General features: G+C 59.7%; 47 protein-coding genes (1 of these 47 running past the window's edge). 11 read left to right on the top strand and 36 right to left on the bottom strand.

Annotated features, from left to right (window positions below):
- The 6 genes from dtpD to ACP39K_RS17030 all read right to left on the bottom strand — a co-directional run.
- Positions 1 to 103, bottom strand: the beginning of a protein-coding gene (dtpD, locus tag ACP39K_RS17055; RefSeq protein WP_048797211.1) for a dipeptide permease DtpD. The gene continues 1,343 nt to the left of window position 1, outside the view; the window shows 103 of its 1,446 coding nt (coding positions 1-103); its start codon is at positions 101 to 103; the stop codon falls past the left edge of the window.
- A gap of 68 nt (positions 104 to 171) precedes the next feature.
- On the bottom strand, positions 172 to 2,310 hold the full coding sequence (gene cadA / locus ACP39K_RS17050) for a lysine decarboxylase CadA (RefSeq protein WP_016929874.1): 2,139 nt from the start codon (positions 2,308 to 2,310) through the stop codon (positions 172 to 174).
- A 95-nt stretch (positions 2,311 to 2,405) separates the two neighbouring features.
- A complete protein-coding gene (gene cadB / locus ACP39K_RS17045) occupies positions 2,406 to 3,749 on the bottom strand; it encodes a cadaverine/lysine antiporter (protein ID WP_033639529.1) in 1,344 nt (447 codons plus the stop codon).
- Positions 3,750 to 4,119: 370 nt separating this feature from the next.
- On the bottom strand, positions 4,120 to 5,679 hold the full coding sequence (gene cadC, locus ACP39K_RS17040; RefSeq protein WP_497008706.1) for a lysine decarboxylation/transport transcriptional activator CadC: 1,560 nt from the start codon (positions 5,677 to 5,679) through the stop codon (positions 4,120 to 4,122).
- A gap of 89 nt (positions 5,680 to 5,768) precedes the next feature.
- Positions 5,769 to 6,158, bottom strand: coding sequence for a VOC family protein (locus ACP39K_RS17035; protein WP_033639527.1), 390 nt, complete (start codon positions 6,156 to 6,158; stop codon positions 5,769 to 5,771).
- Positions 6,159 to 6,268: 110 nt separating this feature from the next.
- Positions 6,269 to 6,502, bottom strand: a complete 234-nt coding sequence (locus ACP39K_RS17030; RefSeq protein WP_033639526.1) for a glutaredoxin domain-containing protein — start codon at positions 6,500 to 6,502, stop codon at positions 6,269 to 6,271.
- Between the two features lie 147 nt (positions 6,503 to 6,649).
- On the opposite strand from ACP39K_RS17030, the gene ACP39K_RS17025 reads away from it, so the two are divergent.
- Positions 6,650 to 7,195 (top strand): MarR family winged helix-turn-helix transcriptional regulator, encoded by a 546-nt coding sequence (locus ACP39K_RS17025; protein WP_048794759.1) that lies wholly within the window; start codon positions 6,650 to 6,652, stop codon positions 7,193 to 7,195.
- A 4-nt stretch (positions 7,196 to 7,199) separates the two neighbouring features.
- Here the strand turns inward: ACP39K_RS17025 and ACP39K_RS17020 are convergent, their stop codons facing one another.
- The 18 genes from ACP39K_RS17020 to rpsB all read right to left on the bottom strand — a co-directional run bounded on the left by ACP39K_RS17020 (position 7,200) and on the right by rpsB (position 29,166).
- The gene (locus ACP39K_RS17020; RefSeq protein ID WP_033639524.1) at positions 7,200 to 9,341 is read right to left on the bottom strand and encodes a lysine decarboxylase LdcC; all 2,142 of its coding nucleotides are present in this window, start codon (positions 9,339 to 9,341) and stop codon (positions 7,200 to 7,202) included.
- Between the two features lie 111 nt (positions 9,342 to 9,452).
- Positions 9,453 to 10,412, bottom strand: coding sequence for an acetyl-CoA carboxylase carboxyl transferase subunit alpha (gene accA / locus ACP39K_RS17015; RefSeq protein ID WP_004931972.1), 960 nt, complete (start codon positions 10,410 to 10,412; stop codon positions 9,453 to 9,455).
- Between the two features lie 12 nt (positions 10,413 to 10,424).
- The gene (dnaE, locus tag ACP39K_RS17010) at positions 10,425 to 13,913 is read right to left on the bottom strand and encodes a DNA polymerase III subunit alpha (RefSeq protein WP_273839671.1); all 3,489 of its coding nucleotides are present in this window, start codon (positions 13,911 to 13,913) and stop codon (positions 10,425 to 10,427) included.
- Positions 13,914 to 13,991: 78 nt separating this feature from the next.
- Positions 13,992 to 14,585, bottom strand: a complete 594-nt coding sequence (gene rnhB / locus ACP39K_RS17005) for a ribonuclease HII (protein ID WP_497008705.1) — start codon at positions 14,583 to 14,585, stop codon at positions 13,992 to 13,994.
- Positions 14,582 to 15,730 carry a lipid-A-disaccharide synthase gene (gene lpxB / locus ACP39K_RS17000; RefSeq protein ID WP_028128317.1) on the bottom strand — a complete coding sequence of 383 codons (1,149 nt, stop codon included), beginning with the start codon at positions 15,728 to 15,730 and terminating at the stop codon, positions 14,582 to 14,584. The genes rnhB and lpxB overlap by 4 nt, the downstream gene beginning before the upstream one ends.
- 3 nt (positions 15,731 to 15,733) lie before the next feature.
- The gene (gene lpxA / locus ACP39K_RS16995) at positions 15,734 to 16,522 is read right to left on the bottom strand and encodes an acyl-ACP--UDP-N-acetylglucosamine O-acyltransferase (RefSeq protein WP_016929882.1); all 789 of its coding nucleotides are present in this window, start codon (positions 16,520 to 16,522) and stop codon (positions 15,734 to 15,736) included.
- A 3-nt stretch (positions 16,523 to 16,525) separates the two neighbouring features.
- The gene (gene fabZ, locus ACP39K_RS16990) at positions 16,526 to 16,981 is read right to left on the bottom strand and encodes a 3-hydroxyacyl-ACP dehydratase FabZ (RefSeq protein WP_004931962.1); all 456 of its coding nucleotides are present in this window, start codon (positions 16,979 to 16,981) and stop codon (positions 16,526 to 16,528) included.
- 160 nt (positions 16,982 to 17,141) lie between these two features.
- Positions 17,142 to 18,164 (bottom strand): UDP-3-O-(3-hydroxymyristoyl)glucosamine N-acyltransferase, encoded by a 1,023-nt coding sequence (gene lpxD / locus ACP39K_RS16985; protein ID WP_004931959.1) that lies wholly within the window; start codon positions 18,162 to 18,164, stop codon positions 17,142 to 17,144.
- Positions 18,165 to 18,167: 3 nt separating this feature from the next.
- Positions 18,168 to 18,665, bottom strand: coding sequence for a molecular chaperone Skp (gene skp, locus ACP39K_RS16980; protein ID WP_004931958.1), 498 nt, complete (start codon positions 18,663 to 18,665; stop codon positions 18,168 to 18,170).
- Between the two features lie 156 nt (positions 18,666 to 18,821).
- A complete protein-coding gene (bamA, locus tag ACP39K_RS16975) occupies positions 18,822 to 21,248 on the bottom strand; it encodes an outer membrane protein assembly factor BamA (RefSeq protein WP_497008704.1) in 2,427 nt (808 codons plus the stop codon).
- A gap of 35 nt (positions 21,249 to 21,283) precedes the next feature.
- Positions 21,284 to 22,639 (bottom strand): sigma E protease regulator RseP, encoded by a 1,356-nt coding sequence (gene rseP / locus ACP39K_RS16970; protein WP_004931952.1) that lies wholly within the window; start codon positions 22,637 to 22,639, stop codon positions 21,284 to 21,286.
- Between the two features lie 27 nt (positions 22,640 to 22,666).
- Positions 22,667 to 23,509: a phosphatidate cytidylyltransferase gene (gene cdsA, locus ACP39K_RS16965; RefSeq protein WP_004931949.1), complete on the bottom strand. Its 843-nt coding sequence runs from the start codon at positions 23,507 to 23,509 to the stop codon at positions 22,667 to 22,669.
- A 9-nt stretch (positions 23,510 to 23,518) separates the two neighbouring features.
- Positions 23,519 to 24,277 carry a (2E,6E)-farnesyl-diphosphate-specific ditrans,polycis-undecaprenyl-diphosphate synthase gene (gene ispU, locus ACP39K_RS16960; protein WP_004931947.1) on the bottom strand — a complete coding sequence of 253 codons (759 nt, stop codon included), beginning with the start codon at positions 24,275 to 24,277 and terminating at the stop codon, positions 23,519 to 23,521.
- 277 nt (positions 24,278 to 24,554) lie between these two features.
- Positions 24,555 to 25,751: a 1-deoxy-D-xylulose-5-phosphate reductoisomerase gene (gene ispC / locus ACP39K_RS16955; RefSeq protein WP_016929889.1), complete on the bottom strand. Its 1,197-nt coding sequence runs from the start codon at positions 25,749 to 25,751 to the stop codon at positions 24,555 to 24,557.
- A 157-nt stretch (positions 25,752 to 25,908) separates the two neighbouring features.
- Entirely contained in the window at positions 25,909 to 26,466 is a 558-nt protein-coding gene (gene frr / locus ACP39K_RS16950) for a ribosome recycling factor (RefSeq protein ID WP_004931943.1), read from the bottom strand.
- Positions 26,467 to 26,585: 119 nt separating this feature from the next.
- On the bottom strand, positions 26,586 to 27,311 hold the full coding sequence (gene pyrH / locus ACP39K_RS16945; RefSeq protein ID WP_004931940.1) for a UMP kinase: 726 nt from the start codon (positions 27,309 to 27,311) through the stop codon (positions 26,586 to 26,588).
- A 148-nt stretch (positions 27,312 to 27,459) separates the two neighbouring features.
- Positions 27,460 to 28,311: a translation elongation factor Ts gene (gene tsf, locus ACP39K_RS16940; RefSeq protein ID WP_016929890.1), complete on the bottom strand. Its 852-nt coding sequence runs from the start codon at positions 28,309 to 28,311 to the stop codon at positions 27,460 to 27,462.
- Between the two features lie 129 nt (positions 28,312 to 28,440).
- Positions 28,441 to 29,166 (bottom strand): 30S ribosomal protein S2, encoded by a 726-nt coding sequence (gene rpsB, locus ACP39K_RS16935; RefSeq protein ID WP_016929891.1) that lies wholly within the window; start codon positions 29,164 to 29,166, stop codon positions 28,441 to 28,443.
- Between the two features lie 345 nt (positions 29,167 to 29,511).
- On the opposite strand from rpsB, the gene map reads away from it, so the two are divergent.
- From map to ACP39K_RS16915, 4 genes are all read left to right on the top strand, one after another.
- Positions 29,512 to 30,306, top strand: coding sequence for a type I methionyl aminopeptidase (gene map / locus ACP39K_RS16930; protein ID WP_004931936.1), 795 nt, complete (start codon positions 29,512 to 29,514; stop codon positions 30,304 to 30,306).
- Positions 30,307 to 30,379: 73 nt separating this feature from the next.
- The gene (glnD, locus tag ACP39K_RS16925; protein ID WP_497008703.1) at positions 30,380 to 33,034 is read left to right on the top strand and encodes a bifunctional uridylyltransferase/uridylyl-removing protein GlnD; all 2,655 of its coding nucleotides are present in this window, start codon (positions 30,380 to 30,382) and stop codon (positions 33,032 to 33,034) included.
- Positions 33,035 to 33,076: 42 nt separating this feature from the next.
- Positions 33,077 to 33,901, top strand: a complete 825-nt coding sequence (dapD, locus tag ACP39K_RS16920; RefSeq protein WP_004931932.1) for a 2,3,4,5-tetrahydropyridine-2,6-dicarboxylate N-succinyltransferase — start codon at positions 33,077 to 33,079, stop codon at positions 33,899 to 33,901.
- A 129-nt stretch (positions 33,902 to 34,030) separates the two neighbouring features.
- On the top strand, positions 34,031 to 34,420 hold the full coding sequence (locus tag ACP39K_RS16915; RefSeq protein WP_004931929.1) for a DUF3461 family protein: 390 nt from the start codon (positions 34,031 to 34,033) through the stop codon (positions 34,418 to 34,420).
- A 57-nt stretch (positions 34,421 to 34,477) separates the two neighbouring features.
- Here the strand turns inward: ACP39K_RS16915 and ACP39K_RS16910 are convergent, their stop codons facing one another.
- From ACP39K_RS16910 to ACP39K_RS16890, 5 genes are all read right to left on the bottom strand, one after another.
- Entirely contained in the window at positions 34,478 to 34,930 is a 453-nt protein-coding gene (locus ACP39K_RS16910) for a flavodoxin (protein WP_016929894.1), read from the bottom strand.
- Positions 34,931 to 34,963: 33 nt separating this feature from the next.
- Positions 34,964 to 35,734, bottom strand: coding sequence for a tRNA pseudouridine(65) synthase TruC (truC, locus tag ACP39K_RS16905; RefSeq protein ID WP_497008702.1), 771 nt, complete (start codon positions 35,732 to 35,734; stop codon positions 34,964 to 34,966).
- A gap of 60 nt (positions 35,735 to 35,794) precedes the next feature.
- Positions 35,795 to 38,143, bottom strand: coding sequence for a penicillin-binding protein 1C (gene pbpC / locus ACP39K_RS16900; RefSeq protein WP_060445379.1), 2,349 nt, complete (start codon positions 38,141 to 38,143; stop codon positions 35,795 to 35,797).
- Positions 38,144 to 38,192: 49 nt separating this feature from the next.
- Entirely contained in the window at positions 38,193 to 44,168 is a 5,976-nt protein-coding gene (locus ACP39K_RS16895; RefSeq protein ID WP_497008701.1) for an alpha-2-macroglobulin, read from the bottom strand.
- A 146-nt stretch (positions 44,169 to 44,314) separates the two neighbouring features.
- A complete protein-coding gene (locus ACP39K_RS16890) occupies positions 44,315 to 44,641 on the bottom strand; it encodes a YqcC family protein (RefSeq protein ID WP_028127529.1) in 327 nt (108 codons plus the stop codon).
- Positions 44,642 to 44,819: 178 nt separating this feature from the next.
- Here ACP39K_RS16890 and ACP39K_RS16885 point away from each other — a divergent pair, with 178 nt between their 5' ends.
- Positions 44,820 to 46,058 (top strand): MFS transporter, encoded by a 1,239-nt coding sequence (locus ACP39K_RS16885; RefSeq protein ID WP_197788704.1) that lies wholly within the window; start codon positions 44,820 to 44,822, stop codon positions 46,056 to 46,058.
- Positions 46,059 to 46,667: 609 nt separating this feature from the next.
- Here ACP39K_RS16885 and syd read toward each other — a convergent pair.
- Positions 46,668 to 47,216: a SecY-interacting protein gene (gene syd, locus ACP39K_RS16880; RefSeq protein WP_016929899.1), complete on the bottom strand. Its 549-nt coding sequence runs from the start codon at positions 47,214 to 47,216 to the stop codon at positions 46,668 to 46,670.
- Between the two features lie 63 nt (positions 47,217 to 47,279).
- Here syd and queF point away from each other — a divergent pair, with 63 nt between their 5' ends.
- From queF to xni, 3 genes are all read left to right on the top strand, one after another.
- Positions 47,280 to 48,125 carry an NADPH-dependent 7-cyano-7-deazaguanine reductase QueF gene (queF, locus tag ACP39K_RS16875; protein WP_033639518.1) on the top strand — a complete coding sequence of 282 codons (846 nt, stop codon included), beginning with the start codon at positions 47,280 to 47,282 and terminating at the stop codon, positions 48,123 to 48,125.
- A 192-nt stretch (positions 48,126 to 48,317) separates the two neighbouring features.
- The gene (gene ppnN / locus ACP39K_RS16870) at positions 48,318 to 49,682 is read left to right on the top strand and encodes a nucleotide 5'-monophosphate nucleosidase PpnN (protein ID WP_019455737.1); all 1,365 of its coding nucleotides are present in this window, start codon (positions 48,318 to 48,320) and stop codon (positions 49,680 to 49,682) included.
- A 54-nt stretch (positions 49,683 to 49,736) separates the two neighbouring features.
- Positions 49,737 to 50,495: a flap endonuclease Xni gene (xni, locus tag ACP39K_RS16865; protein ID WP_033639517.1), complete on the top strand. Its 759-nt coding sequence runs from the start codon at positions 49,737 to 49,739 to the stop codon at positions 50,493 to 50,495.
- Between the two features lie 40 nt (positions 50,496 to 50,535).
- Here the strand turns inward: xni and rlmM are convergent, their stop codons facing one another.
- From rlmM to ACP39K_RS16845, 4 genes are all read right to left on the bottom strand, one after another.
- Positions 50,536 to 51,639: a 23S rRNA (cytidine(2498)-2'-O)-methyltransferase RlmM gene (gene rlmM, locus ACP39K_RS16860; RefSeq protein WP_004931897.1), complete on the bottom strand. Its 1,104-nt coding sequence runs from the start codon at positions 51,637 to 51,639 to the stop codon at positions 50,536 to 50,538.
- A complete protein-coding gene (locus ACP39K_RS16855) occupies positions 51,632 to 52,027 on the bottom strand; it encodes a DUF423 domain-containing protein (RefSeq protein ID WP_004931896.1) in 396 nt (131 codons plus the stop codon). Before ACP39K_RS16855 ends, rlmM begins: the two co-directional genes overlap by 8 nt.
- Positions 52,028 to 52,078: 51 nt before the next feature.
- A complete protein-coding gene (locus ACP39K_RS16850) occupies positions 52,079 to 52,996 on the bottom strand; it encodes a transcriptional regulator GcvA (protein WP_004931894.1) in 918 nt (305 codons plus the stop codon).
- A gap of 385 nt (positions 52,997 to 53,381) precedes the next feature.
- Complete coding sequence (locus tag ACP39K_RS16845) at positions 53,382 to 53,606, bottom strand: YgdI/YgdR family lipoprotein (RefSeq protein WP_028127531.1); 225 nt, start codon at positions 53,604 to 53,606, stop codon at positions 53,382 to 53,384.
- A gap of 196 nt (positions 53,607 to 53,802) precedes the next feature.
- Between ACP39K_RS16845 and csdA the strand changes: the two genes are divergently transcribed.
- Complete coding sequence (csdA, locus tag ACP39K_RS16840) at positions 53,803 to 55,008, top strand: cysteine desulfurase CsdA (RefSeq protein WP_049299593.1); 1,206 nt, start codon at positions 53,803 to 53,805, stop codon at positions 55,006 to 55,008.
- Positions 55,009 to 55,027: 19 nt separating this feature from the next.
- Positions 55,028 to 55,462 (top strand): cysteine desulfurase sulfur acceptor subunit CsdE, encoded by a 435-nt coding sequence (gene csdE / locus ACP39K_RS16835; RefSeq protein WP_016929906.1) that lies wholly within the window; start codon positions 55,028 to 55,030, stop codon positions 55,460 to 55,462.
- Here csdE and tcdA read toward each other — a convergent pair.
- Together tcdA and mltA are read right to left on the bottom strand one after the other, a co-directional pair.
- Entirely contained in the window at positions 55,453 to 56,259 is an 807-nt protein-coding gene (tcdA, locus tag ACP39K_RS16830) for a tRNA cyclic N6-threonylcarbamoyladenosine(37) synthase TcdA (RefSeq protein WP_033639514.1), read from the bottom strand. The two genes, csdE and tcdA, sit on opposite strands and share 10 nt — an antisense overlap.
- Before the next feature lie 84 nt (positions 56,260 to 56,343).
- On the bottom strand, positions 56,344 to 57,480 hold the full coding sequence (gene mltA / locus ACP39K_RS16825; protein WP_016929908.1) for a murein transglycosylase A: 1,137 nt from the start codon (positions 57,478 to 57,480) through the stop codon (positions 56,344 to 56,346).
- Between the last annotated feature and the right edge of the window lie 191 nt (positions 57,481 to 57,671).

Here is a 57,671-nt window from a genome sequence, read left to right as displayed (position 1 = left end):
GATAGAGGATCAGTAACGCACGCATGCCGTAAAAGCTGAAATATTCCCAAATTTGTATCGCTACGACATAGTAGATTGCGCGCGGCTGTGAGGGTGTTTTCATGGAGGTCTCCCATCAGTCGGTGAACGACAAAGGGGAAGCGCGAGCGCCTCCCCTGTGATTGGCTGTGGTTATTTCGCCTTCAGCACTTTCACCCGATAACGTCCGTCCGCCTGACGATAGGCGCCGTGAATGTCGGTTTCAAAGCCCGGATAATGCGCGCCGATTTCGCACAGCATCTGCAGGAACTCCAGCACCGGCCGGCTCTCCTCGGTCAGCATTTCGCCCGGCATCACCAGCGGCACGCCCGGCGGGTATGGGAGGATCATATTGGCGTTGACCTTACCGACCATCTCTTCCAGATAGACCTCTTCCACTTCGCCGTGCAGCTCTTTCTGGAACGCCTGGTACGGATTCATCACCATGGTTGGCAGCACTTCGAACGCGCGGTACATCAGGTCCGGCAGGTTGTGTTGCTCCACCAGGCGGTGAATGTTCTGCGCCAGATCCTGAATGCGCATGTTTTCATAGAAATCAGGCGCTTCCTGATACAGCGAAGGCAGCATGTTTTTCACCCGCAGGTTCAGGTCGAACGAGCGTTTGAAGTCGGTCATCGCACGCAGCAGGCTGAGTGCCTTGGTTTTGTCGATGCCGATGCTGAACAGGAACAGCAGGTTGTACGGCCCGGTTTTCTCGACGATGATGCCGCGCTCGTCGAGGTATTTCGCCACGATGCTGGCCGGGATGCCGAATGGCTGCATCTCGCCTTCCTTGCTCATCCCCGGCGTCAAAATGGTGACCTTGATCGGGTCCAGATACATGTGTTCGTTATCGATATTCTTGAAACCGTGCCAGGCGCTGTCGGAGCGCAGCGGCCAGCACTCCGGCTCATCGATGTGCTCCGGCTGCCAGACGTCGAAGAACCAGCCGTCGGATTCGACTTTCAGGCGTTTGATCTCTTTACGGAACTTGATCGCGCGTTCGATAGAGCCGTGGATCAGGCGCTTGCCAGCGTTGCCTTTCATCATCGCCGCGGCGGTTTCGGTCGAGGCCACAATGCCGTAGTGCGGCGACGTGGTGGTGTGCATCATGTAGGCTTCATTGAAGGTCTCTTCGTTGATGTCGCCCTTCACATGAATCATCGAAGCCTGCGAGAAGGCCGCCAGCAGTTTGTGGGTGGACTGGGTTTCGTAGATCACCTTGCCCTCCACGCGGCCGCCGCTCATGCCGCACTTGCCTTTATAGATCGGGTGGAAGTTGGTGTAAGGCACCCAGGCGGAATCGAAGTGGATCGACTTCACGTCCAGGGTGTTCTTGATAAAGTCGGTGTTGTACAGCAGCCCGTCATAGGTGGAGTTGGTGATCACCGCGTGCACCGGCCAGGTGGCGTTCGGGGTCTCCTTCACGCGCTTGGCGATGGTGGCGCGCTGGAACTCGCTCTGCGGAATGCCGCCGAGGATGCCGTAGGCGTTGCGGGTCGGGCGGAAGTAGATCGGCGTGATGTCGCTCATCATCATCAGGTGAGTCAGCGACTTGTGGCAGTTACGGTCAATCAGCACCGTGCTGCCCGCCGGCGCCGAATACATGCCGACGATCTTGTTGGCGGTGGAGGTGCCGTTGGTGACCATGTAGCTGCGTTCGGCGTTGAACACGCGGGAAATGTACTCCTCCGCCTCTTTGTGCGGGCCGGAGTGATCCAGCAGCGACCCCAGTTCGGACACCGAAATCGAGATATCCGACTTCATGGTGTTCGGGCCAAAGAAATCGTAGAACAGGCTGCCCACCGGGCTCTTCTGGAACGCAGTGCCGCCCATGTGGCCCGGCGTACAGAAGGTGTATTTGCCTTCGCGCACGTATTTGAACAGCGCCTTGGTCAGCGGCGGCAGGATGGTGTCGATATACTCGTCGGTGTTCTGTTTGATCTTGGCGGCAATGTCGGTTGCCGCGCCGAGCGCATACTCGAAGAAGCGCACCTGCATGCGCAGATCGTTCAGGCTGACGTCCAGCGTCGAATAGGTGTTGGCGAATGCGTACAGCGGCATGTATTCGTTCAGTTGGCTGATCTCTTCGCACAGCTCCAGGTTGTATTTGTCCCAGTCGAAGATCACCCCGCACAGACGGGCGTTGTTCTCGATCAGTTTCAGCAGGTCTTCGCGATCGTTAGGGTAAACGATGCGGAAATCCAGACTTTCCAGCGCCTGATGCAGTTCACGGATGGGCTCTTCTTTGAAGTAGACACCCATGTGATTCATGATGGCGATAACGTTCATATGCATTTCTCCTGGCAAAGCAAGCCCCTTCCCGTCGCGGCTGACAGGTCGGAAAGAAAGGGGCTGGGTAAATTCAGTCGGTCAGCGGACGCGAATCAGTGCGCTTTGGCCGTGGTGTTTTCATCGACCGCCGCGGCGTTGGCAGCCTGGCGGGTATTCATTTTCCGGGCGTAGAACATCAGGATAATCAAGCTGATGATAAAGGTGCCGGACAGTTCGAAAGAGTTGGCGCCCATCAGCGCGATGAAGCAGAAGCCGCAGCCGCACACTGAAGCGATCAGGCTCAGCAGATTGCGCACGTTGACCCCTTCAAAGCGGATCAGGTCTACGCAGGAGTAGAAGTAAGGCAGCATGGTCAGCAGCACCGCGATGCCGGTCAGCTCGCCGAACAGGTCGGAGGCTTTGCCGCCGGCGGAGCTCATCAGGGTGATCAGCACCATCAGCGCGGTCATTTTGCAGCCGGCCAGCAGCAGGCCTTTCTTCGGAATGCCGTTTTTATCCAGCTCGCCGTACACTTTCGGGAAGTTGCCGTCGTTGGCGGCGCGCACCCCAGCCTGGCCGACCAACATCATCCACGAACCGAGCGAGGTCAGGCAGGCGAAGGCGGTGAAGGCGGAAACCATCGGTGCGGCCCAGTTGCCCATAATCGCCGAGGCGCTGATGGCGAACGGCGCGCCGCTGGCGGCCATTTCAGACGCCGGGAACATGCCGCTGATCACCTGGGTGGCGGCGATGTAGATGATGCCCGCCAGGCCGGTGCCGAGCATGGTCGCCAGCGGCACGGTGCGTTTCGGGTTTTTCACCATGCCGGTGCTGACCGCTGCGGATTCCACGCCGATGAACGCCCACAGGCACAGCAGAATACTTTTGATGACCGCATGGCTGTCGGTGGTGCCGGAGGTATTCCAGTTAGCCTGATAGGTGGCGGCGTCAAACCAGTGCCAGCCGAGGGTGGCGGTCACGATCACCGGGATCAGCACCAGCACCAGGCCCAGCGTGGTCAAACGGCTGACCCAGGTTCCGCCCAGCATGTTGACGAAGGTGAAGACCCACACGATGGCGATACAGGCGATGCCGGCGGGCACCGGGTTGTTCAGCGCCGGGAAGAAGGTGGAGAGATAAGAAACGGCGGTAATGCCGATGGCCAGGTTGCCGATCCAGTTGGCATGGTAATAAAGCACGCCGGTCTGGAAACCGAAGGCCGGGGAAATTTCACCCGCGTAGGCGATAGGGCCGCCCTGCTGCGGGTTTTTGGTGGCGAGGCGGGCATACACATAAGCCAGCGACATCGCCCCGATAATCGAGATCACCCATCCCCAAATAGCGATGGATCCGAGACTCGCCAGGTTGGCGGGCAATAAGGCAATCCCGCTCCCCATCATATTACCGGCGACCACGCCGGTGCAGGCAATAAGCCCTATTTTCTTGGGTGAAGCCATGGTCAGTTTCTCCTGATTTACGTTTCTTATAAGCCACACCCATAAATAAAAGATTTTAATGAGCCGGCTTGATTGTCAGGATGCTAACCATCGGGGGGAATAAAGTCCTAAAGATAAAGTGAGATTACGCTCATGATCATACAAATGATAACCTGAGGTTTTTCATTAACACATCAAGATAAAAAGACAGGCTAAAGAAAAGATAAACATCACTTAAAAACAATAAGATGACAAGGTTAATGACGCATAACAAATGGCAAAAAAGAAATAATATCGCGCAGCAAAATAATACATTCATGCAACATTGCTTCACCAATAAATAACGCCGCCATGATCCCCGAAGAATAAGGGCGGCGTGATATTAGATTAATTATTGGCGCTGATAGTTATTTAAATAAGGCACTACGTTGGTCAATGACGTCTGGAATACGCCATTGGTGATCCAATGCAAGGTATCCTCACCGGGGCGAAGATTGAAGGCGGTAATATAAGAGTCGGCCGCCAAATGATTCTGCCCCTGCATTTCATACACCTTGCCCAGCAGCACATAATTCAGCCACGACATTTGCAATTCAATCCCCAGATCGATCGCCCGGTGCGCCTCGTCAATCCGCCCCTGCGTCAAGGCATCTACCGCCAGAACTTGCTGCACGATCGGCGTGTTTTTCAATTCGGGGATCGTCGCCAGATGGCTGATATCGGCGCGCAATTGCGCCAAGGCCGGGCTGTCGAACGGTTGATAAGAATTGCGCAACAGATCCACCAACGCTTTTTCAGCCAGCAGGTAGTGGAAGTTCGGCGCGCTGTTAATCAGCTCGCTCAGCTGGCCGCTGGCGCGGGTCAACGAATCGGCGTCACCGCGGATCAGCAACTGATGCGCCTGGTAGAAACGCTGCAGCAACGGTCCGTTGTCGGGCAGCAACTGCGCCAGACGCTGCTCCAGCTGTGGCGGCCAAGGCTGCTTCAGCGCCGCGGACAGGCTGGCGAGGAAGTCGGCCTGGATCTTCAGCTGGTTATCGGCGGTAATGAAGTAACGCTTGTCCAGCATGACAGAGCTGTCAGCGTTATCCACCAGCCGCACGGAAAGGAAACACTGCTGGGCGCGGTAGTGGCGCTGATTGACGAACTCGATATACAGCGACTTGCCCGAATTGCTGGGGCCGGAATAGTTGTAATTGGTTTGGTCATGCACCAGGAAGGTCGAGTAGGTGTTCAACGAATCGGTGATCAGCTCGCTGACGCCCACCACGTAAGAGAGCTGGGGCATCCAGTTGCTGCAGCTCTCGCCGCCCTGGATGCGGATATCGATATCGCGCGGGTTGAGCAGCACCGGCATGGTCGATACCGGCACGCGCTGCGACAGCGTGGCGATGCCGACAAACGCCACGCAAACGCTGAGCGCCGCCAGAAACGCCAGCCACACCCAGAAGGTCGGGCGACGATAAAAACGCGGCTGCTTTTCGCCAGGCGCGGCAGACGGCTCGCCGCTTGCCCGGCGCGGCGGCACATACGGCGTCTCGTCGTCTTCCTCGCTGCCGTCTTCCGGTTCATGCATGATCACCGCAATCTGCGGCGCCTGTGCGGGAGCGGGTTGCGTCTCCCCTTCTTCACACCAGATCACTGACGTCGCCAGCTTATACCCGCGCTTGGGCACGGTGATAATGTATTCCGGGCTGTCGCTGTCGCCGTCTTTCAGGTACTTGCGCAGCTCTGAAATACATTGGGTCACCACGTGGTTGGTGACGATATTGCGCTTCCAGACGTTGTCGATCAGCTCGTCGCGGCTCAGCACCACGTCGGGGTGCCGGGCGAAATAGCACAGCATGTCGATCAGGCGCGGTTCCAGCGTTTTTTGGCGGCCGTCGCGGCTGATGGTGTTGTCGGCAGGGGTAACCAGCCACTCCCCGACGCGAAAAGCAGGCTCTTGCATGGCGGAAATAACTCTGTAGGCATGTAGGGCAAGGGCGCGATCATAGCATAACCGCCCCCGGCTGTGGCCGCCGGGAGGCGATTAAGCCGTTAACTCTCGTATAATTCTAACGGTAAACCATCGGGATCGCTGAAAAAGGTAAATCGGGATTGGGTGTAGGGATCGACGCGCACCGGTTCGCAGGCAACGCCGGCCGCCTGCAGATGGGCGATGGCCCGATCGATGTCGTCAACGCTGAACGCCAGATGGCGCAGGCCGCAGGCCTCTGGGCGGCTGACGCGGGCCGGCGGCGAAGGGAAAGAAAACAGTTCGATAGTGTATTGTCCGTTGAGCGCGAGATCCGCTTTCCAGGAGTCGCGCTCCTCGCGGTAAACTTCACTCAGCAGGGTAAAACCGAGAATATCGCAATAGAAATGCTTACTGGCGGCGTAGTCCGCGCCAATGATCGCGATGTGGTGCACCTGACGTAATCCCAGCATAGAAACCCTCTCCTGTTCATTCTGATGGGGCACGGTATCCGGCGGCGGCGATGACGTCAACGGCAAAAACCCCGCGGATTGCCGCGGGGCATGATTAAGCACACGGCGTCTCAGCCCTTCAGATCCGCCAGCGCCGCGCCGAAGTTGATGTGCAGCACCTGCCCATCGACCACCAGCGCCGGTACACTCTGCACGCCGAGGCGCTCAGCTTCCGCCACGCGCGTTGGGCGTTCCCCCAGGTGCACCACTTCCACCTGCACGTTATCGCTCAACAGTCCCAACAGCTGCTGTTCGGCACTCACGCATACCGGGCAGCCGGCATGATAAAATACGGCCTTAGTCATCCTCATTCTCCTTGGTATTGACGGTTTCGGGCACGTTGACTTACCCATATTGTTTCGAATCGAAACGATATGAACAGTATGCCAGCACCAATGACTTGTCAATATAGTTTTTAATCGATACTATTTACGCAACCTGATGAGGATACGATGCTAAAACTGTTTGATCTGCTTGAACGCTTGAATAGCCTGCAACGCAGCTGGCTGCGCAGCCACGAAGAATTGGAAAGTCTGCCGCCGGTGCAGTTGAGCGCGCTCTACTATCTGGCACGCTGTAATCATTACTCCAACACCCCGATGGCCGTGGCGGAATACCTTGGCCTGACCAAGGGAACGGTGTCCCAATCGCTGAAAAAGCTGGAGCTGAACGGCATGATCGCCCGCACGGCGGACGCAAAGGATCGCCGCAGCGTGCGGCTGCGGCTGACAGAAAAATCGCGAAGTTTAATGGAGGCTCTGTTTCCTCCTGCCTACCTGCAACAGGCGCAAGACGCCATGCAGCAGGACGGCGAACAGTTGCAGGCGCTGTTAACCCAGCTGCTGCGCCAACTGCAGCGGCAGGAAAATGCGGCGCTGTTCGGCGAATGCCACCGCTGCCGCTATCACCAGCAGCGCAATGGCCAACCGTTTTGCGGCCTGACACAGGAACCGCTGCCGCTCGACAGCGTGAACCTGATCTGCCGAGAATTCGCCTAAACGATTATGCTGGCGCTTTCAACACCTTCACCAGATAGCGCCCGTCCTCCGTCAGTTTGGCGCCGTGGATGTCGGTTTCAAAACCGGGATAGCGCTCACCGATAGAGCACAGCATCAGCAGGAAATCGAGCACCGCCCGGCTCTCTTCGGTGATCATTTCTCCCGGCATCACCAGCGGCACGCCCGGCGGATAAGGCAGGATCATATTGGCCGCCACCTTGCCCACCAGCTGATCCAGCTCGCAGGTTTCCACATTGCCGCGCACCTGTTCCTGGAACATCTGGTGCGGCGTCAGCTTCATTTCCGGCAGCACGTCGAACGCCCGCTGCATCAGGCGCGGCAGATCGTGTTGGCGGATCAGCCGATGAATGCCGGCGGCCAGATCCTGGATACGCATATGGCGATAAAAATCCGGATCCTCGGCGTACAGATCCGGCAGCATGTTCTTCACCCGCAGGTTGAGATCGTAGGCGCGCTTGAAATCAGTCAGGCCGCGCAACAGGCTCATCGCCTTGGTTTTGTCGATGCCGATGCTGAACAGGAACAGCAGGTTGTACGGCCCGGTCTTCTCCACCACGATGCCGCGCTCGTCGAGGTACTTCGCCACCAGCGCCGCCGGGATCCCCTCTTCTTCCAGCGCCCCCAGCTCATTCATGCCCGGCGTCAGGATCGTCACCTTGATCGGATCGAGATACATATGATCGCGATCGGTCTGGCCGAAACCATGCCAGTTATCGTCCGGATCCAGCGGCCAGCACTGCGCCTCATCGATCTCTTCCGGCTGCCAGATATCGAAGAACCAGCTGTCGCTCTCCTCGCGCAGCCGCTGCACTTCACGGCGAAAATGCAGCGCGCGCTCCACCGAACGGTTGATCAAGCGGCGCCCCGGGTTGCCGCGCAGCATGGCGGCGGCGGTCTCCATCGACGCCACGATGCCGTAGTGCGGCGAAGTGGTGGTGTGCATCATGTAGGCTTCGTTGAAGGTGCTCTCATCGTAGTCGCCCTTGATATGAATCATCGAGGCCTGCGAGAAGGCGGCCAGCAGCTTGTGGGTAGACTGGGTTTCGTAGAAAACCTTGCCGGGCACCCGCTCGCCGCTCATGCCGCTCTTGCCGTCGTAAATCGGGTGGAAGTTGGTGTAAGGCACCCAGGCGGAATCAAAGTGAATCGACGGCACCTCCAGCGTCTGCTTGATGTAGTCGGTGTTGTACAGCAGGCCGTCATAGGTGGAGTTGGTGATCACCGCATGCACCGGCCAGGTGGCGTTCGGCGTCGCCTGCACTCGGGCGGCGATGCTCTCGCGCGTGAATTCGCGCTGCGGGATCCCGCCGAGGATGCCGTAGGCGTTGCGCAGCGGGCGCAGATAGATCGGCGTGATATCGCTCATCATCAGCAGGTGGCACAGCGATTTGTGGCAGTTGCGGTCGATCAGCACCGTGCTGCCCGCCGGCGCCGAATACATGCCGACGATCTTATTGGCGGTGGAGGTGCCGTTGGTGACCAGATAGCTCTGCTCGGCGTTGAAGGTGCGCGCGATGTACTCTTCGGCCTCCAGATGCGGGCCGGTGTGATCCAACAGCGACCCGAGCTCGGTGACCGAAATCGAGATGTCGGCCTTCAGGGTATTGGCGCCGAAGAAGTCATAGAACAGGCAGCCTACCGGGCTTTTCTGGAACGCGGTGCCGGCCATGTGGCCCGGTGTGCAGAAGGTGTACTTCCCTTCGCGCACGTAGTTGAACAGCGCCTTGGTCAGCGGCGGCGTAATGGTGTCGATGTATTCCGCGGTGTACTGCTGGATGCGCTGCGCGATGTCGTCTGCCGCATTCAGGCCATACTCGAAGAAATAGAGCACCATGCGCATTTCATGCAGGCTGACGTCGAAAGTGGAGTGGGTATTGATAAAGGCATACAGCGGCAGGTATTCGTTCAGCTCGTTGATCTCGCTGCACAGCTCCAGGCTGTAGTCGTCCCAGTCGAAGATCACCCCGCAGATGCGGGCGTTGGCTTCGATCAACTTCAGCAGGTCACCGCTGTTTTTGGGGTACACCAGTTGGAATCCCATGGCGGCCAGCGCAGCGTGGAGCTCGCGAATCGGCTCATCTTTGTAGTAGACGCCCGTCGGGCCCATGATGGCGATGATATTCATCGGCAGCTCCTGTCAGTTAACGGCCAAGTCTCTATAACACCACGAAAATCCGGCGGTGTGTAGCCAAAAAAAAACCGCCCGGAGGCGGTTTCTTGCAGCGAAGAACAGAACTCAGCAGTAGCCGTAGTTCATCAGACGCTGGTAACGGCGGTTGAGCAACTCTTCGTCGTTCAGGCCATCCAAATCTTTCAGATCGGCGAGCAGCTGCGCTTTCAGCGCGGCGGCCATCGCCGGCACGTCGCGGTGCGCGGAACCGAGCGGCTCCGGGATCACCGAGTCGATCAGCTTCAGCTCTTTCAGACGCGGCGCGGTGATGCCCATCGCTTCTGCGGCCAGCGGCGCCTTATCGGCGCTCTTCCACAGGATGGAAGCACAGCCTTCCGGCGAAATCACCGAGTAAGTGCTGTACTGCAGCATGTTCACCTTGTCGCCCACGCCGATCGCCAGCGCGCCGCCGGAGCCGCCTTCGCCGATGACGGTGCAGATGACCGGCACGTTCAGACGCGACATCTCACGCAGGTTGCGCGCGATAGCTTCCGACTGGCCGCGTTCTTCCGCGCCCACGCCCGGATAAGCGCCAGGGGTATCGATAAAGGTGATGATCGGCATCTTGAAGCGCGCGGCCATTTCCATCAGGCGCAGCGCCTTGCGGTAGCCTTCCGGCGCCGGCATGCCGAAGTTGCGGCGGATCTTCTCTTTGGTTTCACGGCCTTTCTGGTGCCCGATGATCATCACCGGACGGCCATCCAGGCGCGCAATGCCGCCGACGATCGCTTTGTCGTCAGCGTAAGCGCGATCGCCCGCCAACTCTTCGAAGTCGGTAAAGATGTGTTTGATATAATCCAGGGTATAAGGACGGCGCGGGTGGCGTGCCAATTGGGCAATTTGCCAAGCCCCAAGATCGGCAAAAATCTTGCGCGTCAGCTCAACGCTCTTTTCACGCAGGCGCTGAACCTCTTCGTCCAGATTAATATCTAATTTTTCGTCTTGACGGCTGACTGCAGTCAGCGAGTCAATTTTCGCTTCCAGCTCTGCAATCGGCTGTTCAAAATCAAGAAAATTCAGACTCATAGCATTCCTATTTTAGTCAAATTCCAAGTCCACCTGCTCATTGCCTACCAACGTCCGCAAGTCGATCAACAAGCGGTCGGTGGGCGTCACGCGCCAGGTTGCGCCAAAACGCAGCTTGGCTCGCGCATCTTCCCGTTGATAGTAGAGATGCACTGGAATCGTCCCCGATCGATGGGGTTCCAACGACTGACGGAGACGGTTCAAAAGCTGGTCATCAATTTGCCTGTCAGTCAGCGAGATAGCAAGCCCGCGAGCGTATTTTTCCCGGGCTTCACTGATGTCCATTACCTCGCGGGCCATCATTTTAAGCCCGCCGCTAAAGTCATCAAAGCTGACCTGTCCACTGGCGATAAGGATACGGTCTTTTTCCAACAAATGCTGGTATTTTTCTAACGCTTCGGTGAATAACATCACTTCCAGACGGCCTGAACGGTCATCCAGCGTGCAGATGCCGATGCGGTTGCCGCGCTTGGTCACCATCACCCGCGCGGCGACCACCAACCCGACGGCGGTAGTCATTTTGCCCCGATCCGTCGGGTGCATGTCTTTCAAACGCTGGCCACCGGCGTAACGTTCGATCTCCTTCAGGTACTGGGTGATCGGGTGGCCGGTCAGGTACAGCCCCAGCGTCTCCCGTTCACCGTCCAGCACCACCTGCTCCGGCCAGGGCGCGATATTGGCGTAGGATTGCTCCACCTGCTCCGGCGCTTCCGCCAGCACGCCAAACATATCCACCTGGCCAATAGCTTCGGCTTTCGCATGCTGATCCGCCGCTTTTAACGCGTCGCCGAGCGAATTCATCAGCGCGGCGCGGTGCGGCCCAAGGCGATCGAACGCCCCGGACATGATCAGTTTTTCCAGAATGCGGCGGTTCAGTTTCTTGATGTCGGAGCGCGCGCAGAGATCGAACAGGTCTTTGAAGTAACCTTGCTCGCCGCTGTTGCGCGCCTCGATAATGGCCTCGATTGGCCCTTCCCCTACGCCCTTGATGGCGCCGATGCCGTAAACGATCTCGCCGTCGTCGTTGACGTGGAAGTGATACAGGCCGCTGTTGATGTCCGGCGGCAGGATCTTCAGCCCCATGCGCCAGCATTCGTCCACCAGCCCCACCACTTTGTCGGTGTTGTCCATATCGGCGGTCATCACCGCCGCCATAAACTCGGCCGGGTAGTGGGCCTTCAGCCACAGCGTCTGATACGACACCAGCGCATAGGCGGCGGAGTGCGATTTGTTGAAGCCATAACCGGCGAATTTTTCCACCAGGTCGAAGATTTTCACCGACAGTTCGCCGTCGATGCCGCGCGCTTTGGCGCCGTCTTCAAAGCCGCCGCGCTGCTTGGCCATTTCGACCGGGTTCTTTTTACCCATTGCACGACGCAGCATGTCCGCGCCGCCCAGCGTATAGCCGGCCAGCACCTGGGCAATCTGCATCACCTGTTCCTGATACAGGATGATGCCGTAGGTCGGCTCCAGCACCGGCTTGAGCGACTCGTGCTGCCACTGAATGTCCGGGTAGGAGATCTCTTCACGGCCGTGTTTGCGGTCGATGAAGTTATCCACCATGCCCGACTGCAGCGGCCCCGGACGGAACAGCGCCACCAGTGCGATCATGTCTTCGAAGCAGTCGGGCTTCAGACGTTTGATCAAATCTTTCATGCCGCGCGATTCAAGCTGGAACACCGCCGTGGTTTCCGAGCGCTGCAGCATGTCGAAGCTTTTCTTGTCGTCGAGCGGGATGGCGGCGATGTCGATCGGTTCCAGCCCGGTCTTGGCGCGCCGGGCGTTGATCATCTCCAGCGCCCAGTCGATGATGGTCAGGGTGCGCAGACCGAGGAAGTCGAACTTCACCAGCCCGGCGTATTCCACGTCGTTCTTGTCGAACTGGGTCACCGGGTGGTTCCCTTCGGCATCGCAGTACAGCGGCGCGAAGTCGGTGATCTTGGTCGGCGCGATCACCACGCCCCCGGCGTGTTTACCGGCGTTGCGCGTCACCCCTTCCAGCTTGCGCGCCATGTCGATCAGCGCCTTGACCTCTTCGTCGGCCTCGTAAATCTCCGGCAGCTGCGGTTCGGCGGCGAAGGCTTTCTCCAGCGTCATGCCCGGATCCGGCGGCACCAGCTTGGAAATGCGATCGACGAAGCCGTACGGGTGCCCCAGCACGCGGCCCACGTCGCGGATAACCGCTTTCGCCGCCATGGTGCCGAAGGTGATGATCTGTGATACCGCTTCGCGGCCGTACATCTCCGCCACGTGCTCAATTACCTGGTCACGCTTCTCCATGCAGAAGTCGACGTCGAAGTCGGGCATTGAGACACGTTCCGGGTTCAGGAAGCGTTCGAACAGCAGATCGAACTCCAGCGGATCGAGGTCGGTGATTTTCAACGCATAGGCCACCAGCGAACCGGCGCCGGAGCCGCGCCCCGGGCCAACCGGCACGTTGTTGTCCTTCGACCACTGGATAAACTCCATCACGATCAGGAAGTAGCCGGGGAAGCCCATCTGGTTGATCACCTTCAGCTCGACGTCCAGACGCTCATCGTATTCCGGGCGGCGCTGCGCGCGCACGTCAGGATCGGGGAACAGGAACTCCAGACGCTCTTCCAGCCCCTCTTTCGATTTGAGCACCAGGAAGTCCTCGGTGCTCATATCGCCGGTCGGGAACTGCGGCAGGAAGTATTCGCCGAGGCGAATGGTGACGTTACAGCGCTTGGCGATTTCGACGCTGTTCAGCAGCGCTTCCGGGATGTCGGCGAACAGCTCGCACATCTCGTCTTCGCTGCGCATGTACTGTTGCGGGCTGTAGTTGCGCGGCCGCTTGGGGTCGTCCAGCGTAAAGCCGTCGTGGATGGCGACGCGGATCTCATGAGCGTCGAAGTCATCTTCCACCAGGAAGCGCACGTCGTTGGTGGCCACCACCGGCAAGCCACGCTCGGTGGCCAGCGCCACCGCCGCATGCAGGTAGTTCTCTTCGTCCTGGCGGCCGGTGCGGATCAGTTCCAGATAGTAACAGTCCGGGAAATACCGCTGATAGAAGTCCAGACACTGATCCACCTGCGTCTGGTTGCCGCGCAGCAGGAACTTGCCGACGTCGCCCTGACGCGCGCCGGAAAGCAGGATCAGCCCTTCGCGATGTTCAATCAGCCAGTCGCGATCGATAGTCGGGCCGGCGGCGCCGTAGCCGCGCTGATAGGCGCGGGAAATCAGCAGCGTCAGGTTCTGGTAACCTTCGTTGTTACTGGCCAGCACCGTCAACTGAGCCAGTTCATCGCCCAGCTCTTCACTTTGCACATGGAAATCCGCGCCGATGATCGGTTTGATCCCGGCACCGTGCGCGCTGCCATAGAATTTCACCAGCCCGCACAGGTTGGTGAAATCGGTGATTGCCAGTGCAGGCATGGCTAACGCGGCGGCTCTTTTCACCAGCGGCGCCGTCTTGGCCAATCCATCAATCATGGAGTAGTCACTGTGGACGCGCAGGTGAATAAAACGAGGTTCGGCCATCTCCAGATACCTGATTGAAGGGGCTCAGCAGGCTGAGCCCGGGTTAATGCTATCGTCGAGCCCGGTCAGGCCCGCAGACTACAGCGCCAGCGCTCTTTTCACCGGCGCGAAGCTGCTGCGATGATGCTCGGTGGCGCCCAGCGCGGCCAGCCGCTCCAGGTGGAAGGCGGTCGGGTAGCCTTTATGCTGCGCGAAACCGTAGTCCGGGTACTCGCTGTCCAGCTCGGCCATTTCGCGATCGCGCGTGACCTTCGCCAGAATGGACGCCGCGCTGATCTCCGCCACGCGGCTGTCGCCCTTCACCACCGCCTGCGAACGCATCGGCAGGTTCGGGCAACGGTTACCGTCGATTAAAACCATGTCCGGCGCGATATGCAACCCGGCCACCGCACGCTGCATCGCCAACATGGTGGCGTGCAAAATGTTCAATTGGTCGATTTCTGCCGGTTCGGCGCGCCCCAGGCTCCAGGAGAGCGCCTTGGCGACGATTTCGTCATACAGCGCCAGGCGGCGTTTTTCACTGAGTTTCTTGGAGTCCGCCAGACCGACGATCGGCTGCGCCGGATCGAGGATCACGGCGGCGGTGACCACCGCGCCGACCAACGGGCCGCGGCCCACTTCGTCCACACCGGCAATCAGCGTGGCAGCGGGATAGATAAAGGGTTCAATCATGCTTTCGCCAGCTCCAACACAGCCTGAGCGGCCTGTTCGTCCGCACCGCAACGGATGCTTTGGTGCAAGGTAAGGAAAGTGTGTTTCAACGCGTCGGTTTCCGGGCTCTCTTCCAGCAGCGGCATCACGGCGGCGGCCAGTTTGTCCGGCACGCAATCATGCTGCAGCAGCTCGGTGACGATCTCGCGCCCCGCCAGCAGATTCGGCAGCGAAACGTAAGGCGTTTTCACCAGCTTCTGCGCCAGCCAGAAAGTGAACGGCTTCATGCGATAGCCCACCACCATCGGGCACTTGGCCAACATGCACTCCAGCGCCGCCGTGCCGGATGCCAGCAGCGCCGCGTCGCTGGCGATCATCGCTTCGCGCCCCTGCCCATTCAGCAGGTGTACGGTCAAATCCGGCGCAACCTCGGCCTTGATGCGCTCAAACTGCTCGCGCCGTTTGGCGTTGACCAGCGGCACCACCACTTCCAGCTCGGGATAACGGGTGCGCAGCAGCTGCGCGGTTTTGAGGAAATCGGCGCTCAGCATCTCGACTTCGGCGCCGCGGCTGCCCGGCAGCAAGGCCAAACAGCGCGCCTGCGGAGCGATGCCAAGCTGAGCGCGCGCCGCCAGCCGGTCGGGCTGCAACGGCATGGCGTCCGCCATGGTGTGGCCGATAAACCGGCAAGGCACGTTGAAACGATCGTAAAACGCTTTTTCGAAAGGGAGAAAGGCCAGCACCAGATCGGTGGCTTTGCCTATTTTGAAAACGCGCTTTTGCCGCCAGGCCCATACGGAAGGGCTGACGTAGTGGATGGTGCGAATGCCGCGCTGTTTGAGGCGGCCTTCCAGCGTGATGTTGAAGTCCGGCGCGTCGATGCCGACAAACACGTCCGGCCGCAGCTCACCGAAGCGGCGGGTGAGATCCTTGCGGATCTTCAACAGGCGTGGCAAGCGCTCAAGCACTTCCACCACGCCCATGACCGCCAGCTCTTCCATTTCGTACCAGGCTTCGCAGCCTTCGGCCTGCATCAGCGGGCCGGCGACGCCAACAAAACGCGCGTCGGGGATCTGCGCCTTGAGCGCACGGATCAAGCCGGCGCCGAGAATGTCACCGGAGGTTTCTCCGGCGACCAGTCCGATAGTCAATGGACGATTCGACATAACTCAGCGAATGATGCCACGGGTGGAACGGGTGAAGAAATCGAGGTATTGCTGCACCACCGGCTGTTCTTTGGCCAGGGCTTCGATTTCCGCTTTCGCTTCATCCAGCGTTTTCTCGCTGCGATACAGGATTTTGTAGGCGTTGCGGATTGCCTGCATTTCATCCTTGTCAAAACCGCGGCGCTTCAGGCCGACCGCGTTGACGCCGAACGGCGTAGCGTGGTTGCCCTGAGCGATGACGAAAGGAGGCACGTCCTGAGCGACACCGGAACAACCGCCTACCATCACATGCGCGCCGATAATGCAGAACTGGTGGATCGCCGTCATGCCGCCGATGATGGCGTGATCGTCGATTTCCACATGCCCCGCCAGCGTGGCGTTGTTGGCCAGCACGCAAGCATTGCCGACCACGCAATCGTGGGCGATGTGCACGTTGACCATCAGCAGGTTGTCGTTGCCCACTTTGGTCAGGCCGGTGCCCTGCGCGGTGCCGCGATGAATGGTCACGCTTTCGCGGATGCGGTTGCGATCGCCCACTTCAACGCGCGTCGGTTCGCCCGCGTATTTCAGATCCTGATTCACTTCGCCGATAGAGGCGAATTGATAAATCTGATTATCGCAGCCAATCTTGGTAATGCCGTTCACCACCACGTGGGATTTCAGCACCGTGCCGGCGCCGATTTCCACCTGGGAGCCGACGTAGCAGAAAGGGCCGATATGCACGTTGGCGCCGATCACGGCGCCTTCTTCGACTATCGCGCTAGGATGGATAAAGGCGGTTTGGTCAATCACGGATTAAGCCTCCCGGCTGCGGGCACACATCATGGTTGCTTCGCAGACAATTTTACCGTCAACGGTCGCCACGCCTTTGAAGCGAGTCAGACCGCGGCGAGTTTTCTCGAAGGTGACTTCCATGACCATCTGATCGCCTGGCACCACAGGGCGCTTGAAGCGTGCTTCGTCGATACCGGCGAAGTAATACAGCTCGCCCGGCTCCAGTTTGCCGACGCTTTTAAACGCCAGGATACCGGTGGCCTGCGCCATGGCTTCCAGGATCAATACGCCTGGGAAAATCGGTTTGCCAGGGAAATGGCCCTGGAAAAACGGTTCATTCACCGATACGTTCTTCACCGCACGCAGATATTTGTGCTCTTCAAACTCGAGGACGCGGTCGACCAGCAAGAACGGGTAACGGTGAGGAAGCAGATCCAAAATTTCTGCAATATCCAGAGTATGAGTGTCAGTAGTCAAAATACTCTTCCTGTCTCTAAAAACTGATGGCATCAACAACACGGCCTGCGCTGACCCCAAAAGGAGATCATCATGCAGGCCGCAAATTAACATCTCTTTGCGCTTTTGGTCTCACGACCAACGCGTTTCGTTTTGTACCCGCCAGGGCGGGCGGCAATGATTAGTCTTTTCCGACTTTACGTTCGACAGCTTTCAAGCGTTTGCTGATCTCATCGATATTCATCACCAACGCAGCGGTTTTACGCCAAACCTTGTTAGGCTGCAACGGAATGCCCGAAGAGTATACCCCAGGTTCGGTGATTGGTCGCATAACCATTCCCATTCCGGTAACAACAACCTTGTCGGCAATCTCCATGTGACCGTTGATCACGCTGGCGCCGCCGATCTGGCAGTAGCGGCCGATTTTCAGGCTACCGGCCATGATCACACCGCCGGCGACGGCGGTATTGTCGCCAATCACGACGTTATGTGCAATCTGGCATTGGTTGTCGATGATAACACCATTCCCGATTTGGGTGTTATCCAAAGCGCCGCGGTCAATGGTGGTGCAAGCGCCGATTTCGACGCGATCGCCGATAATCACCGTGCCCAACTGAGGGATCTTGATCCACTCGCCGCGCTCATTCGCATAGCCGAAACCGTCCGCGCCGATCACGGTGCCCGACTGAATCAGGCAGCGCTGGCCGATTTCGACCGCATGATAAATCGTTACGTTCGCCCACAGACGCGTACCCGCGCCGATGCGTGCGTGTTTGCCGATGAAGCAGCCCGGGCCGATAACCACGTTATCGCCAAGCACCGCACCTGACTCGATCACCGCGTTCGCCCCAATGGCGACGTTCTGCCCCAGCTGCGCTTCAGGCGAGATCACCGCGCTTGGCGCGATATCCTGCGCCGGCGCCGGCGTAGTGTCCATCAGTTGCGCCATGCGCGCGTAGGTCAGATAAGGGTTTTTAACCACCAGCGCCGCAGCACGGCAGTGTGGTAAATCCGCTTCGGTAAGCACCACGGCGCTTGCCTGGCAGGAAGACAGCTGCTCTTGATAGCGGCTGTTTGACAAAAACGTGATTTGGCCAGGCTGTGCCGAATGCATAGAAGCAATGCCGGTGATGACGAGATCGCCATCACCGTGCAATTGTGCATCCAACTGCTGCGCTAAATCAGCCAGTCGAATTGAAAGCATGTGTTATTTAACCTGTTTCAGCACGTCAGCAGTGATATCTTTGGAAGAGTCTGCATAGGCAACGGCGTTGGCGTCGATCACCACGTCATAACCGCCTTTGCTGGCGACAGATTTCACCGCGTCCTGAATGCGGCTCAGGATCTTGTTACGTTCTTCCATCTGGCGACGGCGGTTGTCCTGCTCGAAAGCCTGGGCTTTCTGAGAGAACTGCTCGCGTTGCGCCATCACGTCTTTTTCCAACTTGCTGCGGTCGCTGGCTTTCATGGTAGCGCCGTCACGCTGCAGACGTTGCATTTTGGTCTGCAGGCTACGTTCCATGTTCTGGAGTTCGCTTGCACGGCCTTTAAACTCGTTTTCCAGCTGTTTAGCGACCGCTTCGCGGGCCGGCAGCTGTTGGAAAATGCTGGAGACGTTAACGACAGCGATCTTATCTGCTGCCTGAACGCCAGCTGAAGCAGCCATTGCTAAACCGAGGCCTGCGGCACACAACCACTTTTTCACTATAAACTCCTTACCATCACCCATTTGTGTCATATGACACTGAAGTACACAATTTGCCAGACTTGTCCCACCAAACAATGAGAATCATCTCCCTCTGCCGGCGGGCGCCTGGCCATTGCGATTCTTAATAACTGTTATGCCCAGAGGCGAGACCCGTTACCAGGTCTTACCGATGTTAAACTGGAACTGTTCGGACTTGTCGCCTTCGTATTTCTTGATCGGGTTGGCGTAAGAGAACACCAACGGCCCCAGTGGCGACATCCACTGCAGCGCGATACCGGCGGAAGAACGAATATTGCTGGCTTTGCTGTAGTCCGGCACGCCGTACATCAGCGTTTCGTTGGTATTCTTCCACTTGGTGTCCCACACGGTACCGGCATCGATGAACAGCGACGTCCGCACCGAGTTGGCGTATTTCTCGCTGATGAACGGCGTCGGGGTGATCAGCTCCAGGCTGGCGACCGCCATGGCGTTACCGCCCACCGCGTCATCCGAGCTACAGATGCTCTGACGATCGGTCGTGCTGCCGGCGTTGAACTGACACTGGTACGAGTTGGAGTTGTAGTACACCGCCTTCGGACCAATGGTGTTGGACTGGAAGCCGCGCACGGTGCTCGAACCACCGGCGTAGAAGTTCTCGTAGAACGGCATTTCCTTGCCGCCCAGCCCATCCGCGTAACCCAGACGGCCACGGCCCAACAGCACCCAGGTGCGATCGTCGTTGATCGGCACGTACTGTACGCTGTCCAGCGTCACCTTGTAGTATTCGTTGTCCGAGCCCGGAATGGTGACCTTGCCGTTCAACGTGGTGCGGTTACCCGAGGTCGGGAAGTAGCCGCGGTCCAGGTTGTTGTAGGTCCAGCCCAGGTTCAGCGTAAAGTCGTCGGTCGAGTAGCTGGCGCGGTCGGTCTTGTTCGCATCCACGCCCATCGAGTCGAGGTAACGCCACATGGCGATCTGCGGCTGCATGTTCGACAGGCCGTTGTGGACGTAGCCCAGGCCGGTACGCAACGAGTTGTTTTCGTTGATCGGGAAGCCCAGCGTACCGTCGATACCGTAACTCTTGTTGGTATAGTCCGACAGATCCGCGTCATCCGCCTTAAAGTCGTTGTAGAAGATGCGGCCGCCCAGGCTCACACCGTCAACGGTGAAGTACGGGTTGGTGACCGACAGTTCGGTATAGGTCTGGTAGTCGTTCTTGGTGCCGCTGATGCCGACCGAGTAGCCGGTACCCAACCAGTTATCCTGCTGCACGCCGGCCTGGAAGCTGACGCCGCTCTCGGTGCCGTAACCGACGCCGAAGTTGAAGGTACCGGTGTTGCGTTCTTTCACCTTGTAGGTCACATCGACCTGATCGGCGGTGCCCGGCACGCGCTGGGTTTCCACGTCAACCGTTTCGAAGTAGCCCAGACGGTTCAGACGCTCTTTGCCCTGCTCGACCTGCTCGTTGCCGAGCCAGGCGCCTTCCATCTGGCGCATTTCGCGACGCAGTACGGAATCCTTGCTGGTGTCGTTGCCTTCGAACTTGATGCGACGCACGTAGAAGCGGTTGCCCGCGTCAACGTTGACGTGCAGTTTGACGGTTTTATCCGCGTCGTTGATCTCAGGCTGAGTGCCGACGCGCGGGTAGGCGTAACCATAACGGCCCAACATCGTTTTGATGTTGTCTTCCATTTTGGTCACCTTGCTGCCGTTGTACAGCTCGCCTGGCTCAATTTTGGTGATCTGAGCGACTTCCGCCGAGTGGCCGGCCAGATTGCCGTTCACGACAACATCGGAAAGTTTGTACTGCTCGCCTTCGGTGATGTTGATGGTGATGTAGATGCCTTTTTTATCCGGCGTCAGGCTCACCTGGGTAGAATCGATGTTAAAGCGGGCATAGCCGCGATCCAGATAGAAGCTGCGCAGGGTTTCGAGATCGCCCGCCAGTTTTTGCTTCTGGTATTTGCGATCGCCGACCAGGTTCCACCACGGCACTTCATCACGCAGTTGGAAGCGCGAGATCAGTTCGTCGTTGGTGAAGGCATGGTTGCCGACGATGTTGATTTGTTGAATCTTGGCGGAGACCCCTTCCGTGAACACCAGTTTCAGGTCGACACGGTTACGCGGCAACGGCGTGACTACGGCTTTCACCGAGGCGCTGTATTTACCGACGCTGTAGTAGAAGTCTTCCAGCCCTTTTTCAATGCTGGAGATCGTGGTGCGGTCGAGCGCCTCGCCCACCCGGACGCCGGAGGCTTCCAGGTTCTGCTTGAGCATGTCATCCTTCACCGACTTGTTGCCGGAGAAAGTGATGCTGGCGATGGTAGGACGTTCCTTCACCTGCACGATCAAGGTATTACCATCGCGCAGCACGCGCACGTCCTCGAAGTTGCCGGTGGCAAACAAGGCACGGATGGTATTACTGATGTCATCGTCAGTGACGGTATCGCCGACGCGAACCGGCATGTTGAGTAACGCCGCACCGACGGCGACTCGCTGCAGGCCTTCGAAATGAATGTCTTTCACTACGAACTCGTCTGCACCGTATACGGTGGCGCTGCCAAACAGCAGCGACGCTATGAGCAACTTTTTCATCGCCATCGTTGTTATGCGTTCTTCCTAACCTATCCCCGCCCCTAGAGGCGGGAAAAATCATTGAAAAGTGCAAGACCCATCAACAACACCAGCACGATCGAACCTATGCGGTAGCTGTAGTCCTGTACTCGCTCGGAAACCGGCCCACCCTTCAGCTTTTCTATCGCCAGGAAGAGGAGATGCCCACCATCTAACACCGGTAATGGGAACAGGTTGATGATACCCAGGTTGACGCTAATCAACGCCAGGAACATCAGATAATACACGAACCCGACTCCGGCTGACGCCCCAGCTCCCTGTGCAATCGAGATCGGGCCACTCAGGTTGTTCAGCTTTACATCACCGGTTATTAATTTGCCCAGCATGTTGACCGTCAGCCGCATCAGCTGCCAGGTCTTGTCACCGGCCTGATACAGCGCCGGGAACGGTCCATACTGGCGAATCGTTTTATACTCGTCCGGCAGCGGCAGCACTTTTGGAATGATGCCTGCAAACCCCACCGATTTGTCTTTTCCCACCGGCTTTGTATCCGGTATCAGCGTCAAAGACAAGGGGGCGCCGTTTCTTTCAATCTCCAAAGCCAGCGGTTGCCCCGGGCCATCGTGGATACGCTTCACCAGCGTCTGCCAACGACCCAACGGCTGACCATCGACTTTAACGATCCTGTCCCCCGCTTGTAAACCCGCCTTTTGCGCCGCCGAGTTAGGCTGCACTTCCGCCAACACGGATTCGATCTGCGGGCCGCGCGGCATAATGCCCAGCGCGACAACGGGATCCTGCTTGTCCGGTTCAAAGTTCCACTGGCGCAAATCCAGGGTTTTGGTCACGACCTGCGAAGAGCCGAACGGCGCGACGCCGACTTCGGTTTGCGCATCGCCGATCTTCGCCACCAGCGCCAGACGAACTGACTCCCAATCAGGCGTTTCGATGCCGTCAACCGACTTTAGTTCCATGCCAGACGAAATTTCAGCCTTGGCGGCGATGGATTGCGGCGCGATTTCGCCGATCACCGGGCGGAAACTCGGCACGCCGATGATGAACACCAGCCAATAGGCAAGGATAGCAAACAGGAAGTTGGCGATGGGGCCGGCGCTGATGATGGCCGCGCGCTGCCAGACGGTTTTGTTGTTGAAGGCCTGATGGCGCATTTCCGGTGCCACCGACTCCACGCGCTCGTCCAGCATCTTCACGTAGCCGCCAAGCGGAATCAAAGCGATGACGTACTCGGTGCCCTGGCGATCGGTGCGGCGCCACAGCGCCCGGCCAAAGCCGATGGAGAAACGTTCAACGCGCACGCCGCAACGACGGGCAACCCAAAAGTGTCCGAACTCGTGCACGGTAATCAAAATACCGAGCGCAATCAGAAACGCCACCAGGTTCCAAAGCACGCTGACCATCATCCCTCACTTTCCGTCATTGACGGATTAAAACACCAACAGCATCAGGCAGGCAAACACCGGCACCGCCGCGGTCAGGCTGTCGATACGATCCAGTATGCCGCCGTGACCGGGAATCAAATGACCGCTGTCCTTGATGCCCGCTTCGCGTTTGAACATGCTTTCGGTCAAATCGCCCAGCACCGAAGCCAGCGCGGCGATCACCGAACAGGCCAACAGCGTGGTCGGCACCACGTTCAGCGGCGCGTAGCGGCCGAACAGCCAGGAAATGACCGCCGATGTCAGCAGCCCGCCGATCAACCCTTCCCAAGTTTTACCCGGCGAGACCTTCGGCGCCAGCTTATGCTTGCCGAACAGCTTGCCGAACATATAGGCGCCGGAATCCGCGCCCCACACCAGCAGCATCACGTACAGCAGCCACCAGGCGCCGGTAAACGGGTTTTGCTCATAGCCGAACTGGCGCAGCGCCAGCATGCCCCAAAAAAACGGCACGATGGTCAGCAGGCCGAACAGCAGGCGCAGCGGGCGCGAATTGCGCCAGATGGCGGCCGAGCCGGGGTAAAACAGCACCAGCAGCAGCGCCGCCAGCCACCAGGCCAGCGACAGCCACAGCGAGCCGCTTACCTGCGGCACGGATTGATGGTAGGCGGGAACGCTGAGCATCATCAGCGCCAGCAGAAAACCGCACAGTATCGCCAGCCAGATGCGCTGCGAACGGGAGGTAAAACCGGCCAATTGGCCCCACTCCCAGGCTGCTAACATGCACACGACGAGCGTTACCAGAGCAAAGGCCAGCGGCGGCAACAGGAACAGCGCCGCGATAACGATCGGGATTAAAATCAGAGCAGTTATGAGGCGATACTTCAGCAAAAGTTCTCCCTAGGACGCATCGGCGCCGATAGGTGTTGTTCCCCCGAAGCGGCGCTCACGTTGTGCAAATGCATTCAGCGCACCTTCAAAGACAAGTTCATCGAAATCAGGCCAGAGCACATCAGTAAAGTAAAGTTCAGCATAGGCGATTTGCCACAGCAGGAAGTTACTGATGCGATGCTCGCCACCGGTGCGGATAACCAGATCCACCGGCGCCAGGTCGCTCATGCAAACCCGTTCGCTCAATAATTCCTCGCTGATCTGATCCGGGTGCAGCTCACCGCCCCGTACCTGTTCGGCCAGTTCCCTTACTCCCTGAATGATATCCCAACGGCCGCCATAGTTGGCAGCGATATTGAGCGTCAGGCCATCGTTATTTTCCGTCAGTGCTTCAGAGCGGCGGATCCGCTCCTGCAAACGCGCGCTGAACCGGCTAATATCGCCGATCACCCGCAGCCTGACGTTATGTTTATGCAGGCTTTTTACTTCACTATCCAAAGCGCGGACAAAAAGCTCCATCAGGGCGGAGACTTCCTGCACCGGACGGTTCCAGTTTTCGCTGCTGAAGGCATAAAGCGTGAGTGCATCTAAATGGTGGCTGGCGGCAAAACTGACCGCGCGGCGAACCGATTTCACCCCTGCTTTATGACCGAAGACACGTAACTTGCCCTGACGTTTGGCCCAGCGTCCGTTACCGTCCATGATAATGGCGACATGGCGCGGCCCCGGGGAAGATGGATTAGCCTCTTGTTGGTTTGCGGACGACATAACTCGTACTTATTTCCTCAATAGAAATATAACTGCCTTTCCGGAACATCAGGCCCTTACGCGCAAAAAAAGCCGTGTGCCCGACACGGCTTTCAGCCTGCCCTCGCGATACCCGACGCAGCCGGGTCGCCATTGGCGCACAAGGCGCCAATCGGGCCATAATTCAACGGTATAACCGCTGACAGGTGGCGCAGACTATACCACCTCAGCGGGGCATGAACAAACGGCCCCGCGGCGGCACGCGCGAATTACGAGCAAAATCGGATAATCGCCGTGATCAGCCGCACAACGCGCGAACGCGTTCCTCGGCGGCGGCGCGCGCCTGGCGGTCAATGTCTAAGACCGCGTCGATGCAGGTCGGTTCCTGCAGCGCGAGACGCTCCACCACCTGGCGGTTGACCGCCGCAATGTCGGTAAAGCGGATCTGCTGCTGCAAAAATGCCGCCACGGCGATTTCGTTGGCCGCGTTCAGCGCGGTGGTCGCCGCCTGGCCGGCCTCGAACGCGTCGATCGCCAAATACAGGCAAGGATAACGCTCGCGTTCCGGTTCAGCGAAGGTCAGCGAACCGATGCGGCAGAAGTCCAGCGCTTCCACGCCGGAGTTCACGCGCTGCGGATACGCCATCGCGTGGGCGATCGGCGTGCGCATATCCGGCGTACCCAGCTGCGCCAGCACGCTGCCGTCGGCATAGCGCACCATCGAGTGAATCACCGACTGCGGGTGCAGGATCACTTCCATTTGCTCGGCCGAGGCGTTAAACAGCCAGCGGGCCTCAATGTATTCCAGACCTTTGTTCATCATGGTGGCGGAGTCCACCGAGATCTTGCGGCCCATCGACCAGTTCGGGTGGGCGCAGGCTTGATCCGGCGTCATCGCGGCGAACTGGTCCAGCGGCGTGGTGCGGAACGGACCGCCAGAGCCGGTAAGCACGATGCGCGAAACACCATGACTGTCCAGTGAAGAGTATCCCAACTGGCGCTGAATACTCTCAGGCAAACTCTGAAAAATCGCGTTGTGTTCGCTGTCGAGCGGCAGCAGTTGCGCCTGGCTTTGCCGCACCGCGTCCATAAACAGGCGGCCGCAGGTGACCAGCGACTCTTTGTTGGCCAGCAGCACCTGCTTGCCTGCGCGGATCGCCGCCAGCGTCGGCAACAGCCCCGCAGCGCCGACGATGGCCGCTGTCACTTGATCGACGTCGTCCAAAGCCGCCAGTTCGCAGGCCGCTTGCTCCCCGGCCAATACCTCGGTAGCGACGCCGTTTTCCGCCAGAATGGCGCGCAGCTCGCGGGCGGCGCTTTCATCCGCCATCGCGGCGAAGGCGGGCCGGAATTCGATGCATTGCTGCGCCATGACCGCGACGTTGCGGCCGGCCACCAGCGCTTTGATCGCAAAACGCTCGGGATTCGCCCTGACCACGGCCAGGGTGCTGGTCCCTACCGAGCCGGTCGAGCCAAGAATGGTCAGTTGCTTCATGAGTTCACTCTGAATAACTGTCTGATGAGATCGGAGGTGCTCCAGTGTGGAACCTTGGACACCGCTTGTCCATGATCTTTCAGTACGATGAAACGGGATCTGCGCCACAAAAAACAAAGCGCCGCCCAGGCGACGCTTTGTTTCTGCACGATGCTGATTAGAAATCCATCAGCTCTTTTTCTTTCTCCGCCAACGCGGCGTCGACCAGCTTGATGTAAGCGTCGGTCATTTTCTGAATCTCGTCTTGTGAACGACGTTCTTCGTCTTCGCTGATCTCTTTGTCTTTCAGCAGCGCCTTGACCTTGTCGTTGGCGTCGCGACGCACGTTACGCACCGCTACGCGGCCCTGCTCGGCTTCGCCGCGTACGATCTTGATCAGATCTTTACGGCGTTCTTCGGTCAGCGGAGGCAGCGGAACGCGAATGTCAGAACCGGCGGAAGACGGGTTAAGGCCCAGATCGGAACTCATGATCGCTTTCTCAACGGCCTGGCTCAGGCTGCGGTCGAACACGTTGATTTTCAGCGTGCGGGAGTCTTCCACGGTCACGTTGGCCAGTTGACGCAGCGGCGTAGCGGCGCCGTAATATTCCACCATGATGCCGTCCAGAATGCTTGGCGAAGCGCGGCCGGTGCGGATCTTGCTGATTTGGTTTTTGAATGCTTCTACGCTTTTTTCCATGCGTGAATCAGCATCTTTTCTGATTTCATTAGTCACGTTGCAAACCCTTGGAAGCTGGTTACTTGGCAGGCGATACTCAAGTATAGCCCGTAATCGTACTCGAAGAACGCGCGGCGCCTGGCGTCACGCGCTCCGAAAAAGGGGTGTGAACAGCCTTATTTGCTGATCAGCGTACCTTCGTTCTCACCCATCACCACGCGGCGCAGCGCGCCAGGCTTATTCATGTTGAACACGCGGATCGGCAGACCGTGATCGCGAGCCAGCGTAAACGCCGCCAGATCCATCACTTTCAGCTCGCGCTCCAGCACGTCCTGATAGGTTAATTGTTCATACAGCGTCGCATCCGGGTTTTTCACCGGATCGGCGGAGTAGACCCCATCCACTTTGGTGGCTTTCAGCACCACGTCCGCTTCGATCTCGATGCCGCGCAGGCAAGCGGCGGAATCGGTGGTGAAGAACGGGTTGCCGGTACCGGCGGAGAAGATCACCACGCGGTTGTTGCGCAGCAGGCTGATCGCCTCTGCCCAGCTGTAATTGTCACACACGCCGTTCAGCGGGATCGCCGACATCAGGCGGGCGTTCACATAGGCACGGTGCAGTGCATCACGCATAGCCAGGCCGTTCATCACGGTAGCCAGCATTCCCATGTGGTCGCCCACTACGCGGTTCATGCCGGCTTGCGCCAGGCCCGCGCCGCGGAACAGGTTCCCGCCGCCAATAACTACACCGACCTGAATTCCCAGTTCGACCAGCTCTTTCACTTCCTGAGCCATACGATCCAAAACGCTGGCGTCGATACCAAAACCTTCTGCACCTTGCAGGGCTTCGCCACTCAGTTTAAGCAGAATACGCTGATATACGGGTTTTGCATTGGTTGCCATGGTGTTCTGTCCTAAGAAGCAGTATTAGTAGTGGGGATTTCAGCCGATGAAACGCGCCTGAGGTGAGTATCACGCTGCAGGGCCTGCCACCGGTGTAATTCTGGCTGGATAGTATGGAACCGCCAGACGGCGGTTCCATCGACAGTCATTAAGACTGTTTGCTCATCGCGGCAACTTCAGCAGCGAAGTCGGTTTCGACTTTCTCGATGCCTTCGCCCACTTCGAAGCGAATGAAGTTGGTCACGTCAGCGTTGTGCTCTTTCAGCACCTGAGCAACGGATTTGCTCGGATCCATAACGAAAGGCTGACCGGTCAGAGAAACTTCGCCGGTGAATTTCTTCATGCGGCCTTCAACCATTTTCTCTGCGATTTCTTTCGGCTTGCCGGACTGCATGGCGATGTCCAACTGAACCTGGTACTCTTTTTCTACCACTTCAGCAGACACGTCTTCTGGCTTCACGAACTCTGGCTTGCTCGCCGCAACGTGCATTGCGATTTGCTTAACCAGTTCTTCGTCCGCGCCTTTAGCCGCAACCAGAACGCCGATACGCGCGCCGTGCAGGTAGCTGCCCAGCACGTCGCCTTCCAGGGAAGCAACGCGACGAATGTTGATGTTTTCGCCGATTTTTGCCACCAGCGCTACGCGCTCTTCTTCGAACTGTGCTTTCAGCACGTCAACGTCAGTGATTTTGCCAGCCATAGCGGCATCCAGCACTTTGTCGGCGAACGCCTGGAAACCGGCGTCTTTTGCTACGAAGTCAGTCTGGCAGTTAACTTCCAGAATGATGCCGTAGTTGCCTTCGATCTTGGTTTTGATCACGCCGTCAGCAGCCACGTTGCCTGCTTTTTTAGCGGCTTTGATCGCACCGGACTTACGCATGTTTTCGATTGCCAGTTCGATGTCGCCGTTGGATTCAACCAGCGCCTTCTTGCAATCCATCATGCCAGCGCCGGTACGCTCGCGCAGTTCTTTTACCAGGGCAGCGGTAATATCAGCCATTTCTTTTTCCTCGGTTATCTCGCGTGGAGACAGTTCTCATTCAGATAAGCAAAGGGGGCCTTAACAGGCCCCCCTAACCAACATATGTCAATACCTGGTTAATAAGGGCTCAGTGACGAGCTTGCCTTATTATTCGGCTTCTACGAAGCCTTCTTCCGCCTGAACGGCCAGATCTTGAGAACGACCTTCACGCACAGCGGCAGCAACAGCAGTCAGGTACAGGTTTACTGCACGGATTGCGTCGTCGTTACCAGGGATGATGAAGTCAACGCCGTCTGGGTTGGAGTTGGTATCAACGATAGAGAATACCGGGATACCCAGGTTGTTGGCTTCTTTGATCGCGATGTGCTCGTGATCGGCATCGATAACGAACAGTGCGTCTGGCAGACCGCCCATATCTTTGATACCGCCCAGGGAGTTTTCCAGCTTGGCCAGTTCACGAGTGCGCATCAGCGCTTCTTTCTTGGTCAGCTTGTCCAGGGTGCCGTCTTGAGACTGGATTTCCAGATCTTTCAAACGCTTGATGGACTGACGAACGGTTTTCCAGTTAGTCAGCATGCCACCCAACCAGCGGTGGTTCACGAAGAACTGGTCACAGCTGTTCGCAGCGTCTTTTACCGCTTCGCTTGCTGCGCGTTTGGTACCAACGAACAGGATCTTGCCTTTACGGGAAGAGATCTTGCTCAGTTCAGCCAGAGCGGCGTTGAACATTGGTACGGTCTGCTCCAGGTTGATGATGTGAACCTTGTTACGAGCGCCGAAGATGAAAGGCTTCATTTTCGGGTTCCAGTAACGGGTCTGGTGACCAAAGTGAACACCAGCCTTGAGCATGTCGCGCATGGAAACAGTTGCCATGATTAAACCTCTATAGATTAATTGGGGTTATGCCTCCACGTATCCCATAACGCCGACCCTGGCGGCGACAAGTCACCTCAGGGCACCCCGGCGGATGTGCCGATACGTGTGTGTTATTTACACAAAATGAGTGCAGTTAAAGTATTTTCGGCCGATTCCCGCCAGGTCACAAGAACCAAGTCGCGGATCGCCGGCGCGCTTTATACCATAAACCCGCCGCAGACACCAACTTTTGTTGCGTTTCGCCGGGCGTCAGGAAATGAAATTTGGCAGCCCCCGGCCGGGCTGATACCATAAGTCACTGCTTCTTATTGTCGACGATAACGACACCTGCGGACGAATTTCATGGCAATCTCAATTAAAACACCTGATGACATCCAAAAAATGCGCGTGGCCGGCCGCCTGGCCGCCGAAGTGCTGGAGATCATCGAGCCGCACGTCAAACCTGGCGTGACCACCGGCGAACTGGACCGTATCTGTCACGAGTACATCACCAACGAGCAGCAGGCCATCTCCGCCTGCCTCGGCTACCACGGCTTCCCGAAATCCGTGTGCATCTCGGTGAACGAAGTGGTGTGCCACGGCATCCCGAGCGATGACAAAACGCTGAAAGACGGCGACATCGTCAACATCGACGTGACCGTGATTAAAGACGGTTTCCACGGCGACACCTCGAAGATGTTCATCGTCGGCAAACCGACCATTCTGGGCGAGCGCCTGTGCCGCGTCACTCAGGAAAGCCTGTATCTGGCGCTGAAGATGGTCAAACCGGGCATCCGTCTGCGCACCCTGGGCAAGGCCATCCAGCAATTCGTCGAAGCCGAGAAGTTCTCCGTGGTGCGCGAGTATTGCGGCCACGGCATCGGCGAAGTGTTCCACGAAGAGCCGCAGGTGCTGCACTATGACGCGGACGACGGCGGCGTGGTGCTGCAGGCGGGCATGGCTTTCACCATCGAACCGATGGTCAACGCCGGCGACTACCGCATCCGCACCATGAAAGACGGCTGGACGGTAAAAACCAAAGATCGCAGCTTGTCGGCGCAGTATGAGCATACTATTGTGGTCACTGATAACGGCTGCGAGATAATGACGTTGCGCAAGGATGACACCATCCCCAACATCATTACGCACGAGATGTAAGCACTGCGGCGCACGCCGCGTGCAGAATGTCACCAGGCCGGCTTATGCCGGCCTTTTTTATGGGCTGCGCACTATGTCTGACAATCTCCTTCAACCGGCCGTGCCGATGCCGCCCGCCTCTCCCAGCGTCTACGGCGACGACGAGCTCACCTGCCCGCTGCTGAAACAGCGGCTGGAGCAGTTCCAGCTGTGGCTGGCGGCGGCGTTCGACGCCGGCTCCAGCGCCGAAAGCCTGGTGGCGGCGCGCAGCGACTTCATCGATCGCCTGCTGCGCCGGCTGTGGACGTTCTACGGCTTTGAAGATATCCCGGAAACCGCGCTGGTGGCGGTCGGCGGTTATGGCCGCGGCGAGCTGCATCCGCTGTCGGATATCGACGTGCTGGTGCTCAGCCAGCGCCGGCTGACGGAGCAACAGTCGCAGCGGGTCGGCGAGTTCATCACCCTGCTGTGGGATCTCAAGCTGGAAGTGGGCCACAGCGTGCGCACCCTGGAAGAGTGCCTGCTGGAAGGGCTGGCGGATCTGACCGTGGCCACCAACCTGATCGAATCGCGCATGATTTGCGGCGACGTCGCGCTGTTCCTGCAGATGCAAAAGCATATCTTCAGCGACGGCTTTTGGCCCTCGCCGCAGTTCTTCCACGCCAAGATCAGCGAGCAGCAGGAGCGTCATCAGCGCTACCACGGCACCAGCTATAACCTGGAACCGGATATCAAAAGCAGCCCCGGTGGCCTGCGTGACATCCACACGCTGCTGTGGGTGGCGCGCCGCCACTTCGGCGCCACCTCGCTGGACGAAATGGTCGGTTTCGGTTTCCTCACCCAGGCCGAGCGCAACGAGCTGAACGAATGCCAGAGCTTCCTGTGGCGCATCCGCTTTGCGCTGCATCTGGTGCTGCCACGTTACGACAACCGTCTGCTGTTCGATCGTCAGCTCAGCGTGGCGCAGCTGCTGCGCTATGAAGGCGAAGGCAACGAGCCGGTCGAGCGCATGATGAAAGACTTCTACCGCATGACGCGCCGCGTCGGCGAGCTGAATCACATGCTGCTGCAGCTGTTCGACGAAGCCATCCTGGCGCTGGACGCCACCGAAAAGCCGCGTCCGCTGAACGACGATTTCCAGCTGCGCGGCGATCTGATCGATCTGCGTGACGAAACGCTGTTTATCCGCAAGCCGCAAGCCATCATGCGCATGTTCTACCTGATGGTGCGCAATCGCGAGATCAAGGGCATTTACTCCACCACCGTGCGCCAGCTGCGCCACGCGCGCCGCCACCTGAAACAGCCGCTGTGCACCATCCCGGAAGCGCGCGATCTGTTTATGGCCATCCTGCGTCACCCCGGCGCGGTGTCGCGCGCGCTGGTGCCGATGCACCGTCACAGCGTGCTGTGGGCCTATATGCCGCAGTGGGGCAAGATCGTCGGGCAGATGCAGTTCGATCTGTTCCACGCCTATACCGTCGACGAACACACCATCCGCGTGCTGCAGAAGCTGGAGAGCTTCGCCGATGCGCAAACCCGGCCGCGCCATCCGCTGTGCGTGGAGCTGTATCCGCGCCTGCCGCACCCGGAACTGCTGCTGCTGGCGGCCTTGTTCCACGATATCGCCAAAGGGCGCGGCGGCGATCACTCGATCCTCGGCGCGGAAGACGTGGTGGAGTTCGCCGAACTGCACGGCCTCAACTCGCGAGAAACCCAGCTGGTGGCCTGGCTGGTGCGCTGCCACCTGCTGATGTCGGTCACCGCGCAGCGCCGCGATATCCAGGATCCGACGGTGATCCAGCAGTTCAGCAGCGAAGTGCAGAGCGAAACCCGCCTGCGCTATCTGGTGTGCCTGACGGTGGCGGATATCTGCGCCACCAACGAAACCCTGTGGAACAGCTGGAAGCAGAGCCTGTTGCGCGAGCTGTATTTCGCCACCGAAAAACAGCTGCGCCGCGGCATGCAAAACAGCCCGGATCTGCGCGAACGCGTGCGCCACCATCGCCTGCAGGCGCTGGCGCTGCTGCGCATGGACAACATCGACGAAGAGGCGCTGCACCGCATCTGGAGCCGCTGCCGCGCCGATTACTTCCTGCGCCACTCGCCGAATCAGCTGGCCTGGCACTCCCGCCACCTGCTGGCCCACGACTCCACCCAGCCGCTGGTGCTGGTCAGCCGCCAGGCGACGCGCGGCGGCACCGAGATCTTCATCTGGAGCCCGGATCGCCCTTACCTGTTCGCCGCCGTCGCCGGAGAGATGGATCGCCGCAACCTGAGCGTGCACGACGCCCAGATCTTCACCAACCGCGACGGTATGGCGATGGACACCTTTATCGTGCTGGAGCCGGACGGCAGCCCGCTGGCGCAGGATCGCCATGCGGCGATCCGCCAGGCGCTGCTGCAGGCCATCACCCAGCGGGAGTACCAGCCGCCGCGCGTGCGCCGCCCCTCTTCCAAGCTGCGCCACTTCAGCGTGCCGACCGAGGTCACTTTCCTGCCGACCCACACCGATCGCCGCAGCTACCTGGAGCTGACCGCGCTCGACCAACCCGGCCTGCTGGCGCGGGTGGGCGAAGTGTTCGCCGATCTGGGGCTGTCGCTGCACGGCGCGCGCATTTCCACCATCGGCGAGCGGGTCGAGGATTTGTTTATCCTGGCCGACGGCGAGCGGCGCGCGCTCGACCAAGAAACGCGCAGAAAGTTGGAGCAACGGTTGACAGAGGCCCTCACCCCAAACGATAAAATGTGATACAAGTAACTTTTTACCGACAACATCAGGAAAGAGAACAGCATGCAGCAATTACAGAACGTTATTGAAAGCGCCTTCGAACGCCGTGCGGACATCACTCCGGCGAACGTAGACACCGTAACGCGCGAAGCGGTAAACCAGGTGATCGGCCTGTTGGACAGCGGCGCCCTGCGCGTCGCCGAGAAGATCGACGGTCAATGGGTCACCCACCAGTGGCTGAAGAAAGCCGTGCTGCTCTCTTTCCGCATCAACGACAACAAGGTGATGGACGGCGCGGAAACCCGCTACTACGACAAAGTGCCGATGAAATTCGCCGACTACGACGAAGCGCGCTTCCAGAAGGAAGGTTTCCGCGTCGTGCCGCCGGCCACCGTGCGCCAGGGCGCGTTCATCGCTCGCAACACCGTGCTGATGCCGTCTTACGTTAACATCGGCGCCTACGTCGACGAAGGCACCATGGTCGACACCTGGGCCACCGTCGGTTCTTGCGCGCAGATCGGCAAAAACGTTCACCTGTCCGGCGGCGTCGGCATCGGCGGCGTGCTGGAGCCGCTGCAGGCCAACCCGACCATCATCGAAGACAACTGCTTCATCGGCGCGCGCTCCGAAGTGGTGGAAGGCGTGATCGTGGAAGAAGGCTCGGTGATTTCGATGGGCGTTTACCTCGGCCAGAGCACCCGCATCTATGACCGCGAGACCGGCGAAATCCATTACGGCCGCGTGCCGGCAGGTTCGGTGGTGGTTTCCGGCAACCTGCCGTCGAAAGACGGTTCTTACAGCCTGTACTGCGCGGTGATCGTCAAGAAAGTCGACGCCAAAACCCGCGGTAAAGTCGGCATTAATGAGTTATTGCGCACTATCGACTAAATTGAAATAGCGGGTGATTCACCCGCTATTTTTTTGTCTGCGTTTCGCTGGCAGTCACAGTCGCAGATCTCGCTTTCCGCCATAATTGCAGTCGTGGAATATAACGATCACATCTAAAGAGGGCGCAGTATGTACGATAACTTGAAGAGTTTGGGCATCAATCAACCGGAAGACGTCGATCGCTATAGCCTGCGTCAAGAGGCCAACAACGACATCCTCAAGATCTATTTCCGCAAGGACAAAGGCGAGTTCTTCGCCAAGAGCGTGAAGTTCAAGTACCCGCGCCAGCGTAAAACCGTGGTGGCGGACAACGCCGGCCAGGGCTACAAGGAAATTCACGAGATCAACCCGAACCTGCGTTACGTGATCGACGAGCTGGATCAGCTGTGCCAGCGCGATCAGGTGGAAGTGGATCTGAAGCGTAAAATCCTCGACGACCTGCGCCATCTCGAAGGCGTGGTGTCGCACAAGATTGCCGAGATCGAAGCCGATCTGGAAAAACTCACCCGCGGCAAATAATGCGGATCGGTTAACCCGCATCATCGTTAAGGCGCCCTTTTGCGGCGCCTTTTTACGTTATGACTGCAGCAGCGTGCCCCACTGCTCGACCCACGGGCAGGCGGCCACTTCCGGCTCCGGCTGTTCCATCGCATCGATCTCCAGCACTTCGCCAACGCGGGTGGCGCCCTGCTCCTGCAGCAGCGCGTCGAACGCGCGCCCGGCGCCGCAGAAGTTGTCATAGCTGCTGTCGCCGAGGGCGATCAGCCCATAGCGCAGCTCCGGCTGATAGCCAACCTGATCGCGGATAGCGTGGAACAACGGCGCGATGCTGTCCGGCAAATCGCCCTGCCCGGTGGTGGAGGTGATCACCAGCGCGTAGTGCTGACGATAATACTGCCAGGCCTCCAGCGTGCCCTCTTCGAACAGTTTGACCTCATGGCCCTGCTCGCTGAGGATGTTTTGCGCCTCTTCCGCCACCAGCAGCGAATTGCCGTAGACCGTTCCCACGAAGATACCAACCTGAGCCATGGCTCCTACTCCCTTCATTACCTTTAAAAATTGTCAGCTATCCTGACCGTTAGCCGCGCTAAACTCAACCCCGGCAAGTTCAGGGAATACCCCCGCCCAGCCGAACTGCGCCATCACCCCTTGCCAGGCTTCGTCCCAGCGCGCCGTTACCTGCAGCGGCTCGCCGGTCACCGGGTGCATCAGTTGCAGGTGGCTGGCGTGCAGCATCAGGCGCGGGCAGCCGAAATGCTGCGCCATCCCGCGGTTCTGCCGCAGATCGCCGTGCTTGCTGTCGCCGATGATCGGATGGCGAAGATGCGCCATGTGGCGCCGCAGTTGGTGCTTGCGGCCGGTTTCCGGCTGCAGTTCCACCAGACTGTACCGCGCGCTGTCGTAGCGGCCGACGGCCACCGGCATCTCTACCTGCGCCAACGGCCGGTAGTGCGTCACCGCCGGCTGCGGCCCCTTGTCGGCATCGGCATGTTTATCGGCGATTTTATCCAGCTCCGCCGTCAGCGGGTAGTCGAGGGTCGCCTCCTCCTGCACGTAACCGCGCACCACCGCATGATAGGTTTTCTGCGCCTGGTGCTGCTCGAATTGCTGCGACAGCAGGCGCGCCACCTCGCTGGAGAGCGCCATCAGCAATACCCCGGACGTCGGGCGATCGAGACGGTGCACGGTAAAGACATGCTGCCCGAGCTGATCGCGCACCGTCTGCATCATAAAGCGAGTTTCATGACGGTCCAGCCAACTGCGGTGCACCAACCAGCCCGACGGTTTGTTCACCGCCACCAGGTGTTCATCCTGATACAAAATCTCAATCACATCGCGTTCCCAGGTCAATAGCTGTTTCGGGCGCGAGTATAACAGGCATGAGACACAACGCTAGTTCACCCATTCGATGGTCACCAGGCGCGTATCGGCGCGGCCGCGATCGTCCACCGCCCGAATGCGGTAGCGCCCATTGTTGATCGGCCGCCAGTCGATCGGTTTTTTACTGGCGCTGCTGCCGAGATAGATATCGTCGACGAACCAGTACACCGTCTTGCTGTCGGCGTCCGTCACCGCATTGAAGGCGATGTTGTCCCGCCCCTGCTGCGACTGGCGCAGGGTATAAGTGGTGTTTTTTAACGGCGAGGTGATGCGCGGCGCGTTGCCGCCGACGGCGATGCCGTTGTCCTTGCAGCGATTGACCGGCGGCGCCCGCTTCGGTAGCCCGGCCTGGGCGAACACGTTGGCCAAATCGGAAGGCCAGAATTCAAAAATTTCGGTGCGAGTCTGCGCCGCGTCATACGGCGGGCAAACGACCTCGCCGCTGTGAATATCCAGCACCACCGGCCGGTAGACGCTGTCCACCTTGATCGGCGACTTGCCGGGAATGAACCAGGTCTTGCCCTTTTGCTGGCACCACGGCGTCGGCAGATCGCCGCTGGCGAGACAAATGTCTACCCGCCGCAGCCGTTGGGGGAACGGATGTTTCGGCTCCCGCAGGGCGGGATAGCTGGCGTTGACGCTGTCGATGATATTGAAAAACAGCGGCGCGGCCGCCTCGGCGCCGACCAACGCATTGTTGCCGCGCCCGTCGAAATTGCCTTCCCACACCACCAGCACGTAAGGACCGAAAATCCCGACGCTCCAGGCGTCGCGAAAGCCCCAGGAGGTGCCGGTCTTCCAGTACACCGGCAGCGACGAAGAACGCTGCGCCAGCGTATCGCCCGGCCGCCGGTGCTGGCGCAGCATATCCAGCGTGATGAAACTGGCCTCCTCGCTCAGCAGCCGCACCGGCGTCGATTCGGCCTGGTTCAACTGCATGCGAAGCGGCCGCAGCTCACCGCGATTCGCCAGCAGCGCATACAGCTTCGCCAATTCCTGCGCCGTTACCTCGCCGCCGCCCAATACCAGCGACAGCCCGTAGTGGCTCTCATTGGCCATATTGGCGACGCCGGTCAGGCGTAAGAACTGATAAAAAGTCGGCTGACGCAGCTGCGAGGCAACATATACCGCCGGAATATTGCGGCTGAAATTTAGCGCGTCGGTGGCGGTCACCGGGCCGAGGAAGCGCCGGTCGAAATTTTCCGGCGCATAGGCGCCGAACGACGAAGGCACGTCTTTCAGGATGGTCATCGGATGCAGCACGCCCTGTTCCATCCCCAGCGCGTAAATGAACGGCTTCAGCGTCGATCCCGGCGAACGCTTGGCGTTGGTGCCGTTCACCTGCCCCTGAATCGGACGGCTGTAATAGTCCGCCGATCCCACCAGCGCGCGCACCCCCATATCGCGGCTGTCCACCAGCAGCACCGCGGCGTTTTGGATGCCGCGGCTGCGGTTGCGGGCGATAAAGGCGTTAACCTGCCGCTCGACCAGCCGCTGCAACCCGGCGTCCAGCGTCGTGTCGACGCGAGTGTCGCGCTGCACCAGTTGCTGCGTCTGCAGGCGCAGCTGTTCGATAAAGTGCGGCGCAATATAGGGTACTTGCTCAGGTTGCCGCAGCGCCAGCGGCAGGCGGAACAGCGTTTGCTGGCTGGCGTCGGTCGGGTAAACCTGCTGCCAACGCTGGAACAGACGATTGCGCGCCTGCGTCAACGCCGCGCCGAGCACGCCGGTTTTCGGCTCCAGACGGTAGCTGGGCGACTGCGGCAACACCGCCAGCGTCAGCGCCTCCGGCAGGGTCAACGCCTTCGGCGACTTGGCGAAATAGATCAGGCTGGCGGCGCCGATGCTTTCGATATTGCGGCCGTAGGGCGCGTAATTCAGGTAGGCTTCCAGGATATCGCGCTTGGAGTAGCTCAATTCCAGCTGCACCGCGCGCAGCACCTGCAGCAGCTTGCCGCCTGGCGTGCGGGTATTGAGATGCCAGCGCATCCGCGCCAGCTGCATGCTGATGGTCGATCCGCCCTGCATTTTGCCGCCGGCGACATAGCTGCGCCAGAAGCCGCGCATCAGGCTGACGGGGTTAAATCCGGGGTTGTAGTAGAACCAACGATCTTCGTGCAGCAGCAACCCGCGCACCGCCAGCGGCGACACCTGTTCCAGCGGGGTCCACAATCGGTAGCGATCGTCGTTGGCCAGCGTGATGCGCAACAGCGCGCCGTGCCTGTCGTAATAAACGGAAGACTGCGGCAGCCCCTGCCACAGGGGCGGATGCGGCCACAGCCGAATCGCGGCCAACAGCAGCGCCAGTAAAAACGCCGCCATCAAGCCGTTTTGCAGCACGCGCCCGGTCAGGATCTTCATACGTTCTCAGCATTCCGGCGCCAGACGCTGGTCTGGCGCCGGATATGGCCTAGTCGTTGCCCGCCGGCACCACCACCAGCTTGCCGCCGCCGGCCGACATGGCCTGCACTTCACGGTCATACATGGCTTCGCCGTAGGCCGGTGGAACAATAAAGCTGCCGGTATTGGTGGCCTTGATCTGATAAACAAACTCCTGCACCTCGGTGCCGGCGCTGCCGTAGATAATCACCCGATCTTCGCGGATATCGCTGTAGTCCGGCGCCCAGGTGGAGCCGGAGGCGGCCAGCGGCGACTGCCAGCCGCCGCGATCGTCGCTCTCCTCGCCGGCGTCGGCCGGCTCCGGCGGCGTCTGCTGCACCACTTCGAACCCGCCCGGCAGCAGATCGACGATCGCCAGGTTGCTCTGCCCCTCTTTCGAGTTGGCGCGCACCTTCAGATGGACATTGATCTTCTGCCCCAGCGTCACCTGCGTCACCGGCTTGCCCTGTTCGTCGGTGTAATCGCGGACGATCTCAATCCCGCGCGACAGCGCTTTTTGCGGCGCATTCAGATCGTAACCGGCCTGCGTCACCACATACCAGGCCGGCGCGCTGCCGCCGTTGGTGAAGCGCACCGCAGTGGCGTCAGCGTTAAATTGCCCCTGAACGAACAGCCCTTGCAGCTCGCTGATGCGCTGCGGCTCGCCGCCGGCTTTGCCCACCTGCGCGATGCCCAATGCATCCGCATTGGCGGACTGCGCCGCCACCTGGGTCGAATAGCTTTCCAACGCCAGAATGCTCATCGCGGAAGAGTAGGTGGTGTAGCGCTCTTCTTTCAACGCCTTGACCATATTCTCCAGCACCTGCGGCGGGATCGACGCCACCTTCTCCGGGAAGTGGCGGGTAATCAGATACAGCCGCGTCGCATCCTGCACCAGCGGATCGAAATAGTTCTGCGTCCACCAGGCGCTGTCATACGCCTTGCTCAGTTGCCGCCAGCTCGGTTGCAGCAGCGCGGCGGCTTCGTCGTCCATCTTCAACAGGCGATAGGAAGAGGCCAGATAGAGCGCGCTCAAATCGGTTTTCCACTCTTCGCCATAGCGTTTTTGCAGCGTATCCTGCACCGCCGCCAGCGAGTTGGTGGTCACTTCGCCCTGCAGCGTCAGCAGGTAAACCGCCCAGCTGCGCAGGCGCAGCAGATACAGATCGTCGAAACCGCTGGCCGCCAGCTCGCGCAACGCGCCGTTGGCTTCATCCAGCATGCCTTCCGGCAGGGCGTAGCCCGCCGCTTTGGCCTCGAACAGATATTGCACCACATAAGGCGTGACGAAAGGATCGGCATCCGGCGACGAACGCCAGGCGCCGATCGCCCCGCTGTCGTTCTGACGGGCGCGCAGCACGCCCAGCAGATTGCGCAGCTGCTTGCTGACTTCCGCCTGGCTCAGGCTGCTTTTCATCTCCGGATGACGGCTCTGCAGCATCAGCGGAATGGAGCGGCTGACGATCTGCTCGGAACAGTAATACGGGTAATCCGCCAGGTATTGCGCCAGCCCGCTGGTCAGCACCAGCGGCGAATTCGACACCGCCGCCCGGCGCTGCGCGAAAGCGTCGAACATCTGGCGCAGGCCATCGACGTTCTGGCTGCCGCCGCTCATGCGCCCCATCACCGACTGGGTGCGGTACGGCGCCGCCGGCCGCACCGAGGTGCTGACGGTGCGGCGGCTGGCCTGGTCGCCGTAACGGGCGTCGAACACCAGCGGCGCATCGCCCAGCACGGCTTTGGCGCGCAGACGGAAGGTGATCACGCCTTCGCGTTTTTCCGCCAGCGTCAGGCTTTGCGTCGCGTTGCCCACCACCTCCAACTGCGGCGGCGGCGTCAACAGGACGTTAATGGCCACCGACTGGCCGTTCAGCCCTTCGAGGTTGTTGCTGACGCCCACGCTGACGTCGAACTCGTCGCCCGGCGCCACCATCGCCGGCACGTTCGGCGTCATGATGAAGCTGTCGCGTACCGTGGCGGCGGTTTGCGCCTTGCCGATTTTCTCCGGCGTCACCGAAATCGCCATGACGCGGATCTTGCCGTTGAAGTAATCCGGCACCGGATAGACGAACTGTTTCTCGCCGCTGACCTCGGTAATGCCGGACCAATAGGCCACCGGCTTATCGCGCTTGCGCTTGAACGGGTTGAGGTTGAGATCCAGCCCTTCGCCCGCATCGCCGCCCGGCGCCGCGGTCAGCGCCATCAACTTGCTGAACTCCGGCAGGATCAGATCGAGGATCTGCGAGCTGCTCACGTTCAGTTCGCGCTTGCTGAAGAAGAACTCCAGCGGATCCTTCAGACGGTAACGCGCCACCTGCAGAATGCCCTCATCGACGGCGAACAGCGTCACCTGCTGCGGCGCATCGGTCTTGACCGTCATCGTCAGGTTTTCACCCGGCTTGATGACCTCCGGCGCCGTCACCTCGAGGCTGTTTTGGCGCGCCTTGGTGCTGATCTTGAACGGCATCACGCCGTAGCTCAGCGGACTCATGAAGATCTCGCTGGAGTTGATGTCGCGCACGAACTGCACGTTGATGTAGCCGTTGCCCTCCATGCCGGCCGGCACGCGGATCGTCTGCACCGAGCTGGTGGTGTCGGTGTGGAACCACTGCCAGGCGTAAACCTTGTCCTTTTCAATGGTGATCAAGCCACTGCCGGTATAAGGCGCGTTGATCGCCACCTCGATCTCCTCACCGGGCTGGTATTCCGCCTGGTTGAGTTTCAGCTTCAGTTCGGCGTTGCGATCCAGCGAACGGCTCAGGTTGGCGTTGCCGGCCACGCTGTAGGCGACGCGGTTGAGCGTCTTGCCCTGCGCATCTTCAATCACCAGCACGAAGTCGCCCGGCTTATCGGTCGCCAGCCGCAGATCCGCGCCCTGCTCGCCCAGCGCCAGCGGCTGTTCCGACAACTGCACTTCCTTCATCTTCGACTGGTATTTGTAAACGCCCGAATCCTGTTTGGTCAGCACCGAAATGTATTTCTGCTCGATCAACACCTGCTTCAGGTTCGGCATGGCGATCTGTTTCAGGGCCGGATCGATGGCGATCACGTTCAGATGCCGCTCCGCGTCGCGGTTGATGTAGCCCAGATCGCCGTCCGCCTTCACGCCGATCAGGTAATCGTAAGGGGAAACCAGCGTGCGGGCGGTAGCCGCCACCGAGCGCCCGCCGCCGGCGACGAACGCCTCCGACAGCAATTGCAGCTGATAGGTGGCGTCGGCGTAGGATTTCAGATCGAGCGGAATATCGGCCGCGCCGTGCTCATCGGTGGTGCGATCTTCCAGCTCGGTCTCGAACCCGTCGCTGTTTTGTCGGTTTTCATAGAACGCATAATCCGGGAAACGATCGAAGCTCGGATACATCGGCCGCAGCGTCAGCCTGGTGGTCACGCGGCGATCCTGCGCCGGGGTGCCGAACAGGTTCTGCACATCGATGCTGGCCTTCAGCTCAGACGGTTTTACCCAGCCTTGCTGGCGGTCCGGCGTCAACGCCAGTTTCACTTTCAGCTGATCCGGTTCGAACTCCTTCACATTGACTGCGGTATGGCCGAGCAGCGTGGAGGTGTCGTTGTTTTTGCCGATCAGATACAGATAGACGTTCCACTCGCCGGTCGGTGAGTTTTCATCGGTGGTATAGCTCAGCTCGTTGAAACCGCTGGCGCCCAGCGTCAGCGGCACGGTGGACATCAGCTTGTCGCGCGGATCGCGGATTTCGGCGCGCACCGGCACGCCGGCCAGACCAACGCCCCAGTCGGCGGCGCGGGTGATCAGGCCAATATTGAAAGTATCCCCCGGCCGATAAACGCCGCGATCGGAGAACAGGTAGCTGCTGAGCGTGCGCGGATCGGTCGGCGTTTGTTCACCGGCGACGTCGAAGCGCGAGAAGTCCAGCCCGCGATCGTTATAGCTGCCGGTCGGCAGGAAGGAGACATCCCCCTCTTTTTCCACCAGGAACATCACCGGCTGGCGCTCGTTGGTGTACACATCCAGCGCCGGGAAACGCACGTGGCCATCGGCGCCGGTGGTTTGGCTGAGCAGCGTCACGCCGTTTTTGGCCACCACCGACACGGTGGCGCCGCCGACCGGCGCGCCGCTTTGAATCGACTGCACAAAGACGTCGCGCGTCTTGTCCTGCGAGCTCTTGGCGACGATGCCCAGATCGGTCACCACCACAAAGCGCGAATCGCCGACGTCGGGCTGCTCTTCCCCTTCGTTCTCATCCTGTTCCTGATCCTGCTCGGCGCCCGCCTCTTCCGCCGCCGGTTTTCGGTTCGGCTGCCATTCAGACAGCGTCAGCAGGAACACCCCGCGATGGGAACTGGCGTTGGTGGAGAGATAGCGGGAGAGATCGATGCCCTGATAGTTCACTTCCCCCGGCCGCTCGTTGTTGAGCGCCGTCTGGTATTTGAAATGCTCGGTGAAATATTCGTCGTTGAGCCGGTTGAATTCCGTGGACGAGTATTCCCGGCTTTTGAAGGAGACGATGTGCTGCAGCTGGCTCGGGATCACCCGCTTGATGTCCAGCCGCAGGCCCGCCACGTTGCGCGCCGCCACGCTGATCTGCTTGTCGCCGTTGACCGACAGCAGCGAGCCCTGCGACATGAACTGCAGCGATTTCGGGAACTCCGGCACTTCGACCACGCGGTAAACCTTCTTCGGCATTTTGTAACCACCGGCGGAAACCAGCTGGTTATCGATCTCGAGCAGCACAAAGCGGTGCGCCGGGGCGTCGAAACGGAAGCTGAACTGCGGTTGGTAGGCCTCTTCCGCCTCGTTAAGCGCCAACGGCAGTGCCGTCGCCTGCGCCAGCACGTTTTTGCCGACGCTGTCGACCGTCCATTGATAGAAATCTTCAGCATCGTTGGCGGCCTCGGCATCGCTCGGATCGTGCTGCGGCAGCAGCCAGGCTTTCGCGGCCCGCGCCAGCTCTTTATCCTTCACCGCATCGCTGAAACCGACCACCAGCGCACGCTGCCCTTGGCCGGCGTCGGTGTCCACCACCTGGGCGCTGGCGTCGCTCAGCGCCAGGCTGTACAGCGTCGGTACCTTGACCCAGTTGCTTTTCGCCTCTTCGACCGCGTTGCCGGCCGCCGTTGATTTAACGCCCTTGCCGACGGTCAGATGTACCGCGCCGCCCTGATCCAGCGCCTGCAGCGGCTCGGAATGCACCCAGGCGTTCAGTTTTTTCTCGTCATAGACCAGAGAGAAATTCAGCTTTTTCTCGGAGGACGTGCTGCCTTTCTTCAATCCCAGCGAAATCTGTTTTTCAAAGCTGGCGACATCGACCGGCGCGTTGAACTGCAGATTGAAAATCGCGCTGCGTTTCTGCGCATTCTGCGGATCGCGGTAGTACTCGGCCTGCCCCAGACGGTAATCGAACGCGGGCACGGTGAAGGCATAGCGGGTTTTGGCGAGCTTGACCTGCGGCGCCAGCAAGGTGGCGGGCTCAAGGGTCACGTCATACTTCGCGCCCATCGGCAGCGGTTTTTTCGGCGTGAACACCAGCGTTGATTCATTACTCCACGCCCACTGCCCTTCCGCCGTCGGTTTGAGGGTGATGCCGGCGCTCACGGTTTTGCCCGCTGCGGTTATCGGCGCAGCCGAGCCGCTGAAGGTCAGGCTCACCGTTTGCGGCGCCTGCCGGGCGGCGGTGTAGTCTATCGGCTCGGGGTTGGCCACCTCGGCGTTGATCTCCTGAACCACCATCGGCGCCGGTTCAATCGGTTGGGGCCGGTTTTGCCACCAGTGCCAACCGTAAAATGCGCCGCCCGCAGCGCCTGCCAACAGCAGCAGGCCCAGACCGATCGCTTTCGGGTGTTTATCCACGCCGCTTTCCAGCCGCAAAAAACCGCGCGGCAGCGCAGCCCACCAGGCCGGCGCGCGCCAGCTGAGGTTGCCGACCAGCGGTCTCAGCAACCGCCCCAACAGCGACAACGCCCCGCCCAGCAGGCGACAAACGCCCTTAACCAGGGTAAAAGGCAAACGCAGGATAAACCTTAATAAATCCATTATTGCAGCACCTCATCATCCTAATGCAGCCCCCGGTCAACCGCTGCGGTTAAACCGAGCCGAAAGACGCCGTCGGCTCTCCTGCCCGGCATCCGCGCGAGTACTCTACACTGCCGGGCGGCAAAAATCTGCGCGCCGCCGGCGCATTACGGCTCTTTATTCAACATCAAATCCAGCTGTTGCAGCAGCACCAGCAGCGGCAGACTGCTCGGTTCACGATCTTTCAATGCCTCTTCGAAATAAGGCGTGATGGCGAAGCGCGTCGGCAACGGCGCTTCGGCGTCCAACAACGCATACATGCGCGGCAAGAACACCCACTGCAGCCAGGCTTCGGCCGACATGCTGTCGATGCAGAACGGCTCGGTGCTGGAGAAAGCCTCATGCTCAGGCGGCGCGGCCTGCCACAGCGCCAGATCGCGCATGGATTGTTCAATCGCCTGCAAACTGCGGCGCACCTGGTTATGTATACTCATCTGCATTCCCGATCTCTTTTCATCATGGTATTCAGCGCTCTGGCTGAAAGGCGGCAAAGCATAGCATTTTTATAGCCCAAATTCGGCGCGCCTGAGACAGCTCACCGTTTTTATCTGGTGACGTTCACCGTCGCGCGGCACAATAGGGCCACCGAATTCACCACACAGATAAAGATTCATGTCCGTAATAACAGAGAAAAAAAACCACGCGACGCCCGGTAAGGCCATGTTGGCCTCGGTCACCGGTTATGCCATGGACGGGTTTGACCTGCTGATCCTCGGTTTTATGCTGCCGGCCATCAGCATCGAATTAGGATTAACCTCATCGGCCGCCGGTTCGCTGGTCACCTGGACGCTGATCGGCGCGGTGCTGGGCGGCGTGATCTTCGGCCACCTCAGCGATCGTTTCGGCCGTATCCGGGTGCTGACCATCACTATTCTGATGTTTTCCCTGTTCACCGGCCTGTGCGCCGTGGCGCAAGGCTATTGGGATCTGCTGGCCTATCGCACCCTGGCGGGCATCGGGTTGGGTGGCGAGTTCGGCATCGGCATGGCGCTGATCGCCGAAGCCTGGCCGGCGGAGAAGCGCAACCGCGCTTCGGCTTATGTCGGCATGGGCTGGCAGTTGGGGGTGCTGGCGGCCGCTTTCCTGACGCCGCTGCTGCTGGAACACATCGGCTGGCGCGGCATGTTCCTGGTCGGCCTGCTGCCGGCGCTGGCGTCATTCCTGATCCGCCGCACGTTGGGCGAACCGGAGGAATTCGTGCGGCAGAAAGACGCCGGGCAGCCGCTCTCCTTCCTTCAGCGTTTGCGCCTGCTGTTTAAAGATCGCGCCACCAGCAAGGCCAGCATCGGCATCTTCATTCTCTGTTCGGTGCAGAACTTCGGTTACTACGGGCTGATGATCTGGATGCCGACTTACCTGGCGAAAAACTTCGGCTTCTCGCTCACCAAGTCCGGCCTGTGGACGGCGGTGACGGTGGTCGGCATGACGTTCGGCATCTGGCTGTTTGGCATGCTGGCCGATCGCTTCGCCCGCTGGAAGATTTTCGTGTTGTATCAGGTCGGCGCGGTAGTGATGGTGATCGGCTACGCCCAGTTGAGCGATCCGATGCTGATGCTGTTCGCCGGCGCCGTGATGGGCATGTTCGTCAACGGCATGATCGGCGGCTACGGCGCATTGATTTCCGATACTTACCCGGTGCAGGCGCGCGCCACCGCGCAAAACATCCTGTTCAATCTGGGGCGCGGCGTCGGCGGCCTGGGGCCATTGGTGATCGGCGCGCTGGTGACGCAGGTGTCGTTTACCGCCGCGATCAGCCTGCTGGCGGCGATCTACCTGCTGGATATCTACGCCACGCTGTTCCTGTTGCCGAAAAAACAGGGCGCAGGCGATACGCTGGGCGCGATTGGTTAACGCGGAAGAGGGATTAACGCGGGGCGCACGCACGGCGGGAGAGAACAAAAAGTTGGGGGCACTGCGTTAACAGTGCCCCCGGTTCGTTTTATAGCCATCCCGCTACACAGTGTGCTCCCTGCTCAATCCTTGAAAACTTTTCCTGCGGCCATCCTGACCAAGTGATCCTTGCATCATCCTGCAGCATCGTCCTGACGCGGTTCCTCAGCCTTCCTGACCCGCCGACAGTCCTGTGTCGGCTCTCAATCTCCGTCCTGGAGGTGTCCCTGGTTTCTATCCTGAAACATCCTGGGCATCTCCTGACGCCATCCTTCGCTCTTGCCTGAGCGCATCCCTTTCTTCGTCCTGAAGCTGCATCATCCTGATGCTTTCCTGCTCCGCCGGTTCCGTTCCGGTAACGATAAGATCGCTTAAATTCCCCGGAATCACAAGGGTTTGGGAGGCGTCTCACACTAAATTAAGCCTAAGAGTTATCCTAAAGAAATTCTAACCAATTGATCTGGATAACAATAATCTCATAGTCTGGAAAAAGGTGGGAAAAATTAAGAGCGATATCTCACAGCCCGTGTGAGAGATCTCTCACACGGGCGACGGCGAATCCGCCGCGCTTCAGTCCAGCACCGGGCGCAGCGCATCGAGGAAATTCCCCAGCGTCGCCGCCAACAAGGTGCGCTTATCGCTGCCGAATTGTTCCAGCACCACGTTGCCGCTGACGTTGCACAGCGACACCATCGTCATCTCGGATTCGGTGGTCGCCAGGAACAGCGTTGGCGACAGCTTGAGACGTTTTTGCGTCACCAGATGACCGATCAGGTTCTCCTGCAGGCGGATAAAATCCTCCTCGCTCCAGACCTGCAGCAGGCTCAGGCGATGCTCCCCAAATTGCGCGCTCATGTCACCCGCGTATTGCTGCGTGTAGAAACGGTGCGCATCCGGCTGCAAACGCAGCTCCAGCGCGGCTTCTACCTTCTCCAGCGTCGCCGCAGGTTCAAAAGGCTGCGGCAACCACAGCACGTCATCCTCGCGATTCTCCACGATGCAGGGCGACGGCACGCCGTACAGCGCCTGGCTGGCCGGCGCGTGGCCGCGCGCTTGCTGCCACAACTCGACATAGCGTTGAGTGAATTCACGCAGAGCGTGCGATACATCATGGTCCATATTCTTTCTCGCATACGTTAAACTGACGGCCATTGTACCTATCTCTGACCGAGGTGACAGCAGATGTCCTCCTATCAAGACCACCAGGCCCTGTCAGGGCTGACGCTGGGCAAACCCACCGCTTACCGCGATCGCTACGACGCCACGTTGCTGCAGGCGGTGCCGCGCAGCATGAACCGCGAGCCGCTGGGGCTGTATCCCGACAACCTGCCCTTCCACGGCGCGGACATCTGGACGCTGTACGAACTCTCCTGGCTGAACGCCAACGGGCTGCCGCAGGTAGCGGTCGGCGAGATCAGTCTCAACGCCGACAGCCTGAACCTGATCGAATCGAAAAGCTTCAAGCTGTATCTCAACAGCTTCAATCAAACGCCGTTCGCCGATTGGGAAACGGTGCGCAGCACCCTGCAGCGCGATCTGTCCGCCTGCGCCCAGGGCGAGGTCAGCGTCACCCTGTTCAGCGTCGAGCAGTTGGAAGACACGCCGATCGCCCGTCTGGCCGGCGACTGCATCGACCAGCAGGATATCCGCATCGACAATTATGAGTTCAGCGCCGACTACCTGCTGAACGCCGCCGGTGAAGAGGTGGTGGAAGAGCAATTGGTCAGCCACCTGCTGAAGTCCAACTGCCTGATCACCCATCAGCCGGACTGGGGCTCGGTGCAGATAAGCTACCGCGGCGGCAAGATCGATCGCGAAGCGCTGCTGCGCTATCTGGTTTCCTTCCGCCACCACAACGAATTCCACGAGCAGTGCGTCGAGCGCATCTTCAACGATCTGATGCGCTACTGCCGGCCGCAAAGCCTGACGGTTTACGCCCGCTACACCCGCCGCGGCGGTCTGGATATCAACCCGTGGCGCAGCAACGTCGCATTCGCTCCCGCGCACGGCCGCCTGGCGCGCCAATAAGTGCGAAACATTGCTCAACAACTGAGCTAACGAGCGGTTTATGTTGGTAAAAGCCCAGGGACGGCGGTAAGGTTAAAACGAGGCTGCGGCCGGGCAGAGCGCCCGCTGCGCCGCAGCACGCCAACCATAACGAGATGCTGTTTTGCTGCGTATGGATTACTACCGCCCCGCACCGGGTGCAAAGGAGTTACCTTGATTACACACATCAGCCCGCTTGGCTCTATGGATTTATTGTCGCAGCTGGAAGTAGACATGCTGAAGCGCACCGCCAGCAGCGACCTGTACCGCCTGTTCCGCAACTGTTCGCTGGCCGTGTTGAACTCCGGCAGCCAAACCGACAACAGCAAACAGCTGCTGTCGCGCTATGAAACCTTCGACATCAACGTGCTGCGCCGCGAGCGCGGGGTGAAGCTGGAGCTGGTCAACCCGCCGGAAGAGGCGTTCGTCGACGGCCGCATCATCCGTTCGCTGCAGGCCAACCTGTTCGCCGTGCTGCGCGACATCCTGTTCGTGCACGGCCAAATCGCCAGCGCCGGCCGTTTCCAGCACCTGAACCTGGAAAACTCGGCCCACATCACCAACCTGGTATTTTCCATCCTGCGTAATGCACGCACGCTGCATCTGGATGAAGATCCCAACATGGTGGTGTGCTGGGGCGGCCACTCGATCAACGAGAACGAATATCTGTACGCGCGCAAGGTCGGCAGCCAGCTGGGCCTGCGCGAGCTGAACATCTGCACCGGCTGCGGGCCGGGCGCGATGGAAGCGCCGATGAAAGGCGCGGCGGTTGGTCACGCGCAGCAGCGTTACCGCAACAGTCGCTTCATCGGCATGACCGAGCCTTCGATCATCGCCGCCGAGCCGCCTAACCCGCTGGTGAACGAGCTGGTGATCATGCCGGACATCGAAAAACGCCTGGAAGCCTTCGTGCGCATCGCGCATGGCATCATTATCTTCCCGGGCGGTGTCGGCACCGCCGAAGAGCTGCTGTACCTGTTGGGTATCCTGATGAACCCGGAGAACAGTGAACAGGTGCTGCCGCTGATCCTGACCGGGCCAAAAGAGAGCGCCGACTACTTCCGCGTGCTGGACGAGTTCATCATGAACACGCTGGGCGACGCCGCGCGCCGTCATTACACCATCATCATCGACGATCCGGCGGAAGTGGCGCGGCAGATGAAAAAAGCCATGCCGCTGGTGAAGGAAAACCGCCGCAACACCGGCGACGCCTACAGCTTTAACTGGTCGATCCGCATCGCGCCGGATCTGCAGCTGCCGTTCGAGCCGACCCATGAGAACATGGCGAACCTCAATCTTTATCCGAACCAGCCGCCGGAGCAATTGGCCGCCGCGCTACGCCGCGCTTTCTCCGGCATCGTGGCCGGTAACGTGAAGGAAAACGGCATCCACGCCATTGAGCAGTTCGGCCCGTACAAGCTGCACGGCGAACCGCAAATGATGAAGCAGATGGACAGCCTGCTGCAGGGCTTTGTTGCCCAGCACCGCATGAAGCTGCCGGGCAGCGCCTATGTGCCCTGCTACGAAATCGTCGCCTGACCCTCAATCCCGGGCGGCGTAACGGCCGCCCTGTTTTTTCTGACCTAACCGCCCATGATGATACACCTACTGATTGTCGACGCCCTGAACCTCATCCGCCGCATTCACGCCGTGCAGGGCTCCCCTTGCGTCAACGCCTGCCGCCACGCGCTGCAGCAGTTGCTCCAGCACAGCCGCCCAACTCACGCGGTGGCGGTATTCGACGAGGACGATCGCAGCGACAGCTGGCGCCACCAAATTCTGCCGGACTACAAGGCCGGGCGCTCGCCGATGCCGGAAAACCTGCAGCAGGAGATGCCGCAGCTGCGCGAAGCCTTTGCCGAACTGGGCGTCGCCAGCTGGCATTCGCCCGGCAACGAAGCGGACGATCTGGCGGCCACGCTGGCGGCGAAGGTCGCCGGCGGCGGCCACCAGGTGACCATCGTCTCCACCGACAAAGGCTATTGCCAACTGCTGGCGCCGAACGTACAAATTCGCGATTACTTCCAGAAACGTTGGCTGGATATGCCTTTCGTGCAACAGGAGTTTGGCGTGCAGCCGCAGCAGCTGCCGGACTACTGGGGGTTGGCGGGGATCGGCAGCAGCAAGATCCCCGGCGTGGCCGGCATCGGGCCGAAGACCGCCGTGCTGCTGCTGCAGCAATCGGGTAATCTGGACGGGCTTTATCAGCACCTGGAGCAGGTGCCGGAGAAATGGCGCGGTAAGCTGGAGCAGCACCGCGAGCTGGCCTACATCAGCAAACGGGTCGCCACGCTGCGCACCGATCTGTCGCTGGACGGCAACCTGCAGCAGCTGCGCCTGCCGATACAATAAGGGCGCTGCAAGCAGCGCCCTTCATTAAGGCTTCACGCGGTTAATCGCGCTCATCGCGGCGGCCCGGCACCGCCGACCACATGCGGCGCACGTGTACGGTGATCTCTTCGCGATCGTGATACAGCTGCTTGGCGTGCACTTCAGCGCTGATGCCGGCGGCGCCCAGCGCTTCGCGGATGCTCATCAGGTTTTGTGACACTTCCTCGTAGCGCTTTTTCATCGGCAGCTTGAGGTTAAAGATCGCTTCACGGCACCAGCCTTTCACCAGCCACTGAATCATCAGGCTGGTCACCTTCGCCGGTTTCTCCACCATGTCGCACACCAGCCAGTAGATCTTGCTGCTGTTCGGCTCGAACTTGAAGCCGTCGGCGCGGTGGTGCGTCACCTGGCCGGTTTCCATCAGGCTTGGCGCCATCGGGCCGTTATCCACCGAATGCACCATCATGCTGCGTTTCACCAACTGATAGGTCCAGCCGCCCGGGCAAGCGCCCAGATCGACCGCGTGCATGCCGCTGGCCAGGCGCTCGTCCCACTCGTCGGCGGGGATGAACACGTGGAACGCTTCTTCCAGCTTCAGCGTCGAGCGGCTCGGCGCATCGGCCGGGAAGCGCAGACGCGGAATGCCCATGTAGAACGGCGAGTTGTTGTTGCTGTAGGAGTAACCGACGTAGCAGCAGCCCGGCGCGATGAAGAACACGTGCACCACCGGGCGAGTCGGGTTCTCGCGCGCCATCAGCACCTTCTGCTCGCGCATCGCGGCGCGCAGCGGCACCGTCAGCTTGCGGCAGAACTTCATCAGCTCTTTGCTTTCGTTGGTGTCCGGCACTTCCACCCGCAGCTCGCCGCCGCGATCAACCACGCCGATCAGCATGCCGACGATCGGCGATACCCGATCTTCCGGCGGCAGATCGCGCAGCAGCTCACCCACCACGATCATCTGGCGGGCGAAAATCAGTTCGCGGAACGGAATCTCCCGCGCCAGGCGGTCGGCATCGTCCGGCTGATAGCATTCGAACAACACGTAACCGCTGTGCTCTTTTACCCGCGCAAAGCCGTAAATCTCCAGCTGGGCGGCTTTATCGGTGATCTCCGCCGCACACTCTTTTTCAAAGCCGGGGCGGCAGTACAACGCAATCTTATTCATGGCGCTCGGCCTTTTTCCTCAGACGCAAAGCGCCAATCAACATCAATATCCAGCCGATCAAGAAGCACACGCCGCCAACCGGCGTGATATATACCCAGACCTTCAGGTGCGACAGCGCCAGACAATAGAGGCTGCCGCTGAACAACACGGTGCCGAACGCCAACAGCGCCCCGCTCCAGTAAAACCACAGGCTCACGCGGCGCTGCATCGCGACCGCCAGCGCCAGGATGGCCAGGGTGTGGAACCCCTGATATTCCAGCCCGGTGCGGATCCAGGCCATTTCGTTGGCGCCTAGCGTGCCGCTTAACACATGCGCGCCGAATGCGCCCAACGCGACAAACACAAAGCCGCTGATAGCGGCGAAAACCAGCATGGAACGGCTGCTCATCGTGATCTATCCCATTAAAAATCACCGGCCGCGGCAAGGCGGCGGCCGGCCTTATTGTTCGTAGCGGAAGCGGAACTTCTCTTGTTCGCTGGCGGCGCGCGCCAGGATCCACTGCCGGAAGGCGGCTATTTTACCCAGTTCTGCCTGGCTGTCATGACATACCAGATAAAAAGCGTTTTTACTGACCAGCACATCGTTGAACGGGCATACCAGGCGACCGGCTTCGATCTCGGTTTGCGCCATCACGTTATTCACCAGCGCCACGCCCTGGCCGTGCACCGCCGCCTGCACCACCATGGCGCTGTGGCTGAAGATCGGCCCCTGCTGCACATTGATGTGTTGCAACCCCAGCTGGCGCGTATAGGCCAGCCAGTCGCGGCGTGAAACGTCATGCAGCAACGTATGATAAGCCAGATCGTCTGCGGTTTTCAGCGGATGATCGCCGGTCAGCAGGCTCGGCGAACAAACCGGCAGCAGATATTCCGCATACAGGCGCTCGGCGCGCAGCCCCGGCCAATTGCCGCGGCCGTAGAAAATCGCCACATCGACGTCGTCCGCCAGCTTGTCTTCTTCGCGGTCCACCGCCTGGATGCGCACATCGATCCCCGGATAAGCTGAGTTAAAGCCGGAAAGGCGCGGCACCAACCACTGAATGGCGAAGCTCGGCGGCAGACTGACGGTTAATGCCCCCTTGGCGCTGCGCGCCTGCAGCTTGCGCGTCGCCTCGTTGATCGAAGAGAAGATCTCCTTGATATCGAGGTAGTAACTTTGCCCCTCTTCGGTCAGCAGCAGCGAGCGGTTGCGCCGACGAAACAGCTTCAGCCCGAGGAAGTCCTCCAGCGACTTGATCTGGTGGCTCACCGCGGCCTGGGTCACGAACAGCTCTTCCGCCGCCTTGGTGAAACTCAGGTGGCGAGCGGCCGCATCGAACACGCGCAGCGCATTGAGGGGAGGTAAGCGTTTAGACATTAAATTAGCTACTTTTGTGTAACATTAATCCGAATGATTCGGCGCCGAAAATCGGGCGGCTTTGCGTGGCAAGCCATCGGTAAACGCTAACGGCGTATTGCCATTAGTTTTTTTTATCCGAGCCATTATAATTTGTCCGTTGAGGATGCGCCAGCAAATACCTATAGTGGCGGCACTTCCCGGGCCGGAACGAAAAGGGAGTGGGTGTCGAGGACGCCGATGAACTTTTGGCTTGTGGTTGTGATGTTGTGTTTGCAAATTGTCCGGCGATTCCGGACATGGTAGCTAGGCTACTGTTTTTTCACTTCCTGTACATTTACCCTGTCTGTCCATAGTGATTTTATGCAGCACCGCAAAACTTGCGGTGCTTTTTTTTGCCTGACGCTTATTGGTCGCTTTCAACCATCTCTTTCACATCGGCGCGGTTGATCTGTTGCTCGACGCCGTTGGCGTCTTTATAGCTGATCATGCCGGTATCGTTATCCACTTTAGGCTTGCCGTCAGCAACAATGGTGCGTCCGTCATTGGTATGCATCACGTAGTTGCTGGAACAGGCGGCCAGGGTGAACGTAAGCATCAGGGCAGAGAGAACTGCGGCTGTTTTCTTCATTGAGGACTCCTTTTTAGTTTTAAATGCTGATAAATACCTTTTGTGTGTATAAATGCGATTAATAAGCGCACATTTAATAGCATAACAAACTTTCTCAGTTTTGCCAGGCGATAAGTCCTAATAGGCAGGATCGCTTGTCTCCGGCGGCAAAATAGGACAGGATCACCCATCGACTCAAGCCAGTGACAATCAGGGTATGACGCCTTTTAATCCCAGCCTTTTTCGCCAACAGTTTCCCGCGCTCGCGCAGGACGGCATCTATCTGGACAGCGCCGCCACCGCATTGAAACCGCAGGCGGTGATCGACGCCACGCAGCAATTTTATCGCGATGACGCCGCCACCGTGCACCGCAGCCAGCATCGGGCGGCGCAGGATCTGACCGCCCGCTTCGAGCAGGCGCGCGGCCAGGTGGCGCAACTGATCCATGCGCCGTCGGCCGACGACATCGTCTGGACGCGCGGCACCACCGAGGCGATCAACCTGGTGGCGCAGAGCTACCTGCGCCCGCGTCTGCAGCCAGGCGACGAAATTCTGGTGAGCGAAGCGGAACACCACGCCAACCTGATCCCCTGGCTGATGGTGGCGGAACAAACCGGCGCGCGGGTGGTGAAACTGCCGATCGGCGCCGATCGGTTGCCGGATTTGACGCAGCTGCCCGCCCTGCTCAACGACAAAACCCGCCTGTTGGCGCTGGGGCAAATGTCCAACGTCACCGGCGGTTGCCCGGATCTGGCGCCGGCTATCGCGCTGGCCCATGCCGCCGGCGCGCGCGTGATGATCGACGGCGCCCAGGGCGTGGTTCACGGCCCGGCCGACGTACAGCGACTCGACATCGATTTCTACGCCTTCTCCGGCCACAAGCTGTATGGCCCGACCGGCATCGGCGCGCTGTACGGCAAAGCCGAGCTGCTGGCGCAGATGGCCCCGTGGCAAGGCGGCGGCAAGATGCTGACCCAGGCATCGTTCGACGGCTTTACCCCGCAAAAGCCGCCGCACTGCTTCGAAGCCGGCACGCCAAACATCGCCGGCGTGCTGGGGCTGGCCGCCGCGCTCACCTGGCTCAGCGAACAGGACATGGCGGCGGCGGAGCGCTACAGCCGCGAGCTGGCGGACCAGGCGGAACAGCGGTTGGCGCAGTTGCCGGGCTTTCGCAGCTTCCGCAGCTCCGGCTCCAGCCTGCTGGCGTTCGACATCGCCGGCGTACACCACAGCGACATCGTCACGCTGCTGGCGGAGCAAGGCATTGCGCTGCGCGCCGGCCAGCACTGCGCGCAACCGCTGATGGCGGCGTTAGGCGTCAGCGGCACGCTGCGCGCGTCGTTCGCCCCCTACAATACGCAACAGGACGTCGATACGCTGGTCAGCGCGTTGACTCACGCCCTCGATCTGCTGGCCGACTGACTTGACTCCCGGAGACGCTATGCTCGCCCCCCATCCTTTTGGCCGAGAGATCACCGCCGAAGCCTTGATCGCCACCTTCAGCGCGCTGAAACAGTGGGAAGACCGCTACCGCCAGCTGATTATGCTCGCAAAACGGCTGCCGCCGCTGCCGGAGGCCTTGCGCAGTGAAGAAATGGAATTGAGCGGTTGTGAAAACCGCGTCTGGCTGGGACACCAGTTACTGGAAGACGGCACGCTGCATTTCTATGGCGACAGCGAAGGCCGCATCGTGCGCGGCCTGCTGGCGGTGCTGCTGACCGAAGTGGAAGGGAAAACGCCGCCGCAGATCGCCGCATTGGATCCGCTGGCGTTGTTCGACCGCCTGGCATTGCGCGCGCAGCTGAGCGCCACCCGCGCCAGCGGCCTGGCGGCGTTGGCCGCCGCCGTGCAGGCGATCGCCGCCCGTTACGCCTGACGCGCCGCCTTCGCCAGCATCTTTTTCAGCGCGTGCGACACGGCGACGAAGCCGAAGGTGGCGGTGACCATGGTCGCTGCGCCGAACCCCGCGCTGCAATCCATTCTTTTTGGCCCTTCCGCCGTGCTGCGCGAAGCGCATACCGAGCCGTCCGGCTGCGGATAAACCAGCGGTTCGCTGGAGAAGACGCAGTCGATGCCCAGCTTGCCCTTGCCGTTTTTCACCACGTTGAAATCGTGCTTCAGCCGCTCGCGCAGCTTGGCGGCCAGCGGATCCTGGATGGTTTTGGCCAGATCGGCCACTTCAATTTTGGTCGGGTCAATCTGCCCGCCGGCGCCGCCGGTGGTCACCACCGGGATCTTGAATCGGCGGCAGTATGACAGCAGCGCCGCCTTCGGCCGCACGCTGTCGATCGCGTCGATGACGTAGCTGAAGTTATGGTCCAGCAGCTCGGCGACATTGTCCGGGGTGATGAAATCGTCGATGCAGGTCACCCGGCATTCCGGATTAATCGCCAGGATACGCTCCGCCATCACCTCGGTTTTCGATTGCCCGACGTGCTGGCGCAGCGCGTGGATCTGGCGGTTGGTATTGGTGACGCAAACATCATCCATGTCGATCAGGGTAATGGCGCCGATGCCGGTGCGCGCCAGCGCCTCAGCCGCCCAGGAACCCACGCCGCCGATGCCGATCACGCAGACGTGCGCCTGCGCGAACACCGCCAGCGCCTGCTGGCCGTACAACCGCGCCGTGCCGCCGAAACGCTGCAGATAGGCTTCCGAATAAGCTGTGCTCATAACGCTTTAATTACCTTCATAATGCAAATGATAAGGGCCGGAAAATCCGGCCCTTGCGGGTCAATCTTTTCACGCCGTATGCGTTTAGCGGGTGGCCAGCAATGAACCGCCGCGGTTTGACTGATTGGCGCTGAACAGCTGGCCACCGCCGTTGTTCTTCAGCACCCAGACGCGGCCGTAGTGGTTGTAGTACCCCGCCGAGTGGCCGGCTTCCGGCCCGATGCCCTGATACATGTCAAAATGCTGGCCCTTGATGGCGCCGCCCACGTCGAGCGCGACCATCAGACGCATCTCGTATTTTCCCGTGAATTTACCCTTGTTGTCCAGCAGCGGCACTTCGGCCAGCAGCGTAGTGCCCGCCGGGATCAGCGAACGGTCGGAAGCCACCGAAGCTTTGGCGATCAGCGGCACCGCGCTGGCGCCCTTCACCGGCGCAAAAGCTTCCGGACGGAAGAACACGAACGACGGGTTCTGCTCCAGCAGCTCACGCACCTCTGCGGCGCTGTGGGTATCCGCCCACTGACGGATCGCCTGCATCGACATGTCCGCCTTGGCCACTTCGCCACGATCGATCAGCACCTTGCCGATGCTGCGATAGGCATGGCCGTTCTTGCCGCCGTAGCCGAAGAACACCAGCGGCTGGCCGTTGCCGTAGTCGACATAGCCGCTGCCCTGGACTTCCATCATGAAGTTGTCCATCAGCGAATTGGTGTAAGCGATGATATAGCGATCGTCGAGCGCGCCGGAATAGATGCCCGCGCGATCCGGCAAGCGCCCCCTGCCCTTCGGCGGCATGCGGTACAGCGGATAGCGGAACTCGCCCTGTTGGGTATAGCGCGCCTGCACCACCGGCGTATAGTAGCCGGTAAACTGCACGTTGCCGTAATTGTCGACGCCTTCCATCTGGTAAGCGCTGAGGCCGTACTGGCTCAGCATGCGCGTGTCGGCGCCAGACGCCATCCAGCTTTGCACCGCCTGATAGGTGCTGTTGTTGCGGTTAAACAGCGAAGGCGACGCGTACTTGATCTCCATCAGCTGATCCGAGTAATCCTTGGCGTTGACCGGCGAACCTTTGGCGTTGGGCTGATTGACCAGCTCCAGCGATTGATCCAGACGGCCGTCCTTATATTGCTGACCCCGATCGGTCGGCTTGGACGAACAGCCCGCCAACACCGCCACCATCAACCCGCCCAGCAGGTATTTGCCCCAACGTCCTTTCATCGCGCACACTCTCAAACTGATATGATCTACCGGCTGAACGATAACAAACGCTCATTGATAAAGGAATCGCTGCAAATAAAAAAAGCCGCCCGGAGGATGGTGATGAAAAAGAAGGCAAATTGCGGGCAAATCCAGCAGAAAAACGGGTTTAGGCCAATAAAATGCAAAAAGGGTTTGCAACAAAACGCATG

This window comes from Serratia sp. EC4 (genome assembly GCF_059652115.1).
This window is presented reverse-complemented; position numbering and strand designations above follow the sequence as displayed.

Excerpts from the sequence above, each read along its gene's own strand:
- cadA (WP_016929874.1), bottom strand. The coding sequence starts at position 2,310 with ATGAACGTTATCGCCATCATGAATCACATGGGTGTCTACTTCAAAGAA.
- cadB (WP_033639529.1), bottom strand. The coding sequence starts at position 3,749 with ATGGCTTCACCCAAGAAAATAGGGCTTATTGCCTGCACCGGCGTGGTC.
- cadC (WP_497008706.1), bottom strand. The coding sequence starts at position 5,679 with ATGCAAGAGCCTGCTTTTCGCGTCGGGGAGTGGCTGGTTACCCCTGCC.
- ACP39K_RS17035 (WP_033639527.1), bottom strand. The coding sequence starts at position 6,158 with ATGCTGGGATTACGTCAGGTGCACCACATCGCGATCATTGGCGCGGAC.
- ACP39K_RS17030 (WP_033639526.1), bottom strand. The coding sequence starts at position 6,502 with ATGACTAAGGCCGTATTTTATCATGCCGGCTGCCCGGTATGCGTGAGT.
- ACP39K_RS17025 (WP_048794759.1), top strand. The coding sequence starts at position 6,650 with ATGCTAAAACTGTTTGATCTGCTTGAACGCTTGAATAGCCTGCAACGC.
- ACP39K_RS17020 (WP_033639524.1), bottom strand. The coding sequence starts at position 9,341 with ATGAATATCATCGCCATCATGGGCCCGACGGGCGTCTACTACAAAGAT.
- accA (WP_004931972.1), bottom strand. The coding sequence starts at position 10,412 with ATGAGTCTGAATTTTCTTGATTTTGAACAGCCGATTGCAGAGCTGGAA.
- dnaE (WP_273839671.1), bottom strand. The coding sequence starts at position 13,913 with ATGGCCGAACCTCGTTTTATTCACCTGCGCGTCCACAGTGACTACTCC.
- rnhB (WP_497008705.1), bottom strand. The coding sequence starts at position 14,585 with ATGATTGAACCCTTTATCTATCCCGCTGCCACGCTGATTGCCGGTGTG.
- lpxB (WP_028128317.1), bottom strand. The coding sequence starts at position 15,730 with ATGTCGAATCGTCCATTGACTATCGGACTGGTCGCCGGAGAAACCTCC.
- lpxD (WP_004931959.1), bottom strand. The coding sequence starts at position 18,164 with ATGCTTTCAATTCGACTGGCTGATTTAGCGCAGCAGTTGGATGCACAA.
- bamA (WP_497008704.1), bottom strand. The coding sequence starts at position 21,248 with ATGGCGATGAAAAAGTTGCTCATAGCGTCGCTGCTGTTTGGCAGCGCC.
- rseP (WP_004931952.1), bottom strand. The coding sequence starts at position 22,639 with ATGGTCAGCGTGCTTTGGAACCTGGTGGCGTTTCTGATTGCGCTCGGT.
- ispU (WP_004931947.1), bottom strand. The coding sequence starts at position 24,277 with ATGTCGTCCGCAAACCAACAAGAGGCTAATCCATCTTCCCCGGGGCCG.
- ispC (WP_016929889.1), bottom strand. The coding sequence starts at position 25,751 with ATGAAGCAACTGACCATTCTTGGCTCGACCGGCTCGGTAGGGACCAGC.
- pyrH (WP_004931940.1), bottom strand. The coding sequence starts at position 27,311 with ATGGCAACCAATGCAAAACCCGTATATCAGCGTATTCTGCTTAAACTG.
- tsf (WP_016929890.1), bottom strand. The coding sequence starts at position 28,311 with ATGGCTGATATTACCGCTGCCCTGGTAAAAGAACTGCGCGAGCGTACC.
- rpsB (WP_016929891.1), bottom strand. The coding sequence starts at position 29,166 with ATGGCAACTGTTTCCATGCGCGACATGCTCAAGGCTGGTGTTCACTTT.
- map (WP_004931936.1), top strand. The coding sequence starts at position 29,512 with ATGGCAATCTCAATTAAAACACCTGATGACATCCAAAAAATGCGCGTG.
- glnD (WP_497008703.1), top strand. The coding sequence starts at position 30,380 with ATGTCTGACAATCTCCTTCAACCGGCCGTGCCGATGCCGCCCGCCTCT.
- dapD (WP_004931932.1), top strand. The coding sequence starts at position 33,077 with ATGCAGCAATTACAGAACGTTATTGAAAGCGCCTTCGAACGCCGTGCG.
- ACP39K_RS16915 (WP_004931929.1), top strand. The coding sequence starts at position 34,031 with ATGTACGATAACTTGAAGAGTTTGGGCATCAATCAACCGGAAGACGTC.
- ACP39K_RS16910 (WP_016929894.1), bottom strand. The coding sequence starts at position 34,930 with ATGGCTCAGGTTGGTATCTTCGTGGGAACGGTCTACGGCAATTCGCTG.
- pbpC (WP_060445379.1), bottom strand. The coding sequence starts at position 38,143 with ATGAAGATCCTGACCGGGCGCGTGCTGCAAAACGGCTTGATGGCGGCG.
- ACP39K_RS16895 (WP_497008701.1), bottom strand. The coding sequence starts at position 44,168 with ATGGATTTATTAAGGTTTATCCTGCGTTTGCCTTTTACCCTGGTTAAG.
- ACP39K_RS16890 (WP_028127529.1), bottom strand. The coding sequence starts at position 44,641 with ATGAGTATACATAACCAGGTGCGCCGCAGTTTGCAGGCGATTGAACAA.
- ACP39K_RS16885 (WP_197788704.1), top strand. The coding sequence starts at position 44,820 with ATGTCCGTAATAACAGAGAAAAAAAACCACGCGACGCCCGGTAAGGCC.
- syd (WP_016929899.1), bottom strand. The coding sequence starts at position 47,216 with ATGGACCATGATGTATCGCACGCTCTGCGTGAATTCACTCAACGCTAT.
- queF (WP_033639518.1), top strand. The coding sequence starts at position 47,280 with ATGTCCTCCTATCAAGACCACCAGGCCCTGTCAGGGCTGACGCTGGGC.
- xni (WP_033639517.1), top strand. The coding sequence starts at position 49,737 with ATGATGATACACCTACTGATTGTCGACGCCCTGAACCTCATCCGCCGC.
- rlmM (WP_004931897.1), bottom strand. The coding sequence starts at position 51,639 with ATGAATAAGATTGCGTTGTACTGCCGCCCCGGCTTTGAAAAAGAGTGT.
- ACP39K_RS16855 (WP_004931896.1), bottom strand. The coding sequence starts at position 52,027 with ATGAGCAGCCGTTCCATGCTGGTTTTCGCCGCTATCAGCGGCTTTGTG.
- ACP39K_RS16850 (WP_004931894.1), bottom strand. The coding sequence starts at position 52,996 with ATGTCTAAACGCTTACCTCCCCTCAATGCGCTGCGCGTGTTCGATGCG.
- ACP39K_RS16845 (WP_028127531.1), bottom strand. The coding sequence starts at position 53,606 with ATGAAGAAAACAGCCGCAGTTCTCTCTGCCCTGATGCTTACGTTCACC.
- csdA (WP_049299593.1), top strand. The coding sequence starts at position 53,803 with ATGACGCCTTTTAATCCCAGCCTTTTTCGCCAACAGTTTCCCGCGCTC.
- csdE (WP_016929906.1), top strand. The coding sequence starts at position 55,028 with ATGCTCGCCCCCCATCCTTTTGGCCGAGAGATCACCGCCGAAGCCTTG.
- tcdA (WP_033639514.1), bottom strand. The coding sequence starts at position 56,259 with ATGAGCACAGCTTATTCGGAAGCCTATCTGCAGCGTTTCGGCGGCACG.
- mltA (WP_016929908.1), bottom strand. The coding sequence starts at position 57,480 with ATGAAAGGACGTTGGGGCAAATACCTGCTGGGCGGGTTGATGGTGGCG.